At 72.9% G+C, this 57,671-nt stretch carries 43 protein-coding genes (1 of these 43 running past the window's edge); 20 read left to right on the top strand and 23 right to left on the bottom strand.

The window, feature by feature from the left end; translation table 11 throughout:
- Positions 1–681, bottom strand: the 5' portion of a protein-coding gene (locus ACFYYB_RS00215; protein ID WP_389432242.1) for an ABC transporter permease subunit. The gene continues 324 nt to the left of window position 1, outside the view; 681 of the gene's 1,005 nt are visible here — the first part of the coding sequence; it begins with the start codon at positions 679–681; its stop codon lies beyond the left edge, outside the window.
- Between the two features lie 660 nt (positions 682–1,341).
- Here ACFYYB_RS00215 and ACFYYB_RS00210 point away from each other — a divergent pair.
- Together ACFYYB_RS00210 and ACFYYB_RS00205 are read left to right on the top strand one after the other, a co-directional pair.
- On the top strand, positions 1,342–2,565 hold the full coding sequence (locus tag ACFYYB_RS00210; protein ID WP_389432240.1) for an LLM class flavin-dependent oxidoreductase: 1,224 nt from the start codon (positions 1,342–1,344) through the stop codon (positions 2,563–2,565).
- A complete protein-coding gene (locus tag ACFYYB_RS00205) occupies positions 2,562–3,524 on the top strand; it encodes an ABC transporter substrate-binding protein (RefSeq protein WP_389432238.1) in 963 nt (320 codons plus the stop codon). The genes ACFYYB_RS00210 and ACFYYB_RS00205 overlap by 4 nt, the downstream gene beginning before the upstream one ends.
- Positions 3,525–3,529: 5 nt before the next feature.
- On the opposite strand, the gene ACFYYB_RS00200 is transcribed toward ACFYYB_RS00205, so the two are convergent.
- From ACFYYB_RS00200 to ACFYYB_RS00190, 3 genes are all read right to left on the bottom strand, one after another.
- Positions 3,530–4,462: an aminoglycoside phosphotransferase family protein gene (locus ACFYYB_RS00200; protein WP_389433426.1), complete on the bottom strand. Its 933-nt coding sequence runs from the start codon at positions 4,460–4,462 to the stop codon at positions 3,530–3,532.
- A 116-nt stretch (positions 4,463–4,578) separates the two neighbouring features.
- Positions 4,579–5,472, bottom strand: coding sequence for a carbon-nitrogen hydrolase family protein (locus ACFYYB_RS00195; RefSeq protein WP_389432237.1), 894 nt, complete (start codon positions 5,470–5,472; stop codon positions 4,579–4,581).
- A 7-nt stretch (positions 5,473–5,479) separates the two neighbouring features.
- The gene (locus tag ACFYYB_RS00190; protein WP_389432236.1) at positions 5,480–6,988 is read right to left on the bottom strand and encodes an APC family permease; all 1,509 of its coding nucleotides are present in this window, start codon (positions 6,986–6,988) and stop codon (positions 5,480–5,482) included.
- A gap of 174 nt (positions 6,989–7,162) precedes the next feature.
- Here ACFYYB_RS00190 and ACFYYB_RS00185 point away from each other — a divergent pair, with 174 nt between their 5' ends.
- A complete protein-coding gene (locus ACFYYB_RS00185; RefSeq protein WP_389432235.1) occupies positions 7,163–7,786 on the top strand; it encodes a TetR/AcrR family transcriptional regulator in 624 nt (207 codons plus the stop codon).
- 108 nt (positions 7,787–7,894) lie between these two features.
- On the opposite strand, the gene ACFYYB_RS00180 is transcribed toward ACFYYB_RS00185, so the two are convergent.
- The 4 genes from ACFYYB_RS00180 to ACFYYB_RS00165 all read right to left on the bottom strand — a co-directional run bounded on the left by ACFYYB_RS00180 (position 7,895) and on the right by ACFYYB_RS00165 (position 15,982).
- Complete coding sequence (locus ACFYYB_RS00180) at positions 7,895–9,724, bottom strand: IPT/TIG domain-containing protein (protein WP_389432234.1); 1,830 nt, start codon at positions 9,722–9,724, stop codon at positions 7,895–7,897.
- Between the two features lie 350 nt (positions 9,725–10,074).
- Complete coding sequence (locus ACFYYB_RS00175; RefSeq protein WP_389432233.1) at positions 10,075–10,803, bottom strand: SOS response-associated peptidase; 729 nt, start codon at positions 10,801–10,803, stop codon at positions 10,075–10,077.
- A gap of 368 nt (positions 10,804–11,171) precedes the next feature.
- A complete protein-coding gene (locus ACFYYB_RS00170; protein ID WP_389432232.1) occupies positions 11,172–14,222 on the bottom strand; it encodes an SGNH hydrolase domain-containing protein in 3,051 nt (1,016 codons plus the stop codon).
- Positions 14,223–14,239: 17 nt separating this feature from the next.
- Complete coding sequence (locus ACFYYB_RS00165) at positions 14,240–15,982, bottom strand: glycosyltransferase family 2 protein (RefSeq protein WP_389432231.1); 1,743 nt, start codon at positions 15,980–15,982, stop codon at positions 14,240–14,242.
- 394 nt (positions 15,983–16,376) lie between these two features.
- Between ACFYYB_RS00165 and ACFYYB_RS00160 the strand changes: the two genes are divergently transcribed.
- Complete coding sequence (locus ACFYYB_RS00160; RefSeq protein WP_389432230.1) at positions 16,377–16,862, top strand: hypothetical protein; 486 nt, start codon at positions 16,377–16,379, stop codon at positions 16,860–16,862.
- Between the two features lie 139 nt (positions 16,863–17,001).
- Here the strand turns inward: ACFYYB_RS00160 and ACFYYB_RS00155 are convergent, their stop codons facing one another.
- The gene (locus tag ACFYYB_RS00155) at positions 17,002–18,318 is read right to left on the bottom strand and encodes an ROK family protein (RefSeq protein ID WP_389432229.1); all 1,317 of its coding nucleotides are present in this window, start codon (positions 18,316–18,318) and stop codon (positions 17,002–17,004) included.
- Between the two features lie 192 nt (positions 18,319–18,510).
- On the opposite strand from ACFYYB_RS00155, the gene ACFYYB_RS00150 reads away from it, so the two are divergent.
- Positions 18,511–20,526, top strand: a complete 2,016-nt coding sequence (locus ACFYYB_RS00150; RefSeq protein ID WP_389432228.1) for a hypothetical protein — start codon at positions 18,511–18,513, stop codon at positions 20,524–20,526.
- Positions 20,527–20,654: 128 nt separating this feature from the next.
- Positions 20,655–24,056 (top strand): endo-alpha-N-acetylgalactosaminidase family protein, encoded by a 3,402-nt coding sequence (locus ACFYYB_RS00145; protein WP_389432227.1) that lies wholly within the window; start codon positions 20,655–20,657, stop codon positions 24,054–24,056.
- Positions 24,057–24,125: 69 nt separating this feature from the next.
- Here ACFYYB_RS00145 and ACFYYB_RS00140 read toward each other — a convergent pair whose 3' ends face one another.
- Positions 24,126–27,035, bottom strand: coding sequence for a collagenase (locus ACFYYB_RS00140; RefSeq protein ID WP_389432225.1), 2,910 nt, complete (start codon positions 27,033–27,035; stop codon positions 24,126–24,128).
- A 455-nt stretch (positions 27,036–27,490) separates the two neighbouring features.
- Positions 27,491–28,213, bottom strand: a complete 723-nt coding sequence (locus ACFYYB_RS00135; RefSeq protein ID WP_389432223.1) for an SDR family oxidoreductase — start codon at positions 28,211–28,213, stop codon at positions 27,491–27,493.
- 157 nt (positions 28,214–28,370) lie between these two features.
- On the opposite strand from ACFYYB_RS00135, the gene ACFYYB_RS00130 reads away from it, so the two are divergent.
- Positions 28,371–29,585, top strand: coding sequence for a serine hydrolase domain-containing protein (locus ACFYYB_RS00130; protein ID WP_389432222.1), 1,215 nt, complete (start codon positions 28,371–28,373; stop codon positions 29,583–29,585).
- A gap of 44 nt (positions 29,586–29,629) precedes the next feature.
- Complete coding sequence (locus tag ACFYYB_RS00125; RefSeq protein WP_389432221.1) at positions 29,630–30,496, top strand: alpha/beta hydrolase family protein; 867 nt, start codon at positions 29,630–29,632, stop codon at positions 30,494–30,496.
- Between the two features lie 45 nt (positions 30,497–30,541).
- Here ACFYYB_RS00125 and ACFYYB_RS00120 read toward each other — a convergent pair whose 3' ends face one another.
- Positions 30,542–31,195 carry a TOPRIM nucleotidyl transferase/hydrolase domain-containing protein gene (locus tag ACFYYB_RS00120; RefSeq protein WP_389432220.1) on the bottom strand — a complete coding sequence of 218 codons (654 nt, stop codon included), beginning with the start codon at positions 31,193–31,195 and terminating at the stop codon, positions 30,542–30,544.
- 299 nt (positions 31,196–31,494) lie between these two features.
- Here ACFYYB_RS00120 and ACFYYB_RS00115 point away from each other — a divergent pair, with 299 nt between their 5' ends.
- Genes ACFYYB_RS00115 through ACFYYB_RS00105 form a run of 3 tightly spaced genes read left to right on the top strand, consistent with a single transcriptional unit; the run spans position 31,495 to position 34,999 of the window.
- Positions 31,495–33,171, top strand: a complete 1,677-nt coding sequence (locus ACFYYB_RS00115; protein ID WP_389432219.1) for an FAD-dependent oxidoreductase — start codon at positions 31,495–31,497, stop codon at positions 33,169–33,171.
- Positions 33,168–34,649 (top strand): ATP-binding protein, encoded by a 1,482-nt coding sequence (locus tag ACFYYB_RS00110; RefSeq protein ID WP_389432218.1) that lies wholly within the window; start codon positions 33,168–33,170, stop codon positions 34,647–34,649. The genes ACFYYB_RS00115 and ACFYYB_RS00110 overlap by 4 nt, the downstream gene beginning before the upstream one ends.
- Positions 34,646–34,999, top strand: a complete 354-nt coding sequence (locus tag ACFYYB_RS00105; protein WP_389432216.1) for a UBP-type zinc finger domain-containing protein — start codon at positions 34,646–34,648, stop codon at positions 34,997–34,999. The genes ACFYYB_RS00110 and ACFYYB_RS00105 overlap by 4 nt, the downstream gene beginning before the upstream one ends.
- A 10-nt stretch (positions 35,000–35,009) precedes the next feature.
- Here ACFYYB_RS00105 and cynS read toward each other — a convergent pair whose 3' ends face one another.
- A complete protein-coding gene (cynS, locus tag ACFYYB_RS00100) occupies positions 35,010–35,480 on the bottom strand; it encodes a cyanase (RefSeq protein ID WP_389432215.1) in 471 nt (156 codons plus the stop codon).
- Positions 35,481–35,579: 99 nt separating this feature from the next.
- Complete coding sequence (locus tag ACFYYB_RS00095; protein WP_389432214.1) at positions 35,580–36,194, bottom strand: carbonic anhydrase; 615 nt, start codon at positions 36,192–36,194, stop codon at positions 35,580–35,582.
- Between the two features lie 123 nt (positions 36,195–36,317).
- Here ACFYYB_RS00095 and cynR point away from each other — a divergent pair, with 123 nt between their 5' ends.
- Entirely contained in the window at positions 36,318–37,229 is a 912-nt protein-coding gene (cynR, locus tag ACFYYB_RS00090; RefSeq protein ID WP_389432213.1) for a transcriptional regulator CynR, read from the top strand.
- Here the strand turns inward: cynR and ACFYYB_RS00085 are convergent.
- The 6 genes from ACFYYB_RS00085 to ACFYYB_RS00060 all read right to left on the bottom strand — a co-directional run bounded on the left by ACFYYB_RS00085 (position 37,214) and on the right by ACFYYB_RS00060 (position 45,805).
- Complete coding sequence (locus tag ACFYYB_RS00085; protein WP_389432211.1) at positions 37,214–38,269, bottom strand: helix-turn-helix domain-containing protein; 1,056 nt, start codon at positions 38,267–38,269, stop codon at positions 37,214–37,216. The genes cynR and ACFYYB_RS00085 overlap by 16 nt on opposite strands.
- A gap of 285 nt (positions 38,270–38,554) precedes the next feature.
- A complete protein-coding gene (locus ACFYYB_RS00080) occupies positions 38,555–39,538 on the bottom strand; it encodes an ABC transporter substrate-binding protein (protein ID WP_389432209.1) in 984 nt (327 codons plus the stop codon).
- 1 nt (position 39,539) lies between these two features.
- Positions 39,540–41,423: an ABC transporter permease subunit gene (locus tag ACFYYB_RS00075; protein WP_389433425.1), complete on the bottom strand. Its 1,884-nt coding sequence runs from the start codon at positions 41,421–41,423 to the stop codon at positions 39,540–39,542.
- A 241-nt stretch (positions 41,424–41,664) separates the two neighbouring features.
- Positions 41,665–42,744 carry a glycine betaine/L-proline ABC transporter ATP-binding protein gene (locus tag ACFYYB_RS00070; RefSeq protein ID WP_389432207.1) on the bottom strand — a complete coding sequence of 360 codons (1,080 nt, stop codon included), beginning with the start codon at positions 42,742–42,744 and terminating at the stop codon, positions 41,665–41,667.
- Positions 42,741–44,306: a GMC family oxidoreductase gene (locus tag ACFYYB_RS00065; RefSeq protein WP_389432206.1), complete on the bottom strand. Its 1,566-nt coding sequence runs from the start codon at positions 44,304–44,306 to the stop codon at positions 42,741–42,743. Before ACFYYB_RS00065 ends, ACFYYB_RS00070 begins: the two co-directional genes overlap by 4 nt.
- Before the next feature lie 14 nt (positions 44,307–44,320).
- Complete coding sequence (locus ACFYYB_RS00060; protein WP_389432205.1) at positions 44,321–45,805, bottom strand: aldehyde dehydrogenase family protein; 1,485 nt, start codon at positions 45,803–45,805, stop codon at positions 44,321–44,323.
- A gap of 683 nt (positions 45,806–46,488) precedes the next feature.
- Between ACFYYB_RS00060 and ACFYYB_RS00055 the strand changes: the two genes are divergently transcribed.
- Together ACFYYB_RS00055 and ACFYYB_RS00050 are read left to right on the top strand one after the other, a co-directional pair.
- Positions 46,489–47,208, top strand: a complete 720-nt coding sequence (locus ACFYYB_RS00055) for a DUF4232 domain-containing protein (RefSeq protein ID WP_389432204.1) — start codon at positions 46,489–46,491, stop codon at positions 47,206–47,208.
- 103 nt (positions 47,209–47,311) lie between these two features.
- The gene (locus ACFYYB_RS00050; protein WP_389432202.1) at positions 47,312–48,910 is read left to right on the top strand and encodes a serine/threonine-protein kinase; all 1,599 of its coding nucleotides are present in this window, start codon (positions 47,312–47,314) and stop codon (positions 48,908–48,910) included.
- Positions 48,911–48,948: 38 nt separating this feature from the next.
- Here the strand turns inward: ACFYYB_RS00050 and ACFYYB_RS00045 are convergent, their stop codons facing one another.
- Positions 48,949–49,401 carry a DUF2809 domain-containing protein gene (locus ACFYYB_RS00045; protein ID WP_389432200.1) on the bottom strand — a complete coding sequence of 151 codons (453 nt, stop codon included), beginning with the start codon at positions 49,399–49,401 and terminating at the stop codon, positions 48,949–48,951.
- Positions 49,402–49,644: 243 nt separating this feature from the next.
- Here ACFYYB_RS00045 and ACFYYB_RS00040 point away from each other — a divergent pair, with 243 nt between their 5' ends.
- The 5 genes from ACFYYB_RS00040 (at position 49,645) to ACFYYB_RS00020 (ending at position 54,600) form a co-directional block, all read left to right on the top strand.
- The gene (locus ACFYYB_RS00040) at positions 49,645–50,298 is read left to right on the top strand and encodes a lysophospholipid acyltransferase family protein (protein ID WP_389432198.1); all 654 of its coding nucleotides are present in this window, start codon (positions 49,645–49,647) and stop codon (positions 50,296–50,298) included.
- Between the two features lie 52 nt (positions 50,299–50,350).
- Positions 50,351–50,830 (top strand): DUF3515 family protein, encoded by a 480-nt coding sequence (locus tag ACFYYB_RS00035; protein WP_389432196.1) that lies wholly within the window; start codon positions 50,351–50,353, stop codon positions 50,828–50,830.
- Positions 50,831–50,913: 83 nt separating this feature from the next.
- Positions 50,914–52,311: a M1 family metallopeptidase gene (locus tag ACFYYB_RS00030; RefSeq protein WP_389432194.1), complete on the top strand. Its 1,398-nt coding sequence runs from the start codon at positions 50,914–50,916 to the stop codon at positions 52,309–52,311.
- Between the two features lie 60 nt (positions 52,312–52,371).
- Complete coding sequence (locus ACFYYB_RS00025; protein ID WP_389432193.1) at positions 52,372–52,938, top strand: 2'-5' RNA ligase family protein; 567 nt, start codon at positions 52,372–52,374, stop codon at positions 52,936–52,938.
- A gap of 81 nt (positions 52,939–53,019) precedes the next feature.
- Positions 53,020–54,600, top strand: a complete 1,581-nt coding sequence (locus tag ACFYYB_RS00020) for a multicopper oxidase family protein (protein ID WP_389432192.1) — start codon at positions 53,020–53,022, stop codon at positions 54,598–54,600.
- Here ACFYYB_RS00020 and ACFYYB_RS00015 read toward each other — a convergent pair.
- Both ACFYYB_RS00015 and ACFYYB_RS00010 read right to left on the bottom strand, forming a co-directional pair.
- On the bottom strand, positions 54,597–54,881 hold the full coding sequence (locus ACFYYB_RS00015) for a hypothetical protein (protein ID WP_389432191.1): 285 nt from the start codon (positions 54,879–54,881) through the stop codon (positions 54,597–54,599). The two genes, ACFYYB_RS00020 and ACFYYB_RS00015, sit on opposite strands and share 4 nt — an antisense overlap.
- 110 nt (positions 54,882–54,991) lie before the next feature.
- Positions 54,992–56,530, bottom strand: coding sequence for an MDR family MFS transporter (locus ACFYYB_RS00010; protein ID WP_389432190.1), 1,539 nt, complete (start codon positions 56,528–56,530; stop codon positions 54,992–54,994).
- 222 nt (positions 56,531–56,752) lie between these two features.
- Between ACFYYB_RS00010 and ACFYYB_RS00005 the strand changes: the two genes are divergently transcribed.
- Positions 56,753–57,505 (top strand): class I SAM-dependent DNA methyltransferase, encoded by a 753-nt coding sequence (locus ACFYYB_RS00005; RefSeq protein ID WP_389432189.1) that lies wholly within the window; start codon positions 56,753–56,755, stop codon positions 57,503–57,505.
- Positions 57,506–57,671: the final 166 nt, after the last annotated feature.

Raw genomic sequence — 57,671 nt, 5'->3', positions numbered from 1 at the left:
GCGCATCGCCTGGGGGACCACGATCCGGTGCAGCGTCCAGCGCCTGCTCAGCCCGAGCGCCTGCGCGGCCTCGGTCTGGCCGGGGTCCACGGAGAGGATGCCGCCGCGCACCACCTCGGCGGCGTACGCGCTCTCGTGCAGGGTGAGGCCGATGACGGCGGTGAGGGTCGGGCCGAGCAGGTCGACCGTGCTGACGGTGAACAGCTGGGGGCCGTAGGGGATGCCCAGGCCGAGCGTCGGGTACAGGGCGCCGATGTTGAACCAGAACAGCAGTTGCACCAGCAGCGGTGTGGACCGGAAGATCCACACGTACCCCCAGCTCAGGGTGCGCAGCACCGGGTTGCCCGACAGTCGCATCACGGCCAGGACGGTGCCGAACAGGAACCCCAGCACCATCACCACGCCGGTCAGCCAGAGGGTCAGCAGGAGACCGTCGAGCACGGCGGAGGTGGTGAAGTACCGGGCCACCAGGCCCCATTGGAAGGCCTCGTTGCGGACGACGGAGGCCAGCACCATCGCGAAGACCAGCAGGGCGGCGGCAGCGGACACCTGACGGCCGAGGCGCCGGCGCGGCACGATCGGCGGCGGCGAGGCGCCGGGGGCGTAGGCGGGAGGGGCATCGGCCACGGGAGAGGCGTCGGGCGCGCGGGGCGCGTCGGAGACGTCGGAAGCGGAGGTCATGGAGGTGCTCCGGGGGTGGGAGGGATCGCGGGCGCGGCATGGGCTGCCGGACGCGGGTACGGGCGCCGTCACGCTCGCCGTGTCCCTCAACACGGCCGGACCGGCCGCCCGCGCGGGGCGGAGCCGGAACGCCGCCGATCGTATGCGTGCACCACACGAACGTGTCAACAGCGCGCGGTCCGGCGGAGGTCGGGACCGTCCGGCATCCGGGCCGTTGCTTGACGAAGGGCGCTTCGTACTGTTCAAGTAGTCGCATGAACGCCCATCAGCGCCTGGTCTCGCGCGACTACATCGACTTCGGTCGGGTGTGGTCCGCGGCCTGTTGCGCCTGACGCGGCAGCGGGCTGTCCGACCGGCCCTTCCCTCCCTCGGTGACCCCGTCGCGGGCCGAGATCTCCCCTCGCGCAACCGTCCTGCGGGCCACGACCGCCGCTAGGCCGGACTGCTCCGAACCCGGACGCGCGCTGCCGCCGCACCCCGCCTCCGACGCCCGGCGTCGTCACGTCCGGCGTCGTCACGCCCGCACCATCGCGCCTCTGCCCACCCCTGTCCCGTGCCGTCCCGCGACCACACGACCGACGGATCATCACGCACCGCCGTTCCGGGGGTGGTTCACCCTGCCCTGAGGCGATCCGCCGCACCTTCCGAAAGGCCACACCCATGCCCGTGGAGTTCCTCGGCATAGCCGCCACGAACAACGGCTCCGAAACCACCGCACGATCCGGCACCGCCTTCGACAGGGAGTACACGCTCCGCCTCGCCAGGGCGCACGAGGAACACGGCTGGGACCGGGTGCTGTTCGCCTACGGCTCCGGTACTCCGGACCCCGCGCCGGCCGCCGCGTACATCGCGAGCAAGCTGGACCGGCTGCAGATCCTGCTGGCCCACCGGCCCAACGTGTCGTACCCCACCTTCGCCGCGAAGACCTTCGCGACCCTCGACCAGATCAGCGGCGGCCGGCTGGCCGTGCACTTCATCACCGGCGGCAACGACCACGATCAGGGCCGCGAGGGCGACGTCCTCGGCAAGGACGAGCGCTACGCCCGGACCCTCGAGTACATCCGCATCGTCAAGAAGATCTGGACCACCCACGAGGCCTTCGACCACGAAGGCGAGCACTACCGCTTCCACGACTTCGTCAGCGACGTCTTCCCCGTCCAGCAGCCGCACCCGAACGTCTCGTTCGGCGGATCCTCGCCCGCGGCCTACGCGGCCGGCGCCGCCGAGGCAGACATCTACTGCCTGTGGGGCGAACCCCTGGAGCAGACGGCCCAGCAGATCGAGGCCGTACAGGCCGCCGCGCGGGCCGCGGGACGCACCGAGGCTCCCCGCATCCAGGTCGCGTTCCGGCCGATCATCGCCCCGACCGAGGAGCTGGCCTGGGAGAAGGCCCACCGCACGGTGGGAGCCATCAAGGAGCGCAGGCGGGCGGGGGACGTCCAGCGCCACCGCAACAACGGGGTGACGGAGGCCGCGGCGCCCCAGAACACCGGATCGCAGCGCCTGATCGCCATCGCCGAGGCGGGGGAGCGCTACGACCGGGCGCTGTGGACCCCGACCGCCGCCGCCACCGGGGGCGCGGGCAACTCCAACGCGCTGGTCGGCACCCCGGAGACGGTGGCGCAGGCACTGCTGGACTACTACGACCTCGGCGTGGACATCCTGTCGGCCCGCGGCTACGACCTGCTCGGCGACGCCGTCGACTTCGGCCGGTACGTGATCCCGCTCGTCCGCGAGGAGGTCGCGAAGCGGGACGCCGCGAGGGACGCGGCGAGAGACGCGGCACGGGACACCGAACAGGACACCGAAGGGGAAGCCGCGAGCGGCGCCGCCGGGCCCGGGGCCGGGTCCGCCCGTCAGACCCTGACGGCGGTCCGCGGATGAGCCTGCGCGCGCGACTGCGCCGCGGGCGGCTGCGCACCGCACTCGTCCTCCTGCCCGTTCCCCTGCTGGCGGCCCTGACGGCCTGCGGATCCGGTGACGGATCCCCTCCGGTGGCGGGAGCCCTCGCCTCTCCGGCGCCGGCCGACGATCCGGTCGCGGGCGTACGGGCCGTGGAGCCGATCGCCGCCCTGCTCCCCGCCGACGTCCGCAAGGCGGGCAGCCTGCGGCTCGGCGGCTCCGTCGGAGCGCCGCCGTCGGCGTACTACCCCGACGGGCAGGACAAGCCGCCGGCCGGCCTGGACATCGACATCGCCGCCGCGGTGGCGAAGGTCCTCGGGGTGAAGCTGGAGAGGCAGGACGCCTCCTTCGAGACGATCCTCCCCGCCCTCGGCAGCGGCAAGTACGACGTCGGCACGGGCAACTTCGGCGTCACCACCGAACGCCTGAAGTCCGTCGACTTCGTCACCTACATCAACGACGGCCAGGGATTCGCGGTCAAGACGGGCAGCACCGTGCTGACCGGGCAGGTCTCCGACCTCACCCAGCTGTGCGGACTGACCATCGGCACCGGCGCCGGCACGACCTTCGAGAAGACGCTCACCGCCAAGAAGGAGGTCTGCGCCGACGCGGGCAAGAAGCCGTACGAGGTCAAGGTCTTCTCCGAGAGCGGGGCCGTCACCACGGCCCTCCAGCAGGGCCGGATCGACGTCGTCATGTCGACGATCAACGGGCTGCGCCACCAGGCGGCGCAGCCCGCCGCGCGGACCACTTTCCTCGGGGAGTACCACCGCCTCGACGTCGGCTTCGCCTTCAAGAAGGGCTCCGCGCTGACCCCGGCCTTCCAGGCCGCGGTCAACGAGCTGATCAAGGACGGCACCTACGCACGGATCCTGAAGAAGTGGGGCACCGCGCCCTCCGCGATCGACACCTCGCAGATCAATCCGGCCGAGTACACGTGAGCGGATCAGCCGATGAGCGCCTCGGTGATCTGCCGGGTGGTCTGCGCCGCGACGCGGGGGTCGGTCGCGGCGTGGAAGGTGTAGGCGTTCAGGCCGGTGGCCAGGGCCCAGCCGCGGCCGCGCGTCCACGTGGCCTCGTCCACGTCCAGGGCGGCGCGGAAGACGGCCCGGCTGGAGGCGGACATCAGGGTGAAGGCGATGGTCAGATCACACGCCGGGTCCCCGATGCCCAGCCCGCCGAAGTCGATGACCGCGCTGAGGCCGCCGTCGGCGGTCAGTAGGTTGCCGGTGTGGAAGTCGCCGTGGAACCAGACCGGTGGCCGGTCCCAGGCGGGGGCGGCGAGAGCCGCCTCCCACAGTGCGGTCATGGCCGCCGCGTCGAACACGCCGGAGACCTGCGCGATGGCGGCCCGCGTCGCCCGGTCCCGGTCGGCCAGCGGAGCGCCGGTCAGGTTCGCGGGGACGGTCCCGGCCGGGAGGTCCGGGGCCGCGAACCGCTGCAGGTCGGTCAGGAACCGGGCCAGCGCGAGCGCGGCCGCGGGGGAGTCGGCCAGTGCCGCGGCGGTCGCCACCTCGCCGTCCAGCCAGCGGGACACCGACCACGGCCATGGGTACCCGAAGCCGGGCCGGCCCACGGCCACCGGTACGGGGACGGCCAGCGGCAGGTGCGGGGCGAGCCGGGGCAGCCACTCGGCCTCCTTCGCGGCCTGCCCGGCGACCCCGGGCCCGCGGGGGAGCCGGACGGACAGCTCCCGGCCCAGCCGGTAGATCACGTGGTCGGATCCGGCCGGGTCGAGGAGACGGAGGGGAAGCCCCGCCCAGTGCGGGAACTGCGCGTCGACCAGGCGCCTGACCAGCGCCGCGTCGATGACGGGGCGGGCTTCCCCGTCCGGCGCCGCCCCCTGGGTCGCTGCCGCCGTGCCGGTGGTCGTCTCGATCGCCAAGGAACGGCTCCCGTGCCCGGCCCGCTCCGGACGGCGGGCGTTCGGATCCATCCCACCGTGCCGGGGCCCGGCTGTCGACCGGTTTCCGGCCCCGTCCCCCCTCCCGTGGGCTACGAGACCGGGGCGTCCTCCTCTTCCGGCAGCCAGTGCGGTGTGCGGAAGGACGCGCCGCCGTACATCGGGAGCGCGATCGATTCCCCGTACCGGGCCAGCTGGTTCCAGGGCCGGTTGATCCCGGTGGAGCCGTAGCGGCGCACCCGGGTGACGGCGTCGAGGTCCAGGACGTCGACGAGCACCTCCTCGCCGGGGCCGGCCTGCTGGCGTACGAGGCCTTCGGGGTCGACGATCGTGCTGGCGCCGACCCCCGCCGGGTCGGCGGCGTTGACGTTGACCACGTACACCTGGTTCGTCCAGGCGTTGGCCCGGGCGCAGACGAGTTCCATCTCCCGGTCCCGGGTGGGCGTCAGGGTGGGCTGGATGACGATCTCCGCTCCCAGCCAGGCGAGTTGGCGGACCGTCTCGGGGAAGGAGCCGTCGTAGCAGATGGCGAGGCCCGCCCGGCCGATGCCGGGGAGGTCGAAGACGGTGAACTCGTGGCCGGGCCGCGCCCTTTCGTACGGCTGCCAGGGGAAGACCTTGCGGTAGCGGGCGACGATCTCGCCCTCGGGCGAGACCGCGATGGCGGTGTTGTAGACGTGGCCGTCCTCCGCGCGCTCGTAGAGGCTGCCGGGGACCAGCCACAGCTCGGTCTCCCTGGCGAGGGCGCAGATCCGGTCGGTGAGCGGTCCGGGGATCGTGACGGCCGCCCGCTCCATCCAGTCGTCGGGCGCGGGACGCAGCAGGGGGCCCTCGGCGGCGAGCAGCAGTTCGGGGGCGACGACGAGCTGGACGTGGGGGAAGAGCTCGTGCGCGGCGCGGACCTGGTCGCTGAAGCGCTGCCAGCTCGCTTCGAGGTCGTGGGCCACGGGAGTGGTCTGCAGGGCGGCGATGGCGAGAGTGCGCATGGTGGGGTCAGTCCTCGGTGACGGTGAGCGCGGCGACCGAGGTACGGCCTTCGCGGAAGAAGCGGCGGAAGCGGGTGCGGGCGATCAGCAGGGCCAGGGCGCCCGCGGCGAGGGATCCGGCGCCGAGCAGGAAGACCCCGCCGACGCCGTGGAAGGAGGTGCTGCCGTAGGCGGGGTCGTACATGTCGTAGGCGCTGCGGGCGAAGGCCGCCAGCATCAGCAGACCGCCCAGCAGGGGCAGGAGCCCGCGCAGCAGGAGGTCGCGCGGGGAGTCGCGCAGGCTGCGCCGGAAGTACCAGACGCAGCTGAGGGCGGTGGTGCCGTAGTAGCAGGCGATGAGCAGCCCGACGCAGAGGACGGCGTCGCCGAGGATGTCCGCGGAGACGAGCCGGAGCAGGATCAGCGTGCCGGCCGCCGCCGCTCCGCAGGCCAGGGTTCCGAAGGCGGGCGTGCGGTGCCGGGGGTGGACCCGGGCGAAGGCGCGGGGCAGGGCGCCGTGGGAGGCCATGGACAAGGTGCCGCGGGAGTTGCCGACGAGACAGGTGAGCAGGGCCGAGACCGCCGAGACGCAGACGGCGAGCTCCATCACCTTGGCGAGCGGCCCGCCGAGCACGGGCGGCGCGAGGGTCGTCAGGACGTCGGCGGCGTTGTCCGGGTTGCCGAGGCCCAGGCCCGCGGTTCCGGTGCCGGCGAAGCTGATCGCCGCGAACGCGGTGAACAGGTAGGTGCCCAGGAGCAGGAGGGTCGAGAGGACGGCGGCCTGCCCGGCCACGCGCTCGCCGTCGCGGGTCTCCTCGTTCGCGGCGAGCAGCGAGTCCCACCCCCAGTAGATGAACAGGCAGAGCAGGACGGCTTCGGCGAAGGGCCCGAATCCGTCGAAGGCACTGGGGTCGAGCCACTCCAGAGAGGGGGTGGCGGCGCCGTCGCGGGCGAAGGCGGCCACGCCGAAACCGACCAGGGCCGCCATCTGCAGGCCGAGGAGCACGTACTGCACGGAGGCCGCCAGGTGCAGCCCGCGGACGGAGACCAGGGTGCACGCGGCCAGCAGGAGGAGGGCGGTCGCCGTGACGGCGGCGTCGTTCCCGGCGAGGGAGTGCAGACCGAGCAGGTTCAGCAGGTACACGGCGCCGACCTGGGACAGGGCGGTCATCGCGATCAGGGTGGCGACGATCACGACCCAGCCCCCGGTGAACCAGCCGGCCACCGGCCCGAAGGCGCGGGTGGTCCAGACGAAGTTGGTGCCGCAGTCCGGCATCTCGCGGTTCAGCTCGCGGAACGCGAACGCCGTGAGCAGGATCGGTACGAAGCCCAGGAGCAGGGCGGCCGGAGCCAGGTCTCCCACGGCGAGCGTCACGAAGCCCAGGGTGACCGCGATGCTGTAGGCCGGGGCCACGGACGAGAGCCCGAGGGTGACCGAGGCGAGCAGGCCCACGGAGCCGCCGCGCAGCCCCTTGCCGACGGGGGCGGGCGCCGGCGCGGGCCCGGTTCTGGCCCCGGTGTCGGTCGGGTTGGTCATGATGCCTCCTGGAGGCCGCAGGTGTGGTGCCCGGAGCGTGGGGCGGAGCCCGCAGGGCGTGGGGAGGAGCCCCTGCGTTAAACCGAGATTTAAGACCCGGGGTCCTGGACCGTCAATAGGCAAAGCGATATTGTTAAACGCAGATTTAGATGATCAACCTGTGGAGGGGATGGCGTGGCAGCCAGGAAGGGGACCGGCAAGGAGAACCGCCGGACCGAGCTGGGCAAGGCGGTGGAGCGTGCCGTGCTGGTACGCGGACTGGAGGGCCTGCGGCTGCGCGATGTCGCCGACCAGGCCGGGGTCACCCCCGCCGCCGTGCTCTACTACGGCGATCTCGACGCCCTGGTCCACGCCACCTACCAGCAAGCCATCGAGCGCTACAGCCAGGAGCGCGAGGAGGCCGCCGACCGCTTCGCCGACGCCCGCGACAAACTGCGGGCCTGCATCGACCACGGAGTCGCCGGCGGCCCCGACGACGCACTGACCCGGCTGCTCTTCGAGTACTGGCCCCGCTGCCTGCGCGATGCCCGCGCGGCGGCGCTCGACAGTGCTCTGACAGAGCGCCAGATCGCCGTGTACTCGGGCATCTTGGTGCTGGGCCAGGCCCAGGGGCACTTCCTGCTCCAGGACCCGCCCCGGCTGCTCGCCGCGAACTTCGTCGCCATGGAGGACGGCTACCAGATGGAGGTCCTCGCGGGACGGCGCACGCGCCCCGAGGTGATCACCGCCCTGCGCTCGTACGCCCGGGCGGTCACGGGCCACGAACTGACCGACGGCGAGTCGGCGGAAGGCTCCTGACCGCGGGCGGACCCGGCCCGGACGCACCGCCGGCCCGCCTCGTGAGGAGGCGGGCCGGCGGCGTTCGGGCGGTATGGACTCCCGCTGGCGCGGGAGGGAGGTTACGGGTCAGGGGCAGGTGGCCAGGAGGACGGAGACGACCGTGCAGCTCGCGGTCGCGCTGTCGTTGAGCGGGTTGGGGTCGGTCGGCGAGGATGCCGTACGGGTGGCGGTGACCGAGACACGTCCCAGTGAGAGCAGCCCCAGCGGTACCCGGAACGTCTTGGTGACGGCGGCCCCGTTGGCGATGGTTCCGTAGGCGCAGGTCACGGTGGACCCGGCGGCCGTGCAGCCCGGAGACAGGGTGTTGGCGGACGCGCCCGGCGGCAGGCTCGCGGTGACCGTGGCCGAAGTGACCGTGCCCGGACCGGTGTTGCGGGTGGTCAGGGTGTAGGTGAGGTAAGGGACCAGCAGGCTGAGGCCGGGCTGCGCCGTCAGGTCCACGTCGATGTCGGCGGGCGGGAGCTGATAGGTGTACCGGCCCGCGCCGGTCACCGCGCTGGTGCCGCCGGGCGTGGTGACCTGGACGTCCACGGAACCGGCGGCGTGGGCGGGGGCGGTGGCCGTGCAGCTCGTGGCGGTGCAGGAGAGGCCGGTGCCCGGGTTGCCGGGGCCGAAGGCGATGGCGGTGGCGCCGTCCAGGCCGGTGCCGGTGACGGTGACGACCGTACCGCCGGCCGTCGTGCCGGTGGACGGGCTGAGGGAGGTCACCACGGGGACGGGGACGTAGGTGTACCGGCCGCCGGGCGACGGGGCGCTGGTGCCGCCGGCGGTGGTGGCCCGGACGTCCACCGCGCCGGTCCCGGCGGGAGCGGTGGCGGTGCAGGAGCTCGCCGTGCACGTGACGTCGGTGGCCGGGTTGCCCGCGCCGAAGGTGAGTACGGCGCCTGTCAGGTTGGTGCCGGTGACCGTCACGGGCGTACCGCCTGCCGTGGGTCCGGCGGCCGGGTCGACGGACGTGACCGTGGGCGGGAGGGTGAAGGCGAACACGATCCGCCCGTCACCGGAGTTGACTCCCTCCGTCAGGGTGACGGCCGAGTCGGGAACCGTCCCGGAGACCAGGCTGGACCCGCCGCCGCCTCCTCCTCCGCCCCCACCGGTCGAGCCGTATCTGCCGCCGGCCCCGCCCCGGCCTCCGCCGCCGTACCCGGCGCCGCCGCGGCCGCCCGCGCCCGTCGGGTTGAACACGCCCTGGGCGGCGGCGCCGCCGGAGCCGTTCGGGTAGGCGCCCGGGGAGCCGTTCGGGCCCTCGTTGTCCGCGCCGGGCCCTCCGACGCCGGCGGCCCCGCCGGCGGTGTCGCTGCCCGGGCCGCCGCCCGTACCGCCCTCGGCGTCGGGGACCAGGCCGTTGCCGTGGGCTCCGGCGCTGCCGCTGTCACCTCCGGCAGCGCCCCGGAAGGCGGGTGAACCGATGCCCGCTCCTCCTGCTCCGCCGCCCGAACCGGCCGTGAGGAGGGGTGCGTTGGCGGCCGTGGTCACCGCGACGAGTGCGCCTCCGAATCCCGGCACACCGAACTGCGCGCTCGGGGCGCCGTTGGCACCGCGCCGGCCGACCGTCACGTTGAAGGTCTGGCCGGGCGTTGCGGGAACGGTCGCGACAAGGTGCGCGCCCTTGCCGCCCGCGGTGCCGTCGGCGGCGTTCCCGCCCCCGGCGCCGTCCAGGGTCACCACACCGCTCACGACGCCTTCGGGCACCGTGACGCTTCCGGAACCGCCGGCGGAGCAGGTGATCGTGGTCGTGGCACCCGCCAGGACCGGGGCGGCGCACACCCCTTCGGCCGAAGCCGGGGGCGCCAGAACCGTCAGGCCACCCGCGGCCAGTGCCGAGGACGCGGCCGCCGCCAGCAGGCGTCGCCGCCACTGGGCACGCGGACCATGTAACACAGCAGTCGAAGACATCGAAGTCTCCCCCTCTCGCCTCCGCCCGGCAGCGGCCGGAGTCGCATACTCCCGAGAAGCCGCGGCCGGACGCTCCCGTACGACGAACCGGAACGCGGTTTCGTCCGGCGGTGCCGCCCGTTCGCCGGTATTCCGGGGCGCGTTGGAAGGACGGCGCCCAGTGATACCGGCGGAAGCATCGCAGCGGCCGGGGCGCCGCGGGCACCAAATGCCGGATCGTCCCGCCAAACCGTTGGAAACCCCGAAATCAGCCACCGAACTCGTATGGATGTCCGACAAGATGGGGGGTTGCCGCGTCGTGATCCAGCGGTGCGTCGGTGTCGTCGTGATGCCGCGGTGTCGTGCTGGGGTCAGCCGGCGGGATCGACGAGGTGGGGGCCGTTGTTGCGGACGCTGTTGACGGCGGTGGAGACCGGAGTCACCGCGAGCCGCCCGCCGGCGGGGGTGTGGAGCAGGGCACGGAGATCCGTCGTGTCCTCGTGGGAGGGATCGAGCCAGGCCTCGTAGTCTCCTGGATCGAGGGCGAGCGGCATCCGGGGGTGGATGCGGCCGGCCGCGTCGGTGGCCTCCGTGGTGATGATCGTGGCCGTGGTGAGCCAGGCGGCCGGATCGTCCCGGTCCTCGACGGCGGGGTCGCGCCAGAACTCGTACAGACCGGCCATGGCCATGACGGAGCCCGTCTCGGGGCGGATGAAATAGGGCTGCTTGTAGGCCTTGGCCGACCCGGTGGCGGGTACGGCGACCCACTCGAAGAACCCGTCCGCGGGCAGCAGGCAGCGCCGTTTGGCCAGGGCCTTGCGGTAGGCCGGCTTCTCGTGGACGGTCTCCACCCGCGCGTTGATCATCCGCGATCCCACGGCGGGGTCCTTGGCCCAGGAAGGCACGAGCCCCCACCGCACCGGACGCAACTGCCGCCCGATCTCCCCGGTGTCCCGGTCGGCGCGCTCCAGCACCGCCCACACCTCGTCGGTGGGCGCGACGTTCCAGGAGGGCCCGAGTTCCCGTCCGGGATCGAGCCGGGCATCGAAGAGTCCCGAGAGGTCTTCCGGCGCGCGGGAGGAGGCATATCGACCACACATGCCTCCACTGTCCCACCCTTCCCGGGCGAGCGGGGCGGAGCTCGCCGGTTCGGGACGGCACGCCGACGGCCGACGGGGCAGGTGGCCCGATGCCGGCCCGCCGAGGAGGCACCGGGTGTCGGAGCGGGAGCCGGAGTCCGAGCCGGGCGGGAGCGGGAGTCGGCCTCGGCGTCGGCGTATGAACTGGCCGAGGCTCAGGCTGGTCGACGCCCTCGCCGAGAGCTGGATCCTGGAGGAGGTCGCCCTGTTCGACGAAGGCGACCTCCCGCGCAGACTGTGGCGCGTCACCCGGCCCGTCGGCCCTCACCCCCCGAGCCGAGGGGTTGCCAGGCCGACAGGCCTATGGGCCTATGGGCCGACCGGCGCGCTCAGGCGGGCCGGGACCGGGTGGAGACCGTTACCCGGTCGACCCGCATCGGGTGGCCCGGTTCGGTGGCCGGGCCGGGGGTCGCGCCGTCGGCCAGGGGGAGGTTGCCGCCGATGGCCACGTTGAGGATCAGGAAGAGGCCGTGGTCCACCGCCCGCTTCCAGGTGTCCGGGTCCATCGCGGAGGCGGCCACCCGGTGGTGCACGCGGCCGTCCAGGTACCAGCGCACCTCCTCGGCGCCGGGGGAGAGGTCGACCTCGACGGCGTACGTGTGGAAGCCCGTACGGCAGTCCCCGCACGGCCGCGGGCCCGAGCTCAGGCCCGCCGGTTCCCGGCACGGGCCGCCTTCCAGGGTTCCGCAGTGCATGGTGGCGAAGACGCTGTCCCGGCCGTTGACCGATTCCATGATGTCGAGCTCCCCGACGCCCGGCCAGCCCGTGTACCCGTCGCGCAGCGGCGCCCCGAGCGTCCAGAACGCCGGCCAGTAGCCCGCCGCCCCGGCGCCGGTCACCCCGGGCAGGGCGATCGCGGCCTCGATCCGCAGGGTCCCGCCGGCCGGGGGCGCGAAGTCGGAGCGCCGGGTCTCGATGCGGCCCGACTTCCACGCGCCGTCCGTGCGGGTGGGGACGATCTCCAGCGCGCCCTTGCCGTCGAGGCGGACGTTGTCGGTGGAGTCGGTCATCGTCTCGATCTCCCCCGTGCCCCACTGGGCCGCGGGGCAGCCCGGGTAGCACGTGCCGGTGTCGTGCAGCCAGTTCGCGGAGGACGGCGGGCTGCCCGCGGGGCCGTCGAACTCCTCCCGGAAGACCTCGGTCCACCCCGTCGGCCCCGCAGGCCGGGCCTGTCCGGGTGCGGTGGCGGACGCGCCCACGGCGGGCAGTGCCCCCGAGTCAGTGAGCAGCCGCTCGAGCCGGGGGGTCAGGACGACGACCGCCGCGTTGGTCAGGTGGGTGTCGTCCCGGTAGAGCATGATGCGGTCCAGTACGGCCGGGCAGGTCGGCCCGTCACCCGGGCACAGCACCGGGTTCACGCTCACGGCGCGTACGCCGGGCAGGGCGCCGGCGGCGATCCGCCGGGCCAGCGGGTCGGGCTGCCGGGCGTCCGTACGGCTGAACGCGCAGGCGGCGGGGTCCTCGGGGCTGCCGGACACGCACGCGGGGACGTCCGTACCGGGCACCGGGGTGTCTTCGACGTAGACGATCGGCGCACCGATGGCCCGCAGGGGTTCGAGGGTCTTCTCCCAGGCCTCGGAGAGCAGTCCGGAATCGGCGGTGTAGCGGTTGAGCGAGGAGATCACGATGAGCCGCGGCTTAGGCTGCCGCCGCAGCCGCTCCAGGGCGTCGGCCCGCCAGGTGTCGCACTCCCGGTAGGCGCGGCCGAGCTGGGGGTTGTCCACCGCGAGCTGTGGCAGTGGGCAGCCCTGCTTCACCAACTCCTGCAGCGCCCAGCCGCGTTGGGAGGCCATGGCGAGCATCGCGGAGAACCACTGGCCGGCGTGCGAATCGCCGAGCAGCACGATCCGGTCCGGGCTGTCCACCGCACCGAACAGGCAGTCCGGGCTGCGGGTCACGGCCGGCGCCACCTCGCAGGCGCCGTCCGGGGGGAAGTCGGCCCGCGCCTGCGCGGGGGCGGGCACGACCGGGCCCGCCTCCAGCGGCGCGGAGCCCGTACGGGCGAGCAGGTGCGGGCCGGAGACGGCGCCCGGGGGCAGTCCGGCCGACCGGACGGGTGTCGCCGGGCCCAGCAGGTTCAGCGTGGTCGTCCCCACCACGAGCGCGAGGACCAGCGGCAGGACCACGGCCGTGATGCCCACCGACAGCCCCCGGCGCGGGAGTTCGGAGACGGTACGGCTGCGGCGCAGCGGCTGCTCGACCCAGCGCATGGTGGCGTAGGCGGGCAGTGCGGCGGCCAGGGTGAGGGCAGCCTTCACCGGCCAGTCCTGGGGGCCGAAGCGTGCCTCGGCGAGGACGAGCACCGGCCAGTGCCACAGGTAGAGGGTGTAGGAGAGCCGTCCCACCGCCCGGGGCGCCCGCCCCGCGAGGAGCCGGCCGATTCCGTAGTGGCCCGGCACGCTGCGCTCGCCCCGGCCGGGTATCGCGGCGAGGATCACGGCAGCGGCCCCCAGGGTCGGGACCAGGGCCGGGTAGCCGGGGTAGGGCGTGGACGCGTCGTACGCGAGCGCGCTCCAGACGATCGCCGTGCCCCCGGCCCAGCCGCACAGCAGCCGCAGCGGGCGCGGGCCGCGCAGGAGGTGCCAGGGCAGCAGGGCCACCAGCGCCCCGACCCCGAACTGCCAGACCCGCGAGGGCGTGGCGAGGTACGCGAGCGAGGGGGAGTGGTCCGTCCAGCGCAGCGACAGCGCGAACGAAGCGAGCACCAGCGGTACGGCGGCCAGTGCCACGGTGGCGCGCACGGCGCGGCCACGGCGTACGGCCCGGGTCGCGGCGAGCACGATCAGGGCGAGCAGCGGCGCCCAGAGGAGGTAGAACTGCTCCTCGACGGCGAGGGACCAGAAGTGCAGCAGCGGGCTCTGCTCGTGCCCGGCGGCGAGGTAGTCGGTCCGCTGGGCGACGAACCGCCAGTTGGCGACGGAGAGCGCCGCCGCGACCACGTCGTGCTCCAGGTCGGCGCGGCGCAGCGGCACGGTCAGCCAGGCGCCGGCCAGCGCCACCGCGCCGAGGACGACGGCCGCGGAGGGCAGGAGCCGGCGGGCCCGCCGGGAGAAGAAGTCCAGGAGCCGGATCCGGCCGGTGGTGATCGCCTCGCGGACGAGCAGGCCGGTGATGAGGTAGCCGGACACGACGAAGAAGACGTCCACGCCGACGAATCCGCCCGCGAGCCCCGGCACCCCCGCGTGGAAGGCGAGGACCGCGAGGACGGCGACGGCGCGCAGCCCCTCGATGTCGGGCCGGAACGCGGACCGGTGCGGACTGGGCCCGGACTCGCCCCCGGAGCGCGCCGACGGGGCGGACGGCGCCGCGGCTCCGGGGGCTTCGAGGGGTTCGGGGGGCGGTACGGGAACGGGAGGGGAGGAGGGGACGGGGGAGTGCATGGTGGTCGTGGAGCCTTTCAACTCAGCCAGGGAAGCATGGGGTTGACCCACCCGGATGCCAGCAGGCCGGTGAGCAGGAGCACCGCCGAGGCGGCGAGGGTCTCGGGCCAGCGGCGCGGCAGCACGCCACTGGGGGAGTGGCCGCCGAAGGCGCGTACGAGGCTGCGGCGACGGCCGCCGCGCGGCTCCGGTCCGGGCCCGGCGGTGGCGTCCCCGGCGGATTTCCCCGCGGCCTTCGCCGGCCGTAGCTCGGAGATCAGGTCCCGGACCAGCGGGCCGTTGATCTGGCACTGCACCAGGAAGTAGAGGAGCAGGCCCCAGTTGGGCTCCCAGCCGTTGCGGGCCACGGCCAGCGCCAGACCCGCCGCGGCCGCGCCGTTGGAGAGGACCAGCCAGAGCAGGGAGACGCCCACCACTCGGCGGGCCATCCCGCCGGAGCGGGCGGGGCCCCGGGTGCCGGTCGGCACCCAGTCGGCGCTGCGGCCGCGCAGCGTGTGCAGGAAGGCGGTGGCGGCGGCCACGCTCGTCAGGACGTTCGCCCGGATGACCTCCACGCGCCAGCGGGTCCTGCTGATCCGCGGCAGCAGCACGTGCCAGAGCCACAGCGGGGCGAGCAGCGGCAGGACGTGCCAGGGCCGGATGTCGTCGGGGTACCAGAACATCATCACCAGGGGCGGCAGCGGCGCCGCGAAGGTGTTCACGGCGGCGGCCAGGTAGCCGACGACGCCCTCGTAGAAGCACAGGCGCATCCGCCAGGGCGCGCCCATCGTGCGCAGGACGGGCGAGGTGAGGAGGTGGAGGTTGCCCATCGCCCACCGGTATTGCTGGTTGACGAAGGAGGTGACCTCGTCGGGGGAGGTGCCCTTGGCGACCAGCACCGGAACGTACAGGGTGCGGAACCCCCGGGCGTGCAGGGCGAGGCCGGTGTACAGGTCCTCACTGTGGTCGAGGCGGGCGAAGCCGCCGGCCAGGTCGATGGCGGCGCGCCGGTAGACGGCGTTGCTGCCGCAGCAGATGGCGGCGTCGCTCGCGTCCCGGGACGGCTGGATCCAGCGGAAGAACCACTCCTGGGCGGAGCCCGCGGCGCGCTGGATCCACCCCATGGACCCGTCGGTGTCGAAGCACTGCGGGCTCTGCACGATCCCGACGGCCGGGTCGGCCAGATAGGGCACGAGATGGCGCAGGAAGTCCGGCCGGGGTGCGAAGTCGGCGTCGAGGATGGCGATGAACTCGGCGCTGCTCAGGGTCAGCGCGTGATTGAGGTTCCCGGCCTTCTTCAGGTGGCCCCGGTCGGGCCGTACGACGTACTCGTACCCGTACGAGGCGGCCAGCGCGGCGACTTCGGGCCGGTCGGCGTCGTCCAGGACCCATGTGGTCAGCGCACCGGGCCAGTCGACGGTTGCCACGGCGCGGTAGGCGTTGTCCAGAACGGGGAGGGGCTCGCCGCAGGTCGGCAAGTACAGGTCCACGCCCGGCAGTCGGGCGGGCTGCCAGGCGCGCACGAGCACCTCGTGCGAGGGCCGGGTCAGCCTGCGCTGGCGCAGGCTGTTCACCGAGGAGAGGACGAGGGCGACGAGGTTGAGCCCGAGGACGGCGAGGAAGGCCCACAGGGCCGGAGTGCGCAGCGCGAAGGTGAACATGGTCGCCGCGGTGAAGACGAAGGCGAGGCTCGTGCTGATGAGGACCCAGCGTCGTTGCGGGCCGAAGTACCAGTAGAGCTCCTCGTCGGAAGGTGGTTGCGGAAGATGATGAAAACTCATAAAGCCCCCCACGGCTGTCTATGCGCCCGTTTCGGATGGCCTGACCATGGCCACCATAGCGCCAGAGGTATAGACCAATTGTTTCCGCACGGCCAACACGGGTAATCGGCCACGGGATTGGCGCATCTCAAGCGGTCTAGACCTTTGCCTCGGTCATTCCATCGGCAGTGCCGCCTACCGCCGGGAAGATGCAGGTCACGGGGGAGTGAACAGACACCGAAGACTTGCGTGGCCGGGCCGCCGCGCGGTCGTCCTCTCCTCCGGCCTCACTCGCGCGGCCCCAACCGGCTACGCTCTGAACGTGCTTGAGGATCCGGACAGGGGAAGTGCGTATGACCCGCCCGAGTGGCACGCGCCGCCCCGGATGGTCGGTGGACACGTCGCGGGACCGGTCGTGATCGGCCGGACGGACGGGGTCGTGGTGGTGGCCCGGCACGTCCTGGCCTACCCGGCCGGGCTGGAGATCGAGGTGGAGGCCCACGCGCGCGGCGCCTCCTCACCCTCCGATCCGTCCTCGGCTCCCGGCGGACCGGTGTCCGATCCGATGGATCTCCCCGAACCCGCCCGGCCGGCCTTCCGCCTCCGGCTCGGCGACGGCGGCGTCGTGGAGCAGGACGACGAGACCGGACCGCGGCGCGGGCGCGGACCGGCGATGGTCGTCAGTGGGTACGAGGCGGCCTGGGGCGGCCCGGAGGGCGGCGCGGACCTGCGCATGACGCTGTGGGCGTGGCCGCTGCCGCCGCCGGGCCCGCTCACGGTCTCGTGTGCCTGGCCGGAACGCGGACTGCGGGACGCGGCCCTGGTCCTGGACGGAGCCGCGGTGCGCGCCGCGGCCCTCCGGGCTCGGCCGTTCTGGACCGGAGGGGCCTCGGGCGCCTGAGGCGCGGATGGGCCTCGGAAGCCCGAGGCGGTCCGTGGCTGCTGCCGGCGCCGTGCAATCCCGGCCCCGCCGCACGGGGCGGGGCTCGGGTGTCGGGCTCTCGAGCCCCGGTCGCCGGCGCCGTCCGGGTCCCGGGCCCTCAGGCCCCCGTCGCCGCCGCCACCGTCCGGCCCGGGTCCTCGTACACCGGGTCGAGGGCGAGCAGCGCCCCGCCGCGGGCCGGAGCGGTGAAGCCCAGCGTGGACAGCAGGAGGCGGCAGCCGCCCGTGTCCGGTGCCATGACCCGTTCGGCCATCAGCCGCTCCACCCGTGGGGCCAGCCGGTCGCCGAAGTAGGTGAAGTAGCCGCCGAGCACCACGGCGCGCGGGTTCAGGACGTCGGCCAGCAGCGCCAGCCCCAGGCCGAGGCCGTCGGCGATCCGGTCCAGGGCCTCCAGCGTGCGGGAGTCCCCGGCGGCCGCCCGCGCCTGGAGGTCCGTCAGCCGGGCCTCCAGGTCCAGGGAGGGGTCGTGTACGGGATCCTCCGGGCCGGCGGCGTGCCGCAACAGGGCCGTGAGCCCGACCATGGTCTCCCAGCAGCCCCGGCGCCCGCAGGCGCAGAGCGCGCCCCCCGGGTCGAGCGGCATGTGCCCGATCTCCCCCGCGAACCCGGCGGCTCCGCGGTGCAGCCGGCCGCCGCTGATGATCCCGCCGCCCACGCCCGTCTCGCCGGTGACGTAGATGAGGTCGTGGATGCCGGCCGCGGAGGCCTCCAAGTACTCGGCCACCGCCCCGAGTTTGGCGTCGTTCTCCAGCCGCAGCGGGGGCGCCCCGCGCCCCAGGCGGGCGCGGATCCCGCTGACCGCGCCGATGTCGCGCCAGCCGATGTTCGCGGCGTAGACGACGGTGCCCGACGCGATGTCCACGACTCCGGGAGCGGCGACGGTGACCCCGGCCGTGGCGATCGCGGCCGCGTCGAGGGTGGCGAGGGCTTCGCGGACCAGCCCGGCGGCGCAGTCCAGTACGGCCTCGGGCCCGGCGGCGCGGACGTCCAGGGCGACCCGCCGCTCGAAGACGGTGTCCCCGCCCAGGGTCAGGGCCACGGCCGCCAGGTAGTCGACGTTGATCTCCAGGCCGATCCCGCACAGCGCGCGGCCGTCGATCCGGACGCTCTGGCCGGGGCGCCCGACCGAGCCGTCCCGCTCGGCGTCCCCCTCGCGGACCAGGCCGAGTTCGATGAGCTCGGTGACCAGCCCGGTGACCGTGGGCCGCGGCAGCCCCGCGTCATCGGCGATCCGGGCCCGGGAACGCGGTCCGGTGTCGCGCAGGAGGCGCAGCACGAGACCGAGGTTGGCGCGGCGGATGGAGGCCCGGCCGGCGGGTCTGGCCGGGCCGTTGATCACGACGGGGCCGATGCCGGCTTCGCCCTGCCCGCCCTCGTCGCCGCCGTGCCGCACGCTTCGCGGATCTGTCCTCACCGGTACTCCTCACTGCCGTCCACCGAGAGTCTGCCACCCGTGGACCCGGGCCCCACCCGTCCCGCCCCGGCTTCCCTTCCGGAGCGGATGTGGCACGCGGGGTTGACGCGGCTCTCATTAGTTCAGATCCTAACCAAACTAATTGCTCGACGGTGAGCGCGACCGCGAGCTGACGGCGAGGAGGCCGACGGCGTGAGTGCCCGGTACCACCTGCGGTTCCAGATCCATCCGTACGAAGGCCCGGACGCCGTCAGGGCCACGGCGGCCGAACTGGCCAAGACCTGCACCGACGCGGGCGTTGCCGAAGTGGTGCTCCTCCTCGGGGCCGAGGAACACTTCACCGGCCACCTCTCCGGACCCGGCGAGGACCTCTGGTACGAAGCGGCGGCCACCGCCCAGGAGGTCCTCCTCGGCGCCGGACTCGACGTGAGCCTCAACCCCTGGGTGACCACCGGCCACGCCGACCGCGGCCGGTGCGACACCCACGGCTTCGCCCCGATGGTGTCCCCGACCGGACAAGTGGCCGCGGCCCAGGCCTCCTTCGCCTGCCCGCGCTGGCGGGCCTGGCTGACCGGACACTACGGGCGCTTCGCCGAGCTGGGTTTCCGCGTGCTGTGGCTGGAGGACGACTTCCGCTTCCACAACCACGCCCCGCTGGACTGGGGCGGCGGCTTCGAACCCCTCATGCTGGACCGGCTGGCCGCCCTCGCCGGACGCCCGGTCCCGCGCCCCGAACTGGTCGCCGCACTCACCGCCCCCGGCCCCCCGCACCCGCTGCGCCAGCTCTGGCAGCGGGTGTGGCGGACCGCGCAGCAGGAGGTGGCCGCGCAGGTGGCCGGCGAGGTGCACCGGCGCTCGGCCGGCCGCTCCCGCACCGGGCTCATGAGCTCCGGACTGGACGTCGCCTCCGTGGAGGGCCGGGACTGGAGCGCGCTCTTCGGGGCGCTGGCGCCCGGGGGAGGCGCCGTGCACCGCCCGCACTTCGCCCCGTACGCGGACGCCCCCGGACACGAGCTCGCCCGGCAGGTGTGGATGCCGGAACTGCAGCGCTCCCTGCGGCCGGAGTGCGTGGACAGCGAACCCGAGATCGAGAACTGGCCGCACACCGCCTGGTCGAAATCCGATGTCCAGACCTGGTCGGAGATGGTCGCCGCCCAGCTCTCCGGGGCGGACGCCCTCCTGCTCAACCTCTACCCCCTGCACGGAGCGCGCCCCGGCCACCACCCGCGGACCGCGGAACTCCTGCGCCGGGCCCGCCCCGCGCTGGACCTCGTCAGCCGCCAGCATCCGCGCGGGCAGCGCACGCTCGGCGTCGGCCTTCCCTTCGCCCAGGACGCCGCGGCCCACGTACGGGCACACGGCGGAGACCTGACCGAGCTGGCCGTCGATCCGGGCCCGGCGGCCGAGTTCCTGCTGCGCTACGGAGTGCCCGTGACGGCCGAACCCGCCCCGGTGCGGGCCCTGTTCGGCCCGTCGGCCTGGGCCTTCGACGATCCGGCGGTACGGGCCATGCTCGCCGGCGGCCTGCTGCTCGACGGGACCGCCGCGGTGATCCTGCACCGGCGCGGCTTCGGCCCCCTCATCGGGCTGACCGGGGCCGAACCGGTGGACCGCGAGGCCCCCGCCGCCACCGGCGGGCCGGGCCCGTACGCCACCGAGCGGCTGTGCGCCGCGGCGGGCGAGGACCTGGCGGGGCTGCTCCTCAGCGTCAACACCCAACCCGCCCTGGCCCGGCTCCGGGAAGCACCCGGGGCGCAGCGGTGGAGCGAGGTCCGCACCCCGGACGGCCGCGCCTGGGGGGCGGGCCGCACCGCCTTCACCAACGCCCTCGGCGGACGGGTCGCCGTACTCGCCGCGACCGAGCCCCACACCCTGCCGGCCGACGACCACGCGCAGCTGCTGCTGCACCGCACGGTGCGCTTCCTGGAGGGGGAGGACGCCCGTCTCCCGCTGGTCAGCGGCGGCCCCCACCTCATCCCGCACCTCTCCCACGCCGACGGGGTCACCACCCTGACCGTGGCCAACGGCTGCCAGGACCCCGCCCGGCCCGTGGTGGACCTGCCCGCCCTCCCGGACGCGGCAGCGGTCGGGGCGACCCTCCTGGCCCCCCTCGCCGAACCCCGCCCCGCGCACACCGGCCGGCAGGGCCGGACCCTGCGGCCGGACACCGAACTGCCCCACCGGGGCTGGGCCGTCCTGCGCTGGTGACCCACCGGACGGGACGCCCCGGCCCGCAAGGCCCCGTACCGCCAGCCCCGCAAGGCCCCGCCCCCGCAAGGCCCCGTACCGCCCCGCCCCACAAGGACCCCGTACCGGACCCGCCACCAGGGAGCCCCATGAGACAGCTCCGCCCCACGTCCCTCCTCTGCGCCGCCGTCCTCGGCCTCGGCACCACGCTGGTGGCCGGGATCGCGCCCGCCACCGCCGCCGGGACCGTCACCATCGTCTCACCCGCCCTCGCGGTCCAGGTCGACACCGCCTTCCCCCGGGTCGTCCAGTACACCGACCAGGCCACCGGCGCCGTCCTGCACGGCAACGAGGACCCCCTCACCCAGGTGAACCTCAACGGCTCCGCGCAGACCCCGACCGTGACCAGCAGCGTCGCCGCCGACCACGTCGACTACACGATGGCCTTCGCCAACGGGGACACGGTCAAGGCCACCCTGTCCGTCAGCGGCAGCGCCCTCACCTTCGCCGTCACCTCGATCGCCGACGGCGCCGTACCGATCACCTCGCTCTCGATCCCGCAGCACAACCTGGTCTCGGTGCGCAGCTCCCAGCCCGGCGCCGCCGTCGAAACCACCCGGATGAACACCCACACCACCGGCACGGGGGACACCTTCACCCCGCTCACCTCCGGGACGACCGCGGACGCCGCCCCGCAAGGCGCCATGTACGCGATCCTCAACTCCGGTTCCCTCGCGGCGTCGATCGCCACCAACTCGTACTACGACAGTCCGTCCGGCCAGAACGCGGCGGACAGCGGCCGGATCCAGAAGCAGACGGTGGCCAAGTCGGGCTACCGGCGGGCCGGTCTGTGGAGCGGCGACTGGCTGCACCGGGCGGCCGGAGCACCGGGCACCGAACCGCTGCCGTACGCCAAGGTGGTGGTGACCGGCGACCGCAACGCCGACGCCACCGTCGACTGGCAGGACGGGGCCATCGCCTTCCGCTCGATCATGACCAGCCCCCAGGGCTGGCAGGACACCGCCCGCCGGGTCGTGCAGCGCATCCCGTACAACTTCGCCTCCCAGGCCACGCACCCCTTCCTCCAGACCCTGGACGAGACCAAGCGCGTGGCCCGGGCCACGGACGGGCTGGGCCAGTTCGTCCTGCTCAAGGGCTACGGCTCCGAGGGCCACGACTCGGCCCACCCCGACTACGGCCTGGTCGGCGCCCGGCAGGGCGGTGCCGCCGACCTGAACACCCTGATCGCGGCGGGCGCCGGCTACAACGCCGACATCGGCGTGCACATCAACGACACCGAGGCCTACCCGGTCGCCCGCGGCTTCGATCCGACGCTCCTCAACAACGGGGGCGCGGACAAGGGATGGGACTACCTCGATCAGTCCTACCACCTCGACTACCGGCTGGACGGCACCAGCGGCAAGCGCCTGGCCCGCCTCCAGGAGCTCAAAGCGGTCTCCCCGGACCTCAAGTTCCTCTACGTGGACACCTGGTACGGGGACGGCTACACCTCCCAGGCCCTGGCCCGCGAGATCAACGGCCTCGGCTACCAGCTCACCACCGAGTTCCCCGACAAGTTCGAGGACCAGTCCCTCTGGTCGCACTGGGCCAACGACCTCAACTACGGAGGCAGCAACTACAAGGGGGTCAACTCCCAGGTGGTGCGCTTCATCCGCAACCAGCAGCGCGACGACTGGATCGCCGGAGACCCGCTGCTCGGCGGCGGCACGCTGACCGCCTACGAGGGCTGGCAGGGCACGAAGGACTTCACGAACTTCATCTCCACCACCTTCACCACCAATCTGCCCACCAAGTACCTCCAGGGCTTCACCATCCGCAAATGGGCCGCGAACCGCATCGACTTCGACGGCGGGGTCAGCGCCACCCTCAGCGGCGCCACCCGCACCATCAGCAAGGACGGCCACCCCGTCCTGATCGGCGACAGCTACCTCCTGCCCTGGAACCAGGGCGGCGAGTCGAAGCTGTACCACTGGAGCGGCGCGGGCGGCGCCTCCACCTGGAACGTGCCCGCCTCCTGGGCCCAGAACGGCACGGCCAAGCTGTACAAGCTCACCGACCAGGGCCGGGTCCCGGTCTCCGACCTCCCGGTGACCGGCGGCAAGGTCACCGTCACCGCCGCCGCGAAGACCCCGTACGTCGTCTACCCCTCGGCCGCGCCCGCCCAGGCGGACGCCGGATTCGGCGAGGGCGGCCCGGTCCGGGACCCCGGCTTCACCTCCGGCGACCTGTCGAAGTGGACGGTCACCGGCTCCGCGTCCGTCACCCGCAACGCGGTGGGCCAGTCGCAGCTGACCGTCGGCCAGGGCGCCACCTCCGTCTCGCAGCAGCTCACGGGCCTGACCCCGGGCACCTACGCGGCGAGCGTGTACGTCTCCACCGCCACCGGCCGCAAGGCCACCCTGGCCGTCACCCCGGCGGGCGGCGCCGAGCAGAGCGCGTACGCCACGAGTTCCCCGTACCGGAACAACGTCGGCGCGGACGAGAAGAACGGCAGCACCATGCAGCGGATGCGGGTGCTGTTCGACGTCCCGGCGGGCCAGTCCACCGCCACCCTGGCCCTGCGCGCCGACGCGGCGACGGGAACGGCCGGCTTCGACGACGTGCGCGTGGTGCGCACGGCCCGCGGTCCGCAGGGCGGCCACACCTTCGCGGAGGACTTCGAGAACGTCGACTCCGGCTGGTACCCCTTCGTCGTCGGCCCGGCGGGCGGCAGTACGGCCGACCCGCGCACACACCTGGCCCAGCTCAATGCCCCGTACACGCAGGCCGGCTGGAACGGCAAGCTGATCGATGACGTGCTCGCCGGCGCCAACTCCCTGAAATCCCACGAGGAACGCCCCGGGCTGCTCTACCAGACCATCCCGCAGACCCTGCGCTTCGAGCCCGGCCACCAATACAAGGTGACCTTCACGTACCAGCAGTCCGTGGCCGGGGACTACGCCTTCACCCTGGGCGCCGGCACGGCCCAGGTGTCCTCCGACACGCTGCCGCAGGCCCGCACCACGAACACCTTCACCAAGACCTTCACGGCCGGGGTGGACGCCTGGATCGGCATGCGCAAGCTCACGGCGGAGACCTCCGGCTCCGACCGGGACCTGGTCCTCGACGACCTGGCCGTGGACGACCTCGGGTCCACGACCTCGCCCAACCTGGCCCTGAACAGGCCGACCACGGCCTCCTCGGCCCAGTCGGCGGACTACCCGGCGACGGCCGCCACCGACGGCAGCGCCACCAGCCGCTGGTCCTCGGCCTTCGCCGCCGACCCGCAATGGATCCAGATCGACCTGGGATCCGTGAAGAACGTCAACCGGGTGGTCCTGAACTGGGAGGTCGCCTACGGCCGCGCCTACAAGGTGCAGCTGTCGGACGACGGCGCCACCTGGAGGGACGTGTACTCCACCACCACGAGCGACGGCGGGACGGACGAACTGTCCGGGCTTAACGGCAGCGGACGCCACCTCCGGGTGACCGGCACCCAGCGGGCGACCGGGTACGGCTACTCGCTGTGGGAGGTGGAGGCCTACTCCTGACGGGCGGGCACGCGGACCGGCCCCCACCCCTGTGCGGAGGGGTGGGGGCCGGTGTGCCGGACGACGGGCTCAGAAACGGCTGGAGACGGTGGCTCCGGCGAAGTCCTGCGCGGCGTGCAGGCTGACGTAGAGGTAGCCGGCCGGCGGGTTGGTGATGGTCAGGGTTTCGGTGTTGCCGGCCTGGGCGGAGCGGGCGGTGTAGTTGCCCGTGGTGGCCCACGTGGTGGGGCTGTAGTAGAGGTCGGCGTTGCCGGTGCCGCCCGAGACCGAGATCTTCAGGGAGGCGGTGCCGGCCGGGACGTTCACGTAGAAGTAGCGGTAGTTCCCGGCGGTGGCCGAGACGTTGGAGCGGCTGCAGTCGGCGCCCAGTATCCGGACGTCGGCCTCCGGGCACTCGACCTGGGCCGTCCCGAACCGGGTCGAGACGGTGACGCCCGCGAAGCCCTGGACGGCGTGCAGGCTGATGTAGACGCGGCCGGCCGCGGGGTTGTTGACGGTCAGGGACTCGCTGTTGCCGCTCTGCGCCGAGCGGGCCGTGTAGGTGCTGGTGGTGGCCCAGCCGGTGGGGCTGTAGTAGAGGTCGGCGTTGCCGGTGCCGCCCGAGACCGAGATCTTCAGGGAGCCGGTGCCGGCCGGGACGTCCAGGTAGAAGTAGCCGTAGTTGCCGGTCGTCGCGGAGACGTTGGAGCGCTGGCAGTTGTCACCGAGCACCCGCACGTCGGGGTTGGTGCACTCACCGGGCCCGGCGCTGCCGACCGTGACCGCCTTGCTGGTGGTGGCGGTGGCGCCCTTGTTGTCGGTGACCGTGAGCTTGACGGTGTACGTACCGGCCGCCGCGTAGGTCTTGGCCGGGTTGGCGGAGGTGGAGGTGGTGCCGTCGCCGAAGGTCCAGGCCCGGGAGGCGATGGTGCCGTCCGCGTCCGTGGAGGTGTCGGTGAAGGAGACCGCCAGGGCGTTCACCGCGGCCGTGAATCCGGCCACCGGGGCCTGGTTGGCCGGCGGGTTGGTGCCGCCGCCGCAGTCTCCGGCCGCGCACTTGACCAGCCAGGCGGCGAAGTCCGCGTCGTAGCGGGTGCCGATGGTGGAGGTGAGCAGGGTGCGGGCGGCCGCCCAGTTGCCGGCGCGGTAGTGGCCGAGGAGCGTGGCCACGTCCTGCGGGTGCGACTGGATCAGGTAGCGCACCGCCAGGTAGCCCCACCGGTAGACGCGGGTGGAGTCGGAGTTGTCGTAGGTGGTGTCGAAGAGCGTGCTGAGCTTGTAGGTGTTCTTGCCCGCCTCGACGGCGGCCTGGTCGTAGGTGACGCCGCGGTACGAGTAGGAGATGTACTCGGCCAGGCCCTCGACCCACATCACGGTCGGGGTGGTCATGCCCAGGTCGAAGTCGCCGTACATGTCGAAGCGGCCGTCGAGGTAGTGGGTGTACTCGTGGTTGAGGTTCCAGATCTGGAACTCCGGCCGGACCCACTCCGCCTCGTAGGCGATGAAGCGCGGCTGGTTCCCGGTGACCGAGGGGTCACCCTCCAGGTACATGCCGCCGTTGTCGGTGCTGATCCCGAAGATGACACCGGCGTAGGACGCGTAGTCGGCGCTGGAGTCGAAGGCCACCACCTCGAGCGTGGTGTTCTTGTCGTTGGCGACCGGGGCGCCGTCCTTGACCACGTTGTGGAAGAAGGCGTCCTGGTTGGCCAGGCTGGTGCAGCTCGCGGCGAGCTCGGCGGCGGTCATCTGCTGCGCGACGATCCGCAGGCTGGGGCTGCAGGTGTGGTTGACCGTCAGGACGGCGGCGCGCACCCGGGCCGGCAGGTCGCAGGTCCCGTAGTAGGAGCAGTTGGCCGCGTCGTACGAGGTGGTCATCTCGGCGAGCGGCACCCACAGCGAGGAGGTCCGGCCGGTGATCGAGGTGCGGTCCAGCAGCTGCTTGACGAACGGCCGTACGGTCGCCTGGAGCGCGGAGTGCTGGAGGAAACGGCCCAGCTCGCGGCCGGCGTTGGCCGCCAGGTAGCTCTTGTCCGTGCCCAGGAGCGCGTCATGGGTGACGGCGAAGTCGCGCAGGACCGTGAGGATGCTCGGGTCGGCCTGGACGGCCGGCAGGAACTCGGCGGTCTGGTGTCCGCGGAAGAGCACCGTGTAGGCGTTGTTGACGGCCGCGACCATCGACGGGCTGCTGTTGTACGAGGAGTTGTAGCCGGTCAGCAGCCGCTTGGCCACGCCGAGGTAGCGCGCGTTCTCCTGGGCACTGTCGATCAGGATGACGCTCTCGCCCAGGGTCGGGCCGTTGGCGTCCGTCACGTCGGCCGCGCGGGGAGCGGCGAAGAAGGTGTCCAGGGCGCCCCGGATCGAGCTCTTCAGAGCCGGCCCGTAGGTCCCGACGGTGGACTCGTTGTACCACTGCACGTAGTAGCCGGCCCGCAGGAAGAGCACGAGCTGCCCGGTCTTGGTGCTGTTGTCGCCCGGGTAGGTGGCGGAGGCCGTGCGCAGGGCGTCGGCCACCGAGACCATCTGTGCCTCGCGGAAGGCGGCCTTCGCGTCGTTGCCCTTGAGCAGGAACAGCGAGTTCACGCAGTCCATCTCGGAGGCCTTGATCTGCTGGACCAGCGCGGCCCCGGTCTTCGAGGTGAAGTCCGCGACGTTGCAGGCCGCGGCGAGGGCCTCGGCGGCGGCCGCGGCGCCGGGCGCCAACATCGCCTTGGACGAGCGCTGTTCGGTGCGCGCGGCCTCTTTGGTGGCCCGGAGCGGTGCGCGCTCGGACAGGTCCGCGTCGGGATGTGCGGCGTGCTCGGCCCTGAGCGAGGCCGCCGCGGCGGCCGGGGTCGAGGGCTGCGGGGCGGCGCCGGACTTCACGGCCGGAGCGGGCGCGGCGGGCTTCACCTCGCGCGCGAAGGCCTGGCCGGCGGGGGCGAGCATCGTCAGGCCCAGACAGCAGGCCAGGGCGGCTATCAGGGGCCGGGCACGGCCCTTCGTGGTGGGGGAACTGCGCATGAGGGGTGGGCCTCCGAGCCGGTCTGCGGCCGCGCTGGCGACGCGGCGGATGGGGAATGCGGGCCGTGACGTCGACGGGAGTTGGTGGGGATGCCACCTCTGTCGTGTACACGGCTATGCAGTGTGCGATGTAACATGGCACACATCACATGGCTCTGGAAGTCCCCAGGGGGCACTAACCGCTATTTGACTGACCGTCATGCGGGGATGCGAGGGAGCGCCCGCCCGCTTGGCCCGAACTCGTCCCGCTTGCCCGGCGGTGGCGCGGCGGCCGGAGCGGGCCGGGGCCGCCCCGACCGCGGGGGCCGTCCCGGCTCCTGACGCGGCCGCGAGACGTGCGGCGGAGCCGGAGCGCGGGCGGGCGTGGGAGCGGAAGGGGCGGCCGGGGCGGTCGGGGCGGGATGGGGCGAGGCGGGCCGGTGTTGGTGCGCGCGCGGCTGTCGCGCGCGCTGGAGTCAGGCCTCCTGGCCCGTCGAGGCGAGGACGATCTCGCGGATGGTCACGTTCGGCGGCTGCCGGTAGGCGTAGGCGACGGCCTCGGCCACGGCGCGGGGATCCAGGGCCCCGCCGGCGGACTTCTTCCAGGCCTCGTAGTCGCTCTTGATCCGCTCGTCGCTGGTGTGGGAGAGCAGCTCGGTCTCCACGGCCCCCGGGGCGATGGTCACCACGCGCACGCCGGAGGAGGCCACTTCCTCGCGGAGGTTCTCCGACATGGCGTGCACGGCGAACTTCGTGCCCACGTAGGCGACGTGGTTCGGGAAGGTCTTGCGTCCGGCCACCGAGCTGACGTTGACGATGGTGCCCCCGCCCCGGGCGATCATGCCGGGCAGGACGGCCCGGGTGGCGTAGAGCACCCCCTTGACGTTCAGATCGATCATCCGCTCCCACTCCTCCACGGGCTGGTCCGCGATCCGGCCGAGCAGCATGGAGCCGGCGTTGTTCACCAGGCCGTCCACGGGGCCGAACCGCTCCTCGCCGTCGCGGACCGCCGCCTCGATCGCCGCCCGGTCGGTGACGTCGACCTTCCGGCACAGGGTGTCCGGCAGTCCGAGCTCTTCCAGGAGCTCCAAGCGGCGTGCGAGCAGCAGCAGGGGGTGGCCCTCGGAGGAGAGCAGGCGTGCGGTGGCGGCGCCGATGCCGGAGCTGGCACCGGTGATGGCGACCAGGGGCTTGGTCATGGAACCTCGTCCTTTCCTGATGATTACCGATGAATTCTGATGTTTTCCGAGTATCAGGAGAGCATCCCCGGGCCCTTCCTCCGCGCAAGCCCCCGCGCCCGGCCACGCCGCGTCGCACCGCGTGCGGCGCACTCCGGCCGCCGTCATACTGGGCAGCGTGAGGCGTACTCGTACGGTCTTGCTGTGCATCGCCGGTCTGCTGGGCGCGGCCCTTCCGGCGGGGACGGCGGCCGCCGGGGTTCAGCCGGCCGCTCCGGCGCCGGGGACATGCGTGAACTCACCCGGCCCCGCCCAGGGCGACGCGCTCGAGGTCCGCACCATCGCGCAGCAGGCCCAGAAGGAGTTCGGCCTGAACTCGGTGGTGCTGCGGGTCTCCTCCGACGGCCGCGAGGTGCTCACCACGGCCCTCGGGGAATCGATGACCGGGGTCCCGGCCGAGCCGTCCATGAAATTCCGTACGGGGTCCGTGGCCATCGTCTACATGGGCGCCGTACTGCTCCAACTCGTGGACGAGGGCAAGGCATCGCTCGACGACCCCGTCTCGCGCTGGCTGCCGGACGTGCCCCACGGCTCGGAGATCACCCTGCGCATGCTGGGCAGTTCGACCTCCGGCCTGCACGACTACGTCACCGACCCCGCGTTCCTCGCCGAGTTGGAGGCCAAGCCGTTCCGCGCGTGGACCTCGGCCGAGGTCATCGACATCGCGACGGACAAACCGCTGCTCTACGAGCCGGGCACCAACTGGAGCTATTCACACGCCAACTTCAACCTGCTCGGCGAGGCGCTGGAGAAGATCAGCGGCCTCCCGCTGGACCGGCTGCTGACGGAGCGCGTGTACGAACCGTTCGGACTGACCGGGACCAGCAACCAGTCCACCCCGCAGATCCCGGAACCGGTCCTGCACGCCTTCACGTCCGAGCGCGGCACCTACGAGGAGTCCACCTTCTGGAACCCCTCGTGGACCACCACTCCCGGCGCGGTCCTCGTCCAGACCATCTGTGACCTCGACCGGTCCGCACGCGGCATCGGGACCGGGGAGCTGCTGTCCGCGAAGTCCTTCAAGACCCAGCTCGACCCGGGCACCCTCGGCCTCGGCCACCCGACGGCCTCGTGCCCGGACACCGTCTGCCTCCTGACCAATACGGCGGCCCACCACTTCGGCCTGGGCGTGATCGTCGTCGACGACTGGATCCTGACGAACCCGTCCTTCTCCGGCTACGCGGCGATCCAGGCCTACTTGCCGGCGGAGAAGCTCGCCATCTCGGTCACCGTGACCCAGGGCCCCAAGAGCCCCGCGGGCAATTCGGCCCAGACCATAGCCGAGCGCGTCTCCGCGGCCCTTGCCCCCGGACACGTACTGAAGATGCGCTGACCCGGACCCTCCGTCCGCCCGATCCCGTTCTGTACGATCCCGCCATGATCGCCTTCGCCGCGGAACCGCTGATACGCGTCCTGCACGACGAATCCCGCCCTGACCTGCGGGAACCGGCGCGTCCGCGTCCGGTCCGCCTCTACGTGTGGGAGCCGATCCGTGCCGGGGAAGCGCCCGCCCCGCTCGTCGTCGTCTCGCACGGCACCGGAGGCTCGGGCAGCGACATGCGGTGGCTGGTGGACCCGCTGCACGCGGCGGGCTTCCGGGTGGTGGCCCTCGACCACCACGGCAACGACTTCGTCGGCGGCTACGAGCCGGAGGGCTTCCTGCACCCCTGGGAACGCCCCCGGGACGTCTCCTTCGCCCTCGACGCGCTCGCCAAGGAACAGCCCCTCGGCCCGGTCGGCGTGGCGGGCTTCTCCATCGGCGGCTACACGGCCGCGGCGCTCGCCGGGGCCCGCATCGATCCGGGCATCCTGCTGGCCGTGGCCAAGGGCGAGGTGCCCCTGCCGGAGATCCCCGAGTTCCCCGGCGTACTGGAGGCGCTGCGCGCGAAGTACCCGCAGGACGAGGTGCCGGAGGGCACGCTGGCTCCCGCCGGCGACGACCTCTCCGACCCCCGGGTGCGGGCGGTCTTCCTGGTGTCCCCGGGAGTCGGCGCCATGGTCACCCGGGAGAGCCTGGAAGCCGTACGGGTACCGGTCGCCATCCGATGGGCCGGAGCCGACACGATCACTCCGTACGAGAGCGACACGAGGCCCTACCTGGATCACATCCCCACCGCGAGCGGCCGCTCGGTCGGACCCGCGGTCCGGCACGACGACTTCTTCGCCCCGGAGCCCGCCGACCCGACCGCCCGGGTCCGGGCCGGCGAGGACGCGGCCGCGTTCTTCCTGGAGCGACTGGGCTGACCCGACCCGCCACCGACCCGCCTCCGATCCGCGGGCGGCGGCGGGTCACAGGATCGCGAACAGGTCGTCGAGGGGCGCCGGTACGCGGTCGGGGCCCAGGGCCTCGACCAGCACGCGCCCGTAGCGGATCTTGCGCCCCTTCTTCGTGCCGAGGAAGCGCCGCACCTGCTGCTCCGCCGCGCGGCCCTGCTGCGCGGGCTGGCGCAGGAAGGTCCGCAGGGCGCGGTGGTCCCCCTCCTCCCGGACGAGCTCCTCCACCCGGGGCACGCCCAGCGCGCGGATGAGCTCGTCCTCCAGGTCCGCCGCGCAGACGAAGAAGCCCTCCGGTCCGGCGCCGGCCCGCTCCCAGCCGCGCGCGTAGAAGTCGCGCTCCCTCTCGTCGCACAGGCCCGTCAGGCGCAGGCCCAGGCCCCGCGGGCCGAGGAACCGGGCGAAGCGCGCGACGCTCATCGCCCCGCCCATCGGGAGGACGCAGATCCCTTCGGCGGCCAGGTTCCGGCCCCGCGCCTCGGCCAGGGCGCCGACCGCTTCGGCGTCGCTCGCCCCTTCGAGGAGCACGACGGTGCGTACGGGCAGCCGCGCGGCGAGCCCGCGCGCCGCGTCCGCCGCCTCCGCGGCGTCCCCCACGTCACCGAGCCCACCGGCGTCACCGGCCGCCCACGCGGTCACCGCATCCCCGAACGCCGCCATGTCAGCCATGGGGGGAGTCTGATCGACTTCCCGGCCCGGCGGTACGCAATTTCCGCCGGCGGGTCCGCCGGGCCCCCGGGACCGCCCTGGATCTCGACCGTCAGGGATCCCGACCGCCCCGGATCCCGACGCCCTGGAACCCGACCGCCCCGGATCCCGCCCCGGATCCCGCCCCGAGCGGCCCCGGCCGTCCGGCCCGCTCCGCCCGTCCGCGCGGACCCGGACGATCGACCCTAGGATGGACGGGAACCGGGTGGGGGCGGCTCGCCGCGACGCCGCCAGTCCAGGCCGCTCGGGGTGGGAGAGCCATGACAGAGGCCGCCGATACGGCGAGGACCGTCATCCTGACCGTGGACGACGATCCGGGAGTGTCCCGTGCCATCGCCCGCGACCTGCGCCGGCGCTACGGTTCCGGGTACCGGATCGTGCGCGCCGAGTCCGGCGAATCCGCCCTGGAGGCGCTGCGCGAGCTCAAGCTCCGCGGTGACCTGGTGGCGGTGATCCTCGCCGACTACCGCATGCCGCAGATGAACGGCATCGAATTCCTCGAACAGGCCCTCACCGTGTACCCGGGCGCGCGCCGCGTCCTGCTGACCGCCTACGCCGACACCAACGCGGCGATCGACGCGATCAACGTGGTCGACCTGGACCACTACCTCCTCAAGCCCTGGGACCCGCCCGAGGAGAAGCTCTACCCCGTCGTGGACGACCTCCTCACCGCCTGGCGCACCGGCGACCACCGGCCCGTGCCCGCCACCAAGGTGGTCGGACACCGCTGGTCCGCACCCTCGTCGACCGTGCGGGAGTTCCTGGCCCGCAACCAGGTCCCGTACCGCTGGTACTCCTGCGAGGAGCCGGAGGGACAGCGCCTCCTGCGGGCGGCCGGATCCGACGGGCAGCGGCTGCCCGTGGTGATCACCCCCGGGGGCACCGTGCTGATCGAGCCGGACGCCCCCGATCTCGCCGCGCACGTGGGCCTCGCGACCACGCCGACCGCCGACTTCTACGACCTCGTCGTGATCGGCGGAGGCCCGGCCGGGCTCGGCTCCGCGCTGTACGGGGCCTCCGAGGGGCTGCGCACCGTACTGGTCGAGCGGTCCGCGACCGGCGGCCAGGCCGGACAGAGCTCCCGCATCGAGAACTACCTCGGCTTCCCGGACGGGGTGTCCGGCGCACAGCTCACCGAACGGGCCCGCCGCCAGGCCGGCCGGTTCGGCGCCGAGATCCTCACCGCGCGCGAGGTCACCGCACTGGAGGTGAACGGCGCGGCCCGCGTCGTCCGCTTCTCCGACGGCTCGGCGATCGGCGCGCGGAGCATCATCCTGGCGACCGGCGTCTCCTACCGCCAGCTCGCCGCTCCGGGCTGCGACGGCCTCACCGGCCGCGGGGTGTACTACGGCTCCTCGCTCACCGAGGCCTCCTCCTGCCTGGAACAGGACGTGTACATCGTCGGCGGCGCCAATTCCGCCGGACAGGCGGCCATGTACCTCGCCCGCGGCGCGAAATCGGTCACCCTCCTGGTGCGCGGGCCGTCCCTGGCCGCCTCGATGTCGTACTACCTGATCCAGCAGATCGAGCAGACGCCCAACATCACCGTACGCACCCGCACCACCGTCGAATCGGCGCACGGCGAAGGCCACCTGGAGCAGCTCACCCTGCGCGACGTGGACACCGGCGCGTCCGAACTCGTCGACACCCAGTGGATGTTCGTCTTCATCGGCGCCGCCCCGCTCACCGACTGGCTGGACGGTACGGTGCTGCGCGACGACCACGGCTTCATCCTGGCCGGGCCCGACCTCACCCCGGACGGACGGCCGCCGGCCGAGTGGGAGCTGGACCGGCCGCCCTACCACCTGGAGACCAGCGTGCCCGGCGTGTTCGTGGCGGGCGACGCGCGCGCCCGGTCGGCCAAACGGGTCGCGTCCGCCGTCGGAGAAGGAGCCATGGCCGTGATGCTCGTCCACCGGTACCTGGAGGAGTCGTGAGCGGGCAGGCGATGCCCTGCTCCCCGCAGGAGATCGGCTCGCTCTTCCTGTTCGAGAAGCTCACCCCGGAGCAGCTCGGGCGCCTGTGCGCCGAGGGCTGCGTGGAGCGGTTCGACACCGGCCCCGTGTACACCGAGGGCGACCCCGCGACCTGCTTCTACGTGATGATCGAGGGCACCGTGGTGCTGTCCCGCCGGGTCGGCGGCGACGAGGTGGAGGTCGGCCGGACCTCCCAGCGCGGGGTGTACGCGGGAGCCATGCAGGCCTACCTGGGCGACCGCGTCCCGCAGACGTACAACAACTCGATGCGGGTGACCGAGCCGACGCGGTTCTTCGTCCTGCCCGCCCAGTCCTTCTCGGACGTCATGCGGGAATGGTTCCCGATGGCCGCGCACCTGCTGGAGGGGCTCTTCTTCGGCTCCAGGAGCACCCAGCAGGCCATCGGCCAGCGCGAACGGCTCCTCGCCCTCGGCTCCTTGTCCGCCGGACTCACCCACGAGCTCAACAACCCGGCCGCGGCGGCCGTCCGGGCCACGGCCACCCTGCGCGAACGCGTGGGCAAGATGCGGCACAAGCTGGCCCATATCTCCCAGGGGAACTACCCCCGCGAGGCGATCGCCGAACTCATCGAAATCCAGGAACGCACCGTCGAACGGGTCGCGAAAGCCCCGGTACTGAGCCCTCTGGAAGCCTCCGACCGGGAGGACGAGCTCGCCGACTGGCTGGAGGACCACGGAGTCCCCGAGGGCTGGCGGATCGCGCCGGTCTTCGTCCAGGCGGGCCTGGACACGGACTGGCTGGAGCACGTCGCGGCGAGCGTGGCCGAGGACCTCCTGCCGAGCGCCATCGGCTGGCTGAACTACACGGTGGAAACAGAGCTGTTGATGGACGAGATCGACGACTCCACCACCCGCATCTCCCACCTCGTCGACGCCGCGAAGCAGTACTCGCAGCTCGACCGCGCCCCGCACCGCGTCGTCGACGTCCACGAACTCCTCGACAGCACCCTGCTGATGCTCTCGGGCAAGATCGGGCCCCGGATCCGGGTGGTCAAGGAGTACGACCGCTCCGTGCCGGACGTACCGGCCTACCCCGCGGAACTCAACCAGGTGTGGACGAACCTCATCGACAACGCCGTCTTCGCCATCGGGAGCACCGGCCGCGAGGGCACGCTGACGGTCCGCACGGCTCGATCGGGCGACCGGCTGCTCGTGGAGTTCCGCGACACGGGGCCCGGCATCCCGGCCGAGATCCGCAGCCGCATCTTCGACCCGTTCTTCACCACCAAACCCGTCGGCGAGGGCACCGGCCTCGGCCTGGACATCTCCTGGCGGATCGTGGTCAACAAGCACCACGGAAGCCTCCAGGTCGAGTCCGCGCCGGGGGACACCCGCTTCCAGGTGCTGCTCCCGCTGACCCCACCGGAACCCGATTCCGAGTCCGAGCCCGATCCCGAGCGTTCAGAGGAGCCCGCATGACCGCCATCGACGGAGTCGACCCGAACGTCCCGCCCAGCGGTGCCGGCTGCGTCGAATGCGACGCGCTGGGCGGCTGGTGGTTCCATCTGCGGCGCTGCGCCCAGTGCGGCCACATCGGCTGCTGCGACTCCTCGCCGGCCCAGCACGCCACCGCCCACTGGAAGTCCACCGGACATCCCCTGGTGCAGAGCTACGAACCGGGTGAGGACTGGTTCTGGGACTACGCCGCGAACGAGCTGTACGAGTCCGGCCCTGAGCTGACCCCGCCCTCCGGCCATCCGGCGGACCAGTCGGCCCCGGGCCCGTCCGACCGGCTCCCCGAGGACTGGAGCCGACGGCTCCACCGCTGATCCGGGCGGCTCAGAAGGGCTTCGTCGGCAGGTACTTGCCGTCCAGGGTGATGACCGCGCGCTCGCCGCCGTCGGGGTCGGCGACCTTCTTCACGTCGAGCTTGAAGTTGATCGCGGAGACGATCCCGTCGCCGAGCTGCTCGTGGACCAGTGCCTTCAGCGTGGTGCCGTAGACCTGCAGCATCTCGTAGAAGCGGTAGATCGTCGGGTCGGTGGGGGCGCCGCCGGGGACCGAGCCGCGGGTCGGGATGGTCTGCAGCAGCATCGCGTCGTCGGCGTCCAGGCCGAGCAGGGCGGCAACGGCCTCGGCCGAGGCCCGGGGCAGCGGGTGCTGGCCGAGCACGGCCGCGGTGACGAAGGCGACGGACAGGCCCGCGGCGTCAGCGATCCGCTGCCAGGTCAGGTCCTCGCGGATCTTGGCGTCCACCGCCTTGACGGCCAGGGCCTGACGGGCGGTGTTGTCGAACTGGGCGTGCACCATGAGAGGGCTTCCTTTCGGGTGAGCCGCGCACCGGGGGTGGGGGCGAGCGGCGGATGAAGTGGGCAGACGCGGGCCCGGGGCCCGCGGGGTGGCGGCCGGTCAGGCCGCGGGGGAGGCGGGTACGGAGGAGACGGGTACGGAGGAGCCGAGCTCCTCGACGCCCCCCGCCCGGATGTCGTAGACCCAGCCGCGCAGGGTCACGGACCCCGCGGCCAGGGCGCGGGCCACCGAGGGGTGGGTGGCCAGGTTCGCCAGCTGTGCCCGTACGTTCTCCCGTACCAGCGCCTCGACCCTTCGGGGGTCCTCCCCGTCGCCGGTACGGGCGAGCGAGGCGTCCGCGTGGCGCAGCCATCCGGCGACCGCCGGCGCACCGCTGAGGTCGTGCCGCTCGGCCAGGGCGGTCATCGCGCCGCAGGCGGAGTGCCCGCACACCACGATGTCGCTCACGCCCAGGACCGCGACGGCGTACTCGATGCTGGCCGCCACCCCGTCCGTACCGGGGGCGTGCGCGGGGACGAGGTTGCCGGCGGTACGGATGACGAACAGCTCACCCGGCTCGCTCTGGGTGATCAGCTCCGGCACCACACGGGCGTCGGAGCAGCTGATGAACAGGGTGCGCGGGCGGTGGGTCGTCGCGAGCCGGGCGAAGAGCTCCGCCTTGCCCGGGTAGACCTCCCGCCGGAACTGGGCGACGCCCTCGATGAGGTCGTGCATGGTCACTCCCTTCGATGACTGCCGACCCGTGGGGCCGACGAGATCCACCATGCACGACCTGCACCTATAGCGTCCAAGACGCATTGTCCATGTTTGCTATAGATGGGATCTATACTCGGTGTCATGGCCCTGGAAATCCGTCACCTGCGCTATCTGCTCGCCGTCGCCGAACACGCCAGCTTCACCCGCGCCGCCGAAGAGCTGCGGATCTCCCAGCCGACCCTGTCCCAGCAGGTCAAGCAGCTCGAAAGCACCCTCGGCGTCCAGCTCCTGGACCGCACCGGCCGCGCCGGAGTCCGCCTCACCGACGCCGGCGAAACCTACGTCCACCACGCCCGCCGGGCCCTGCGCGACCTCGCCGCCGCCGAACGTGCCGTCCACGACGTCGCCGACCTCTCCCGGGGCCATCTCCGGCTGGCCGTGACGCCGACCTTCACCGCCTACCTCGTCGGGCCACTGGCGGCGGAGCTCCACACCCGCCATCCCGGCATCACCCTGGACGTCAAGGACATGGCCCAGGACCGCATCGAAACCGGCCTGCTCGCCGACGAGCTCGACCTGGGGATCGGCTTCGACGGCCCGCACCTGCCCGGCATCACCGCGACCCCGCTGTACGCCGAGACCCTCGGCCTCGTCACCGCCGCCCGCCCCGCCGAGGGCCCGCAGGCACTCCGCCCCCTGCCCGTGGCCGCCCTGGCGGACCGTCAACTAGTACTGCTCAGCGGTGACTTCGCCACCCGCGGGCACATCGACACCTACCTGGCCGGGTACCGGGTGCGTCCGCGCATCGCGGTGGAGGCCAACTCGGTCCAGACCCTCACCGAAATCGTCCGGCGCACGGACCTCGCGACCGTCCTGCCCGACGCGGTCACGGAGGACCACCCCCACCTCGCCCCGGTCCCCCTCGAACCGCCCCTGCCCACCCGCACGGTGGCCCTCCTCGGACGCGAGAACGCCTACCGGAGCGCGGCCGCCCGTGCGTTCACCCGGCTCGCACACGACCACGTCCGGACCCGCGGCTACACCCCGGCCTGAGCGTCGACGCCGCGCCCGGTGCGGCGCAGGGCGCCGGGCGTCGTGCCGTACCAGCGCTTGACGGCCCGGCGCAGGGCGCGGGCATCCGCGTAACCGCTCCGGGCGGCGATCGAGTCGACACTGAGGTCGGTGTCGTGCAGCAGCCGGGCGATGTGCTCCCGCCGCAGGGCCTCGACCTCCTCGCTCCAGGTCGTGCCGTGCTCCTCGAGGCGGCGCTGGAGGGTGCGCACGCTGAGGGCCATCCGCCGGGCCACCGAGGACAGTGTCGGCGCGCCCTCGTCGTGGGCGGAGGCCAGGGCGGTACGGAACAGGGCCGGCCAGTCGTGCAACGGGATCGCGCTCGCGAGGTTCTGCTCGGCGTGCCGGCGGAGCACGGCCGACAGCCCGGGCTGGGCGTGCGGGGCCGGGGAGTCCAGGTCGGCGGTGCGGAAGGTGATCGAACTGGCCGGGGCCTCGAACTCGATGCGCCGGGTGCCGTAGAGCTCGACCAGGGCCTCGTGCCGCGCGGGTGCCTTGGCGGCGAGGCGGACGCGCAGGGGAACGAGGCGCCGCCCCGCGGCTTCGCCGAGCCGGCGCCGGTACAGGCCGAGGGCGTAGCCGCGGATGCCGCAGGCCGCTTCGTGGGCGATGTCGGCCCGATTGTCGTGTCCGATGGTGACGTACTCGCCGTCCTCGGTGATCCGCATGCCGTCCGTCAAGGGGTCGGCGACGGTGGCGAAGTAGGCCGCGGCGTCCCGGATCCCTTCGAGCGGAGTGGGCGCGGAGGTGATCAGGTAGTCCCAGACCCCGAGGGTGCCGATGTCCGACTCCCGCGCCAGCAGCACCGACATCTCGGTCCAGGGAGCGTGGGCCGTGGTGAGCTCCGCGATCCGGATGGCCGTGGCCGAAGGGGTGCGGCACAGATCGTCGTTGAGGTGGTGGGGCGCCATGCCCAGCAGGTGCGCGTATCCGTGCGGCCCTATGCCGACCAGCCGCGCGACGGTGACGGTCAGACGGGCGAGGGCGGAGGAGGTCGTCCCCTGATGTGCGTGCGAAACCACAGGGGCAGAGCGTAGTCCAGCGTGAAATACCAGGTCATCCCGGGGGTTGGCGACCTGCTGACCCCAACGCGGCGCCGCAGGGTCCCCCCCCGTGGCGCGGTCGGTCCCCTTGCCGGCACGTACGGCCCTGGGGGAGGTGATCCTCCCGGCGCTAGCGTGACGACCGTTCCCGCGGCGAACGGGCGTCACGAAGAAGGTGGTTGGAGCGGAGTCCCCCCACGGGGGTGGGGGGCTCCCGATCCGGCGAGATGGTCGTGCGGAGCCGGTCGCGAGGGGCCGGGTCGGTCACTCCACCCAGGGCTTCCACACGTTCTCGTTGCGCTCCACCCACTTCTTCGCCGCCTGCTCCGGAGGCAGCTTCTCCTCGGCGATCATCAGGGACACCTCGTTCTGCTGCGCCTTGGTCCAGTGGAACTTCTTCAGGAAGCCGGCCGCCTTTCCGTCCGACTCCGCGAAGCGCGTGTTCAGGTACTTCTGCAGCGGTGTGTTCGGGTAGGCGCAGGCCACCTTCTGCGGATCGTCCGCGCAGCCTTCGGTGTACTCGGGGAGCTTCACCTCGGTCATCGGGACACGCTCGAAGAGCCACTGCGGCTCGTACCAGTACGTCAGGAAGGGCTTGTGCTCCTTGGCGAACTGCTTGATCTGGGTGATCTGGGCCGCCTCGGAGCCGGCGAAGACCACTTCGAAGTCCAGGCCCAGGTTCTTCACCAGTGCCTTGTCGTTCGTGACGTAGGACGGGGAGCCGTCCATCAGCTGGCCCTTGCCGCGGCTCTCGGGGGTGCGCAGCTGGTCGGCGTACTTGTCGAGGTTCTTCCAGTCGGTGACGTCGGGATGGGCCTCGGCGAAGTACGTGGGGACGAACCAGCCGATGTGGCCCGTCACGCCCAGGTCCCCGCCGGGGGTGATGGTCTTCTTGCCCTCTACGTAGCGCTTCTCCTGCTCGGGGTGGCCCCAGTCCTCCAGGATCGCGTCGACGCGGCCCTGGCTGAGGGCGTCCCAGGCGGGGACTTCGTCGACCTGGACGGTGTCCACGCGGTAGCCCAGCTCGTGTTCGAGGAGGTAGGAGGCGACGGCGGTGTTCGCCTGGGCGCCGACCCACGACTGGACGGAGAGGGTGACGGTCTTCGCGCCTTGTGCGGCGGCGTACGGGGACGACTGGCGGGTCATGTCGGCGGCCCCGCAGCCGGTGAGGACGGCGAGTCCGGTCGCGGCGGCGAGGACGGCCGCGCCGCGTCGGCCGCGCGGGATGAGGGGGGTTGCGTCGCGCATGTCAGGCCTCCTTCACGGGCTGGGTGACGCGGTCGAGGAGCAGGCCGAGACAGACGATCGCGGCGCCGGCCACCAGGCCCGTGGCCAGGTCGCCCTGGGCGAGGCCGAGGACGACGTCGTAGCCGAGTGCGCCGCCGCCGACGAGGCCGCCGATGATGACGACGGCCAGGACCAGGACCACGGCCTGGTTGACGGCCAGCAGCAGCGCCGGCCGGGCCAGGGGCAGTTGGACCTGACGGAGCAGCTGCGAGCGGGTCGCGCCGAGCGAGCGGGCGGATTCGACAACGGTCGGGTCCACCTCGCGCAGGCCCTGGACGGTGATCCGGACGACGGCCGGCAGCGCGTACACGACGGCGGCCGCGGCGGCCGGTGCGCGGCCGACGCCGAACAGCGCGACCACGGGGATGAGGTAGACGAACTGCGGCAGGGTCTGGCACACGTCGAGGACGGGCCGCAGCAGCCGCTCGGCGCGGGCGCTGCGGGCTGCTCCCACGGCGATCGCGAAGCCCAGTACGAGGGTGACCGCCACGGCGGCCAGGACCTGGGAGAGCGTGTCCAGGGAGGCTTCCCACACGCCGAGCACTCCGACGGCGCCCAGGGCGAGGACCGCGGTGAGTGCGGTGCGCCACGTGCCCGCGAGCAGGGCGAGAGCGGCGGCCACGAGCAGGAGCAGCCACCAGGGGGCGGCCTGCAGTCCGCTGCGCAGCGGGTCGAGGATCCAGCCGGTGAAGCGGGCGGCCCAGTCGGCGGTGCCGCCGACGACGGGGACGCCGGAGTAGAGGTGGTCGGTCATCCACGCAACGGCCGAGTTCACCGGGGCGGCGAGGGAAACGGTCCAGGACTCGGGCCACAGGCCGCTGCCGGCGATGCGCCCGGCGACGGCGGCGGCGACCGCCGCGAGGAGGGTGAGGAGGCGGCCGTACCAGCCCGAGAACACCCGGCGCAGCAGGTCCTGCTCGCCGACGGGCACGGTGGCGCCGATCCGGCGGCCCGCGGCGTCGGCGGTGCGGTCCAGCACCACGGCGAGCAGCACGATCGGGATGCCCGCGGCCAGGGCGGCTCCGACGTCCACGGAGGCGAGGGCCTGGTAGACGCGGTCGCCCAGACCCCCCGCGCCGATCACGGAGGCGATGACGGCCATGGACAGGCCCGTCATGATGGCCTGGTTGACGCCGAGCAGGAGCTGTCGGCGCGCGAGCGGAAGGCGGGCGGTCAGCAGTCGCTGGCGTCCGGTGGCGCCGAGCGAGGCGGCGGCTTCCATGACTCCCGCGTCGGCCTCGCGCAGGCCGAGGGCGGTGAGGCGGGCCATGGGCGGGGCGGCGTAGACCACGGTGGCGAGGACGGCGGCGGGCACGCCGATGCCGAAGACCAGCACCATCGGCAGCAGGTACGCGAAGGCCGGCAGGATCTGCATGGTGTCGAGTACGGGGCGCAGGGCGCGGTCGGCGCGCGGAGAGAGCCCCGCGGCGAGGCCCAGCAGGGCGCCGAGTGCGACGGAGGCGGCGACGGCGACGGCCATCAGTGCCAGGGTCTGCATGGTCGGCACCCACATGCCGAGCAGTCCGCAGGCGGCGAAGGCGGCGGCGCAGGTCAGGGCCAGCCGGATGCCGGCGAGGCGCCAGGCGACCAGGGCGGCCAGGGCGGTGACCCCGGTCCAGCCGGCGGCGAGCAGGAGCACGTACACGGCGCGGACGGACACCACGACGGCGTTGCTGATGTGGCCGAAGAAGTAGAGGAACAGCGGGTGGTTGTCGCGGTGGTCGATGATCCAGTCGCCGGCGCGGCCGAGCGGGCCGGACAGGTCGACGGCCAGGGCCGCGGGCCAGCTGCCGGCGCCCGGGAAGGCCACGGCGAGCGGGATCAGCAGGGCGACGGCGACGCCCATCGGGAGGAGGACTCCGCGACGCCCGGCGCGGCCGGGCAGGGCTCTGCGGGGGCGGTCCTGCTGCGCGGACGCGGTACGCGAGTGACGCGGGCCGGCGGTCCCTTCGGCGGACTGCGGGGCTTCCGAAGGGGCGTCGTCGCGGGCGTCGGTGCGGGCGTCGGTCGGGGTATGGGTCGGGGTCGCGGTCATGCGCACCACCTCCGGGCATCGGGGACGGGGGGCGCGGGGCGGGCGGGGCGGGTCATGCCGCCACCCCCCGTCCGGTGGGGGCCGGGAGGCCGGCGACGACGGCGAGCAGCCCCGCGTCGTCCACGACGCCCAGGCAGCGGCCGTGGTCGACCACGCGGGCCGGGCCGCCGCTGCGGGCCACGGCCTGGATGGCCTCGACCACGGTGGTGGCGGGGTTCAGCGCGGGTCCCTGTTCGGCCTCGCCCGCGTTGGCGGGGCGCATCGCGGTGCGGACGGTGAGCACCTGTTCGCGGGGGACGTCGCGGACGAAGTCCCGTACGTAGTCGTCGGCGGGCGAGCCGACGATCTCCTCGGGCGTGCCGAGCTGCACGATGCGGCCGTCGCGCATCAGCGCGATCCGGTCGCCCAGGCGCAGGGCCTCGGCGAGGTCGTGGGTGATGAAGACCATGGTGCGGCCCTCTTCGTGGTGGAGCCGGGCGACCTCCTCCTGCATCTCGCGGCGGATGAGGGGGTCCAGTGCGCTGAACGGTTCGTCGAACAGGAGCACTTCGGGGTCGGCGGCGAGGGCGCGGGCCAGGCCGACGCGCTGCTGCTGGCCGCCGGAGAGCTGGGCGGGGCGGCGCTCCTCGAGTCCTTCGAGGCCGACCTTGGCGATGAGTTCGGCGGCCTTGTCCCGGCGGTCGCCGCGGCCGACGCCCTGGATCTCCAGTCCGTACGCCACGTTGTCGAGTACGGAGCGGTGCGGCAGCAGGCCGAAGTGCTGGAAGACCATGGCGGCGCGGCGGCGCCGCAGGTCGCGCAGCCGGGAGGCGTCCATGGCGAGGACGTCCTCGCCGTCGATGGCCAGGCTTCCGGCGGTGGGCTCGATGAGCCGGGTGAGGCAGCGTACGAGGGTGGACTTGCCGGAGCCGGACAGGCCCATCACGACGAAGACCTCGCCCTTGCGGACGTCGAAGCTGACGTCGCGGACGGCGGCGGTGCAGCCGGTGCGCTCGCGCAGTTCGGCGGCGGACAGGTCGGCGTCGGCGGAGCCGGGGACCTTCGCGGCAGCCTTCTCGGGGCCGAAGACCTTCCACAGGCCGTCCACGGCGAAGACGGGGGGTGCGGCGGGGGTGGCAGGGGTCGTGTTCACCGGGTACCGCCTTCGCGGGCGAGCAGTTCGGCTGCCTTCTCGCCGACCATGAGCACTCCGATCATCGGGTTGACCGCGGGCATCGTGGGGAAGACGGAGGCGTCCGCGATGCGGATGCCCTCGAGCCCGCGGATCTTGAGGTCCGGGTCCACGACGGCGCCGGGGTCGTCGGCGGCGCCCATCCGGCAGGTGCCGGCCGGGTGGTAGACGGTGTGCGCGACGGAGCGGGCGTAGGCGCTCAGCTCTTCGTCGCCGGTGATCTCCGGGCCGGGGCACACTTCTCGCTTGAGCCAGCCGGCGAGCGGCTGGGTCGCGGCTATCTCACGGGCGAGCTTGATGCCGTCCACCAGGGTCCGGCCGTCGTAGTCGTCCTCGTCCGTGAAGTAGCGGAAGTCCAGGGCCGGTTTCACCTCGGGGTCCGCGCTGGTCAGGTAAAGGCGGCCGCGGCTGCGGGGCTTGGGGATGTTGGGGGTCATCGAGACGCCGTGCGCGGGCCGTTCGTAGCCGATGCGCTCGGGGTTGTCGGTGAAGGGGACCTGGTAAAAGTGGAACATCAGGTCGGGTCCGGCGGATTCGGGGTCGCGCCGGACGAACAGCCCCGCGTCGCTGTCCATCGCGGAGTTCTCCGGTATCGGGCCGTCGGTCTCCCAGACGATCACCGACTCGGGGTGGTCGAGCAGGTTCTCGCCCACGCCGGGCAGGTCGTGCACCGGGGGGATGCCGAGGGCTTCCAGGTCCGCGCGCGGGCCGATGCCCGAGTGCAGCAGCAGCCGGGGCGTGTCCACCGCACCGGCGCACACCAGTACCTCGCGGCGGGCGGTGACCAGGGACTCCGTACCGTCCGAGGCGCGTACGCGGACCCCGCGCGCCCGGGTGCCGTCGAGTTCCAGGCGGTGGGCCCAGGTCTCCAGGAGGATCGTGAGGTTGGGGCGCTCGTCCATGACGGGGTGGAGGTAGGCCACCGACGCGGAGGAGCGCTTGTTGTCCTCGGGGTGGTAGGCGAGGTCGAAGAAGCCGGCTCCCTCGTGGAAGGGCTTGCGGTTGAAGCCCTCGACGCGCGGGACGCCCAGGGCGCTCTGCGCGGAGTCCACGAAGTCGCGCGCGATGGCGTTGCGGTCTTTCTCGTCCACCGGGACGATGTGGTTGAGGAGCCGGTCGAAGTACGGGTCCATGGCGGCCGCGTGCCAGCCCTCGGCTCCGGACTCCGCCCACTCGTCCCAGTCGGACGGGAGCGGCTTGAAGGCGATGAGGGTGTTGTGCGAAGAGCAGCCGCCGAGGACGCGGGCGCGGCTGTGGCGGATGTGCGAGTTGCCGCGGGGCTGCTCGGTGGTGGGGTAGTCGTAGTCGAGCTCGCCGCCGAGCAGGCCCATCCAGCGGCGCAGGGTGAGGACTTCGGGGCGGTCGACGTCGCTGGGGCCGCCCTCGATGACGGCGACGGTGACGGCCGGGTCCTCGGTGAGGCGGGAGGCGATCACGGAGCCGGCGGTGCCGCCGCCGACGACGACGTAGTCGTACTCCTGCTCCGTGGGGGTGTGGGCGGGGCTGTGCGTGGGGGTCGTCATGCGCTGTTCCTCCTTCAGCCCGCGAACCAGCGCACGGGGCGCGGGGCGAGGTTCTGGTACACGTGCTTGGACTCGCGGTACTCGGCCAGGCCGGACGGGCCCAGTTCGCGTCCGATGCCGGACTTGCCGAAGCCGCCCCACTCCGCCTGCGGGAGGTAGGGGTGGAAGTCGTTGATCCAGACGGTGCCGTGGCGCAGCCGGCCGGCCACGCGGCGGCCGCGGCCCGGGTCGGAGGTCCACACCGCGCCGGCGAGCCCGTACTCGGTGTCGTTGGCGAGCGCGACGGCTTCGGCCTCGGTGCGGAAGGTCTCGACGGTCAGGACCGGCCCGAAGACCTCCTCCCGTACGACGCGCATCCCGCGGTGGCAGCGGTCCAGGACCGTCGGCCGGTAGAAGTAGCCCGGCCCGTCGGGGCGTTCGCCACCGGAGCGGAGTACGGCTCCCTCGGCGAGGGCGGAGGCCACGTACTCCTCGGTGCGTTCGCGCTGGGCGGCGGACACCAGCGGCCCGCATTCCACGCCCGGGTCGGTGCCGCGCCCGAGGCGGATCCGGTCGGCCCGGCGGGCGAGTTCCGCGACGAACCGCTCGGCGACGCTCTCCTCGACGATGAGCCGGGAGCCGGCGGAGCAGACCTGGCCGCTGTGCATGAAGGCGGCGTTGAGGGCCTGGTCGACGGCGGTGTCGAAGCCTTCCTCGGTGGCGCAGGCGTCGGCGAAGACGACGTTGGGGTTCTTGCCGCCGAGCTCGAGCGCGACCTTCTTGACGGAGTCCGCGGCCGCGCGCATCACCTTCTTACCGCTGGTGAGACCGCCGGTGAAGGAGATGAGGTCGACGTCGGGGTGGGCGGCGAGGCGCGCGCCGACGGGCTCGCCGGGCCCGGTGACCAGGTTCGCGACGCCGGCCGGCAGACCGGCCTCCGCCAGCAGGCCGATGAGGGCGACCGTGGACAGCGGGGTGATCTCGCTGGGCTTGAGCACGAACGTGTTGCCCGCGGCGAGGGCGGGAGCGATCTTCCAGGAGGCCTGGAGGAGGGGATAGTTCCACGGGGTGATCAGGGCACAGACCCCGACGGGCTCGTGGACGACGACGCTGTGGACGTCGGGGGTGCCGGCGTCGATCACGCGGCCCGCGCTCTCGCCGGCGACTAGGTCGGCGAAGTAGCGGAAGGCGTCGGCGACGCAGTCCACGTCCACCCGGCCCTCTTCCAGGGTCTTGCCCGCGTCGCGGCTTTCCAGCAGCCCGAGGCTTTCGCGGTCGCGGTGGAGCAGGTCGGCGGTGCGGCGCAGCAGGGCGGCGCGCTCCAGGACGGGGGTCCGGGGCCACTCCCCACCGTCGAAGGCCGCGCGGGCGGCGCTGACGGCCGCGTCGGTGTCCGCGGCGCCGCCCTCGGCGACGACGGCGAGGACCGTGGCATCCGCCGGGTCGAGGACCTCCCGGGTGGCTCCTGTTACCGCGGAACGCCAGGTCCCGGCGATGTGGATGGTCGTCTGCTCGGACACGACTCGTTGTACCTCCGATTCCGGCACCGCGGCTTACCCGCGGTGGTGGTGCTCGTGCCCCCTTGCCCCGGTTCATGGAAGCCATGTCCCATCCGTCACTGGAAGTGACGGGGGTCACCCGCCGTCACCTGGGTGAGATATGGGACGGATCGGTATTTATCGGCACCGGCCGTCCGCCGGATCTCGCGAGCGGCCGCGTCCAGGCGCGTCCGGATCCGGAGCACGCGGCTCACCCGCGGCGCCCGTTTTCGCTGTGGCGATCCGCTCGCGCTCGCCTTCTTGGTGCCGGGTTCCGGCTCGGAGGACGCCCCGCACGTGGCGTTCCTCGTCAGCGGATAAGTGGCCGGCCCGACCGCGGTGACCACGGCCCGCCGCATCTTCCCCGGGCGGTTCCCGCACTTCCACCGGGCCGGCCACGGAGCGGCGCCCCCGGCCGGCGTCGTCCCGTAGCCCGGGCGGCCGGACTTCTGGACCGAAGCGTGCCGGTCTCGTCCCTGCTTCGTAACAGGCGTCTGAGACGCCGCGGATGCGGGAAACCCGTTCATGCAGGCCGGCCGGGGCGCCGGTACGGTGCACGACGGAGGCGACGGCGGCCCGCTGCCGGACCCTTCGTGGCCACCGCGGTCTGCATTCGTCATCGAGAGTCGACAGCGGCCCCACACGGCCGAAAACGGGGGAACACCATGAACACTGCCGCCCGCACGAGTCGCCGGGGCTGGAAGTACTGCGTCCTCGGGGCCGCGACGGTCACCGCCCTGCTCGCCACCACGGCGTGCTCGCCCAGCGGGGACGACGGGGGCGACGGCAAGCCCACGGCCCGGCCCAGCGCCCCGGGCACACCGAGCACCTCCGGGGCCCCGAGCGCGACCGCCTCCCCGAGCACGCCGAAGCCCAGCGCCACGCCCTCGACGAAGCCGACCCCGGCGCCGACCGGCACCGGTGGCAGCGGCGGCTCCGTCGCCCTGTGTGCCCCGGGCGACGTCACGATCACTTCCAGCACCGAGGACGAGGTCGGCAAGGCCGTGCGGCACATCCTCCTCACCCTCACCAACACCAGCAAGAAGCCGTGCAGGGTCTACCACTACCCCCTCATCCAGCTCGGCGACGCCCAGCGCCTGGTTCCCGACATCAAGGAGAGCGCCTCGATGCCCGGGACGCCGTACGACACCATCGAGCCGGGCAAGCAGACGCACGCCGCACTGCTCCTGAACGGCCCCATGGACGAAGCCCCGGCGAAGACCATGACCGTCCAGCTGCAGGACACCAAGCCCGGGAGCAAGCTGGGTGCACCGATCAAGGTCTCCTTCCCCGGCGTCGACACGGTGTACTACAACGACTTCGCCAAGGTCACCCACTGGATGACCGCCCAGGGTCTGGCCCTGCGCTTCATCATGTCGTCCTGACGATCCGGCCCCCCGAGCGGTCGCCGCAGTCCTCTAAAGTGGCCCCACCGGCCGTCCGTGCGCCCGTGCGCGCGGACAAAGGCCTTGTGGACAGGGGGAGTCGGTGGAGTCACTGCGGCCCGGCGACCCGCCGGAGATCGGCGGGTACCGCCTGCTGGCACGGCTCGGCGAGGGAGGCATGGGCGAGGTCTTCCTGGCCCGTACGGCGTCCGGCCGGCCGCTGGCCCTGAAGACCGTCCACCGGGAACTGAGCCGGGATCCCGACTTCGTCGACCGCTTCGCGCGGGAGATCCGCGCCAACGACCGCGTACGGTCCGCCTGGACGGTCTCGGTGGTGGACTTCAGCGCCCCCGGGGCGTCCCCCCAGTGGCTCGCCACCGAGTACGTCCCCGCGCCCTCCCTGGGCGAGTGGGTGCACCGGCACGGACCGCTGACCGGGCCGGCCCTGTGGAGCCTGACCCGGGAACTCCTCGCCGCGCTCGCGGCCGTACGGGCGGCCGGTGTGGTGCACCGTGACATCAAGCCGGGGAACGTGCTGCTCGGCCGGGAGCGGCCCTTCCTCATCGACTTCGGCATCGCGCGCGCCGTGCACGACCCGCGCCACACCCGTACGGGAGCGGTCATCGGCACTCCCGGCTTCCTCGCGCCGGAGCAGGCGACCGGGGCCGTGGCCGAGGCCCCGGCGGACGTGTTCTCGCTCGCCGCGGTGCTCGTCTACGCGGCCACCGGCCGCAGCCCCTTCCTGGCCGACGGCGAGGAGCTGGAACTCCCCGGCCTCCTCTACCGGATCGTGCACGACGAGCCCGCCCTCGACGGCGTTCCGGACGGGCTCCGTCCCCTTCTGGGGGAGTGCCTGGCCAAGGCCCCGCGGGAGCGCCCGACCGCCGAGGAGGTACTGGCCCGGGTCGGCGCGGCGGGGGAGGAGTGGAGCGCGGCGGTACCGCCGTCGCTGGCGGCGGACGCCGCCCACCGCGAGGCCGGACTCGCCCGCGCCCTGGCGGCGTCCCAGCCGCTCCCCGTGCCCGCCCCCATGCCGCCGGTTCCGCCGACGCCGCCCCCGGCGTTCGCCGTGTCGACGCCGTCGACGGCCGCTGCCCTTCCCGGCGCGCCACGACGCGTGCCCTGGGCGGCAGGGGCGGCTGTCGCGGCCGTCCTCGTCGTCGCGGCCACCCTCGTGATCAAGATGCCGTGGAACGGAACCGGAGACGGGAACGAAGGCGGGAACGGAGCTGCGAACGGAGCTGCGAACGGAGGTGGCGCGGGAGCCGGGGCGAGCTCGGCGCCACCGTCCGCTCCGTCCACGGCGATCCCCCCGTCGTGGGTCGGCACGTGGACCGGTACCGGACCCGGCACCCCCGACGCCGACGGATTCACGCGGGCCAGGACGGGCGCGTTCTCGGTCACGGTCACGCTGAACCCGGGTTCCGTCGGAGACCTCGTGGGACGGCAGGTCAGCGACGTGAAGGAGGTCGCCTCGGGGCGCAACCTGGGGTGCACGGAGGCCCTGGAACTACGGCAGACGAGCGGGGACAGGTCGGTCTTCGCCGCGGTGACCAGCCATCCGACCGACCCCGCGGCCACCTTCGACTGCCCCAAGGGCAACCTCTACGTGCTGACCCTGACGGAGCCCGACCGGCTGACCCTGGAGGCCGAAGGAGCCCAGTCGGCCGGCGCCCCCGGGACACTGACCCGCAGCCGCTAGGCCGTGGAGGGGAACGCGGCCGCCGTCGGCCCGAACGCTCAGACCTGACCGACGCCGAACCGCCGACCGGGCCGTGCGGACAGACGGCCCGCCGCGCCGTGGCCGAGCCAGCCGGCCGCTGCGCCGACCGCGTACCAGAACAGGTCGGGCGCATTGAAGGTGGACCCGAGGACGAGGCGGGCGAGCACGCTGTGCCGGGAGAGCTCCGCCGGTACCCCGGTGAGCTGGAGGAACTCCACCGCCCAACTCACCGCGAGAGCGCCCGCGGCGGCCCGCCGTGCCGTCACCCGGGGCATGGCCGCCACCACGAGGGCGAAGACCAGCACGGTGTACAGCGCGTCTCCGCCGTACTTGGCGAGGCTCCCCGTGGCCACGACCCGTAGCCCCAGCCCCGCGCCGACGGTCACGATCACCGCCCCGGCCGCCGCGAGACGGGTGCGGGTGCGGCCCGACAGGGCCCGGGCACGGCTTGCGGGCACGGAGGTGGTCACGGGACCACCCTGCCAGACGCGCGTCGCCCACCGGCTCCGGGCCCGGCTCCCGCCTCCGGGCCCGGCTCCCGCCTCCGGGCCCGGCTCCCGCCTCCGGGCCCGGCTCCCGCCTCCGTCGCGCGGCGGAGGGCGGAGCGGACCACGTACCCAGGCCGCTTGAGTAGCGCGACTCATGACGGACCGGCCCACGGCCGACACGCTGAGGCCACGAAGACGCACACCCCGTCCCGGAGGTTCCATTCCATGATCAGCCACCTCGCCGCCGTCCTGGCCCCGGTGTTCGGGCGGATGACCGTGTCCGAAGACGCGTCGGGCCCCGTAGCGGGCGGGACCATCCTGGCCGCCAACCACACCAGCCTGGCCGACCCCGTCATCGTGGTCGCCGCCCTGCGCCGGCTCGGCGTCGACCCCGTGATCATGGCCACGGCGGGGCTGTGGCGGATCCCGGTGCTGGGTGGGGCGCTCGCCCGGGAAGGGCACGTACCGGTCCGCCGGGGAACGGCCGACGCGGCGGGTTCGCTCGCCGACGCCGCCGGGGCACTGGCGGCGGGGCGGTGCGTGCTGATGTACGGGGAAGGCGGGATTCCCGCCCGCCGCGACTCCGGGGAAGCCGCGCCCCTGCCCTTCCGTAGCGGCTTGGCCCGCCTCGCCCTGGCCACCGGGGCACCCGTCCGACCCGTCGGTCAGGCGGGCGTGCGCCGCGTGAGCTCCGGGACGACGGCCAAACAGCTCGCCGGAGTCCTCACGGCCCCGGTCCGCCGGCCACGCGTACACGTCCACGTGGGCGCGCCCCTGTTCCTGCCGGACGGCGTACCCGAGGCAACGGCCGCGGCCTACGGGGCGGTCACCTCGGCCTGGCAGACCGCACTGTCCGGGCTCGCCGGCGCGAGTGGGTAGGGTCATCGGGAGCCGTCGCGAGCGGAGCGCGGCCAGTTCGGGGGAGAGCGAAGTGGACCGGAAGCAGCGGGCCCTCCTGGCCGGTCTCGGGGCGCTGGGGCTCGTGGCCGTCGGGATCTACGCCCTGACCGGCGCACGATCCGTGGAGCCGGGTCCCTTCGCCGCCGATCCCCAGTGCCGCCGGGTCCTGGCGGGGCTTCCCGATGAACTGCTCGGGGAGGAGCGCGACTCGGTCGAGGGAGCCGGCGCCGCGAGCTGGGGCGGTGGCGCCATCGTGCTGCGCTGCGGTGTCGAGCCCCTTGCCCCTACCGTCAACGCCTGCATGAACGTCAACGGCACCGATTGGGTCCTCGACGAAGAGCGAGCCGGGCGCGCGGGGCCGCGGGTGCTCACCACGTACGGACGGATCCCCGCGGTGGAGGTGGCGTTCACCGAGGACGACCAGCTCGCCGGGGACGCCCTGGCCGTCGTCGACAAGGCCGTACGGGACCTCCCCCAGCAGTCGAAGTGCATCGGGCTGGGCGAGACCTGACGGATCGCGGCGAGCAGCCGTACCGAGGTCGGTTGCCCTGGAACACGCCCGTCCGCCCGTACGGACGTTCTAGCGTGCCGGTCATGATCTCGCTCAGGATTCGGCGGGCCCTGCTGCTCGCCCTCGCATCCGTCATGCTCTGCGTCCCCCAAACGGCCGCCGCCCAGAGCCCCACGGCGCCCGCGGGCCCCGCGCCCGCGTCGGCGGCGACGCCCGACCGTCCCTCCTACGAGGTGTCGCTGCGCGGCGACGCCGACGGCTCGCACTGGACCGGCCGCCAGACGGTGTCCTTCCGCAACTCCGCCCATACTCCGCTGCGTTCGGCCGACGTCCGGCTGTGGGGCAACGGCGCCGACGGCTGCGGAACCCCCGAGGCGCCGTCCCCGGTCCGGGTCGGCGCGGTCACCGGAGGCACCCCGCGACCACTGACCGTGGACTGCACCGCCCTGCGGATCGACCTGCCCGCGCCGCTCCCGTACGGGGCCCGGACCAGCATCTCCTTCGATGTGGCCATCACCGTCCCGGACCGCGTCCACCGCATCGGCAAGGACGGCGCGCACCGCTACCTCGGCAACGCGCTGCCCCTGCTGTCCGTTCGCGACGCCCAGGGCCGCCACCTCGACCCGGACGTCGGCTTCGGCGAGAGCTTCCACACCCTGACCGGCGACTTCCGCGTCGTCCTCGACCATCCCAGCGCGCTCGTCGTCCCCGCGACGGGCACGACCACCCGCCGCGCGGGCGCGCCCGGCCGCACGGTCACCACCAGCGTCGCGCACGGGGTACGGGACTTCGCGTGGGCGGCGGGCCCCTTCCTGTCGAAGACGGTGACCACGCCCGGCGGAGTACGGCTGAACGCGTACTGGACCGCGGCCACCCCGCCCGAGGGCGTCGCCCTGGCCCTGAAGGACGGCACCGGCTCCGTCGACGAGTTCGGGAAGCGGTTCGGACGCTACCCGTACGGCGAGCTCGACCTCGTCATGAGCGAGAACCTCGACGACTTCGGCAGCATGGAGTTCCCGGGCCTCGTCCTGCTGTGGACCGAATCGGACGAGTCCGGCGCCGTCCACGAGATCGCCCACCAGTGGTTCTACGGCATCGTCGGCAACGACCAGTTCGCCGATCCCTGGTTGGACGAAAGCTTCGCCCAGTACGCGAACGAGTCGTACTACGGCATCGACACCACCACCTGCTGGGAGGACAGGGGCGCCTGGCCCAGCGACACGGCCGCCCTGACCCGCCCCATGTCCTACTACGCGGACGGCCACCGCTCGGAGTACGTCCGGGTCGTCTATCACCGCGGCTCCTGCGCCCTGCACGACCTGGAACGCGCTCTGGGCGCCCCGGCGATGGCGGCCATGCTGCGTGGCTACGTCCGCGACCACTGGCTGGGGGTCTCCACCACCTCGGACTTCAAGCGCGCGGCCCAGGCGGCGACGGCCCGGGACCTCACCCCGTTCTGGGCGGAACACCGGATCAACTGAAGAGGTCCGAGACGAAATCCGGGGGCGCGAACCGATCTTCCGATGGCACCATCCCGTGTCATGGCAGATGACAGCAGCAGCACCTTCCAGGCAGGTCAGACGGGCTTGATCGTCAGGATCCCGGAGGCGGAGCCGGCCGTCCGCGCGTGGCGTGAACGGCTGGACCCGTCGGCCCGCGCCGGGGTTCCCGCACACGTCACCGTGCTCTTCCCGTTCCTGGAGGAGAGCCGGATCGATCCGCTCGTCCACACCGACCTGGCGGAGGTTCTGGGCCGCCACCAGGCCTTCGACCTGCGCTTCGAGCGGTGCGGACGACTTCCGGAGGTCTCGTACCTCGTGCCGGAACCCGCCGCGCCGCTGATCCGGCTCACGGAGGCGATCGCCGAGCGCTGGCCCGAGGCTCCGCCGTACGGCGGCCGGTTCGCCGAGATCGTGCCGCACCTGACCGTCGCCCAAGGGCAGCAGGACGCGGTCCTCGAGGAGATCGAGGCCGACCTCGGCGACAGGCTCCCCCTCACCTCCCGCGTCTCGTCGGTCGAGCTGATGGTCCACGACGGCGCGAAGTGGCGGGTACGGGCATCGTTCGCGCTCGCCGGGCCCGCTCCCCGACCCCTACGGCGCCCCTGAACGATCTGGGGGGCGGTGTCGGGGTCGGACCCGGGTCGCTCCCCGATGTCCGGCGCGAGCGCCGTCCGTAGCGTCGTTCCCATGTGGAGAAACGGGAAGAACGGGACCGGCGGCAGGCGCCGGATGTCGCCCTGGAAGCGGGTGCTGCTGATCCTCTGTTCGCTGGCCGCGGCCTTCGCGCTGGTCATCGGGGTGCTCTTCACCTGGCTCTACACCGGAGCCAAGGTGTCCACCTTCGGGGCGGTGGACTTCCGCAACGCCCTCGCCGTGCCGCCTCTCGCGGCGTCCACGGTGGAGGCCGACGGAACACGCGTCTTCGACCTGCGGATGCAGGCGGGAGAAACCGAGTTCACCCCGGGGAGCAAGACCCCCACCTGGGGGTTCAACGGGAGTTACCTCGGTCCCACCCTCCGCGCGGCGAAGGGGGAGAAGGTCCGGGTGAAGGTGGCCAACGCCCTGCCCGAGGCCTCGTCCGTCCACTGGCACGGCATGCACCTGCCCGCCGCGATGGACGGCGGCCCGCACCAGGCGGTTCCGGCGGGCGGCAGTTGGACCCCCGAGTGGACGGTCGAGCAGCCGGCCTCGACCCTCTGGTACCACCCGCACCCGCACGGCGCGACCGAGTCGCACGTGCAGCGCGGCCTCGCGGGCCTGTTCCTCCTGGACGACGCGCGGTCGGCGGTCCTGCCGCTGCCCAAGACCTACGGGGTCGACGACATCCCGGTCATCGTCCAGGATGTGTCCTTCGACGGCGCGAAGTTCGACCACGGCCACAAGCTGATGCGCAACGTGGGCTTCCTCGGCGACCGGACGATGGTCAACGGCACGCTGGACCCGTATGTCACCGTCCGGGACGAGCTGGTCCGGCTGCGCCTGCTCAACGCCTCCACCGCCCGCGTCTACACCTTCGGCTTCGACGACGGCCGGGAGTTCCGGCAGATCGCCTCGGACGGCGGCCTCCTCGAGGCCCCGCACGCGACCGACCGCTTGCGGCTGTCGCCGGGGGAGCGTGCGGAGATCGTGGTCCGCATACGGCCGGGCGAGCGGACGGTCCTGCGCTCCCATCCCCTGGACGCCGGGCTGGACTTCTGGAACCAGCGCTTCGGGGGCGGCGACGACTCCTTCGACGTGATGCAGCTGCGCGGAGCCCCCACCCTGCGGCCGTCGGCCGAGCTGCCGCGGACGCTGACACCACCCTCGACGCTCCCCACCGGCGAGGACTCCGTACGCGGCCGCTTCTTCGACCTCAAGATGTCCGGCATCAACGGCCGGAAGATGGACATGTTCCGGGTGGACGAGACGGTCACCCGCGGCACGGCCGAGACCTGGACCCTGCGCAACGACGACGGCATGCCGCACAACTTCCACGTCCACGACGTCCGGTTCCGCGTGCTCGACATCAACGGCGCGGCCCCTCCACCGTCGTTGCGCGGACCGAAGGACACCGTCTTCATCCCGTCCGGCACGACGGTCCGCATAGCCATGCGGTTCGAGGGCCCCGCCGACCCGGACACCCCGTACATGTACCACTGCCACCTCCTCTACCACGAGGACGAGGGCATGATGGGCCAGTTCACCGTGACGGATCCGGGCGGCCCGCCGCCGCCCGCCAAGCTCCCGCCCGCCCCCGGCACACACCAGCACGCGGGCGCGCACCCCTAACGGACGGAGACGTACCGATCGGGCCGCCCGCCCGGGGCGATGGTCACTTCGTGGACCATGCCTTCCTCGGTGGTCATACGAATCCGGTCGGGAGCCGCCCACACGGTCTCCCTGAGCGAGTTGTCCTCGTCGTCGCCGTTGAAACAGCCGACGGTCCATCGGCGTTCCCGCGGCGGGTTCCCCTGGTGCAGATAGACGCACCACACCGGGTCGAGGTTTCCGCTCCGTGCCACCACCACCAGGTGGCGATCGCTGCGGCCCGGGGCCGACTCGGTGCTCAACACAGTGTCCGAACCCCCGAACAGTACGAAGACGAAGCCCCCGAAGAGCGGCAGGGGGACGCCGGGGCGGGGGCGATGGCGCCCGGGGGAGGGAAGGACCACGTGGGCGGTCAGCGTCCTTCGGCCGTGGCGGCATTCCGGGGCGTGCCGGTGGACACCGGCGGACCCGCCTTCTTCAGGGGGACCTCGATGACGAAGAGCGCGGCGACGAAGCCGAGTGCGCAGACGATCGCGGCGGTGAGGAAGATGTGGCCGGTGCCGTCCGTGACCGCGGTGAGGTAGGCGTCCTTGGCTCCGGCGGGCAGATCGCGCAGGGTGTCCGGGCCGGTGTCCCCGCCGGCCGGCAAGGTGGGCTGGACGGCGCGGGTGAACAGCGAGCCGAAGACGGCGACGCCGAGCGAACCGCCCAGGGTGCGGAAGAGGTTGACCGAACTCATGGCCGCGCCCATGTCGCGCAGCGAGACGCTGTTCTGGGCGATGGTGCCGGCCATCTGCAGGGTGAAGCCGAGGCCGATGCCGACGAGGACCATGTAGAGGCTGGTCAGCAGGGACGAGGTGTGGGCGTCCATGGTGGCCAGCAGGCCGAGCCCGGCAGTGAGGAACAGGGTGCCGACGACGGGGAACATCTTGTACGTGCCGGTGGCGGACATGACCTTTCCGGCGATGGCCGAGACGATCACGACGGGGATCATCATCGGGAGCATCAGCAGTCCGGAGTTGGTGGCCGAGGCGCCCTGGACGGTCTGCTGGAACAGCGGCAGGTAGAGGCCCGCGCCGAACATGACCACACCGGCGGCCAGGATCAGGACCATCGCGAGCGGGTAGTTCCGGTGCCCCGTGAACACGCTCAGCGGCAGCAGCGGCTCACTGACCCGCTTCTCCACCTGGATGAACAGGACCAGGCCCACCATCGCGGCGGCGCCCAGCGACAGGATCTGCCAGGACCCCCACGCGTACGTGCTGCCGGCCCAGGTGGCGGCCAGGACGATCGCGGTGATGGACAGGGTCAGCAGGGCGATGCCCGCCCAGTCGATCTTCGCCCGGATGCGCGTGGCGGGGATCCGGAGCTTGCGCCACAGCCAGACCAGGGCGAGGAGCCCGATGGGGAGGTTGATGTAGAAGGCCCAGCGCCAGTCGAAGTGGCCGGTGACGAAGCCGCCCAAGAGCGGTCCGCCGATGGTGCCGATCGCCATCACGGAGGCGGTCATGCCCTGGTACTTGCCCCGCTCGCGCGGCGGTACGAGGGCTCCGATCAGTGCGAAGGCGCCCGCACCGATGCCACCGGCGCCGATGCCCTGCACGACGCGGTAGGCGATCAGCTCGCCCATCGAGCCGGAGGTCCCGCACAGGGCGGACCCGAGGATGAAGACGGCGATCGAGGCCAGGTACATGGGCTTGCGGCCGAAGAGGTCGCCGAACTTGCCCCAGATCGGCGTGGTGACGGCGGTGACCAGGGTGTAGGCGGTGACGACCCAGGAGATGTGCTCCAGGCCGCCCAGATCGCCGACGATCGTGGGCATCGCCGTACTGACGACCATGTTGTCGAGCATCGACAACAGCATCGCGAGCATGACGCCGAGCAGTACCCAGCGCACGTTCTTCGGTACGGCCGCGGGGCCGGCTGAGGGGAGGGAAGTGGTCGTGGACATGGCTGATCACCCCTTTCGGGCGTGAAGGAAGGAGAAGGACGAGGAGGAGGCGAGGAAGAAGCCCCGGCTCGCTCACTCTTCCAGAAAACCATCACCGCTCAATAAGTGCAACCGCTAAACTTATAAATCTGTACACCCTGAGGATGCGCCGGCCGCGGGCCGGAGCCGGTGGGAGGAAAATGCGTCGACAGCGCCCCTCGGCGCCGGGCAAAGTGGCCGCCCGTGACGAGCAGTGAACTGTGGACCCGCGCGACCGCCGACCGCTACGACGCCGAGGAGGCCGAGACGTCCTCGGCCGCCGCCCTCGGGCCGACCCTCGCCTTCCTCGCGGAGCTCGCCGGAGACGGCCGGGCCCTGGAGTTCGCCATCGGGACCGGACGTGTGGGCGTCCCGCTGCGGGAGCGCGGCGTGCCGGTGGTGGGCATCGAGCTGTCCGGGCACATGGCGGCGGTGCTGCGCCGAAAGGTCGACGAGGACACGCTCCCGGTGGTCATCGGCGACATGGCCACCACGGTCGTCCCCGGCACGTTCACCCTGGTCTATCTCGTCTACAACACGATCACGAACCTGCTCACGCAGGACGAGCAGGTCGAGTGCTTCCGCAACGCCGCACGCCATCTGGAGCCCGGCGGCCGGTTCGTCATCGAGCTGGGCGTGCCGCCGCTGCGGCTCCTGCCGCCCGGCCAGGTCGCGGTGCCGTTCGACGTCTCCGAGCAGTACCTCGGCTTCGACACCTTCGACCTGGTCGAGCAGATCCTCGTATCGCACCACTTCACCCGCGAAGGCGGCGGCGAAGACGCCCGCTACCGCCGCGACAACTCCCGGCACCGCTACGCCTGGCCGGCGGAACTCGACCTGATGGCACGGATCGCCGGGCTGGAGAAGGAACATCGCGTCGCGGACTGGGACGGGGCGCCGTTCACCCAGGACTCCGCGAAGCACATCTCCGTGTGGCGCAAGCCGCCCGAGTCCTAGGTCGTCTCTTTCGGATCTTGTCGGCCGAGTCCGCGTCGTCTGGTGCCGTGCCTGGGCGTGCTGTCGGGGCGCTCGCGTACTGGGCGTACGTGGTCGCCTCGGCAGTGCGGCCAGGCGCGGTGCCAGGCGTCGCGGGCCCGGCAAGATCCGAAAGAGACGGCCTAGG

The sequence above is a fragment of the Streptomyces sp. NPDC002886 genome (assembly GCF_042888445.1).
Classification (GTDB): domain Bacteria; phylum Actinomycetota; class Actinomycetes; order Streptomycetales; family Streptomycetaceae; genus Streptomyces.
This window is presented reverse-complemented; position numbering and strand designations above follow the sequence as displayed.

Excerpts from the sequence above, each read along its gene's own strand:
- ACFYYB_RS00210 (WP_389432240.1), top strand. The coding sequence starts at position 1,342 with ATGCCCGTGGAGTTCCTCGGCATAGCCGCCACGAACAACGGCTCCGAA.
- ACFYYB_RS00205 (WP_389432238.1), top strand. The coding sequence starts at position 2,562 with ATGAGCCTGCGCGCGCGACTGCGCCGCGGGCGGCTGCGCACCGCACTC.
- ACFYYB_RS00195 (WP_389432237.1), bottom strand. The coding sequence starts at position 5,472 with ATGCGCACTCTCGCCATCGCCGCCCTGCAGACCACTCCCGTGGCCCAC.
- ACFYYB_RS00190 (WP_389432236.1), bottom strand. The coding sequence starts at position 6,988 with ATGACCAACCCGACCGACACCGGGGCCAGAACCGGGCCCGCGCCGGCG.
- ACFYYB_RS00180 (WP_389432234.1), bottom strand. The coding sequence starts at position 9,724 with ATGTCTTCGACTGCTGTGTTACATGGTCCGCGTGCCCAGTGGCGGCGA.
- ACFYYB_RS00175 (WP_389432233.1), bottom strand. The coding sequence starts at position 10,803 with ATGTGTGGTCGATATGCCTCCTCCCGCGCGCCGGAAGACCTCTCGGGA.
- ACFYYB_RS00170 (WP_389432232.1), bottom strand. The coding sequence starts at position 14,222 with ATGCACTCCCCCGTCCCCTCCTCCCCTCCCGTTCCCGTACCGCCCCCC.
- ACFYYB_RS00165 (WP_389432231.1), bottom strand. The coding sequence starts at position 15,982 with ATGAGTTTTCATCATCTTCCGCAACCACCTTCCGACGAGGAGCTCTAC.
- ACFYYB_RS00145 (WP_389432227.1), top strand. The coding sequence starts at position 20,655 with ATGAGACAGCTCCGCCCCACGTCCCTCCTCTGCGCCGCCGTCCTCGGC.
- ACFYYB_RS00140 (WP_389432225.1), bottom strand. The coding sequence starts at position 27,035 with ATGCGCAGTTCCCCCACCACGAAGGGCCGTGCCCGGCCCCTGATAGCC.
- ACFYYB_RS00135 (WP_389432223.1), bottom strand. The coding sequence starts at position 28,213 with ATGACCAAGCCCCTGGTCGCCATCACCGGTGCCAGCTCCGGCATCGGC.
- ACFYYB_RS00125 (WP_389432221.1), top strand. The coding sequence starts at position 29,630 with ATGATCGCCTTCGCCGCGGAACCGCTGATACGCGTCCTGCACGACGAA.
- ACFYYB_RS00120 (WP_389432220.1), bottom strand. The coding sequence starts at position 31,195 with ATGGCTGACATGGCGGCGTTCGGGGATGCGGTGACCGCGTGGGCGGCC.
- ACFYYB_RS00115 (WP_389432219.1), top strand. The coding sequence starts at position 31,495 with ATGACAGAGGCCGCCGATACGGCGAGGACCGTCATCCTGACCGTGGAC.
- ACFYYB_RS00105 (WP_389432216.1), top strand. The coding sequence starts at position 34,646 with ATGACCGCCATCGACGGAGTCGACCCGAACGTCCCGCCCAGCGGTGCC.
- cynS (WP_389432215.1), bottom strand. The coding sequence starts at position 35,480 with ATGGTGCACGCCCAGTTCGACAACACCGCCCGTCAGGCCCTGGCCGTC.
- ACFYYB_RS00095 (WP_389432214.1), bottom strand. The coding sequence starts at position 36,194 with ATGCACGACCTCATCGAGGGCGTCGCCCAGTTCCGGCGGGAGGTCTAC.
- cynR (WP_389432213.1), top strand. The coding sequence starts at position 36,318 with ATGGCCCTGGAAATCCGTCACCTGCGCTATCTGCTCGCCGTCGCCGAA.
- ACFYYB_RS00080 (WP_389432209.1), bottom strand. The coding sequence starts at position 39,538 with ATGCGCGACGCAACCCCCCTCATCCCGCGCGGCCGACGCGGCGCGGCC.
- ACFYYB_RS00075 (WP_389433425.1), bottom strand. The coding sequence starts at position 41,423 with ATGGGCGTCGCCGTCGCCCTGCTGATCCCGCTCGCCGTGGCCTTCCCG.
- ACFYYB_RS00065 (WP_389432206.1), bottom strand. The coding sequence starts at position 44,306 with ATGACGACCCCCACGCACAGCCCCGCCCACACCCCCACGGAGCAGGAG.
- ACFYYB_RS00055 (WP_389432204.1), top strand. The coding sequence starts at position 46,489 with ATGAACACTGCCGCCCGCACGAGTCGCCGGGGCTGGAAGTACTGCGTC.
- ACFYYB_RS00040 (WP_389432198.1), top strand. The coding sequence starts at position 49,645 with ATGATCAGCCACCTCGCCGCCGTCCTGGCCCCGGTGTTCGGGCGGATG.
- ACFYYB_RS00030 (WP_389432194.1), top strand. The coding sequence starts at position 50,914 with ATGATCTCGCTCAGGATTCGGCGGGCCCTGCTGCTCGCCCTCGCATCC.
- ACFYYB_RS00025 (WP_389432193.1), top strand. The coding sequence starts at position 52,372 with ATGGCAGATGACAGCAGCAGCACCTTCCAGGCAGGTCAGACGGGCTTG.
- ACFYYB_RS00020 (WP_389432192.1), top strand. The coding sequence starts at position 53,020 with ATGTGGAGAAACGGGAAGAACGGGACCGGCGGCAGGCGCCGGATGTCG.
- ACFYYB_RS00010 (WP_389432190.1), bottom strand. The coding sequence starts at position 56,530 with ATGTCCACGACCACTTCCCTCCCCTCAGCCGGCCCCGCGGCCGTACCG.